The sequence below is a fragment of the Bordetella genomosp. 13 genome (genome assembly GCF_007679965.1).
Taxonomy (GTDB): Bacteria; Pseudomonadota; Gammaproteobacteria; order Burkholderiales; family Burkholderiaceae_B; genus Bordetella.
On the sequence record NZ_VEHL01000009.1, the window covers coordinates 1 to 56,180 of the forward strand.

Here is a 56,180-nt window from a genome sequence, read left to right on the forward strand (position 1 = left end):
TGAGCCCGGTTCAGTACCGAACTCAGGCCTTGAGCCTCTAGCTTCCTAAACTGTCCAACTTCTTGGGGTCAGTTCACACTCGACGGGCTTCTTGCCTTACTGGCGCTGTGGCCGCATCAGTGACGCGTTTCCACCTGCTGCAGCGGTGCGCTGGAGACCGGCGTCACGGGCTTGCGTTCGCGGCCCAGGCGCACGGGCGTCGCCGTGGCGGCGATGCGTTCCTGCGTTTGCGCGTGGCGAGCGGGATCGGTCTCGACCCAGCTCAGGCCAGCGGCGTTGACGATGTCGTGCAGGCCCTGCTTGCCGGCCGTACCCGAGGCCGGAGCGGCGGACGCCACGGCGATGGGGGCGGAGGCGGCCGGCTGCGGTGCGGTTGGCTGGGACGCCACGACCGGCTGCGGTGCGGCGACGGCCGGCGCGGCGGCGGCTGGCGCCTCGGACGTTTCAGTCGCGGAAGCAGCAGCGGGTTCGGTCACGGCGGGCACGGCGACAGGCGCCGGTTCCGCGGCCGGCGCGGGCGCTTCGGCCGCGGCGGTCGTCACGGCCGGTTCGGCCTGCACGGCCTGGGCGGACGAGACTTCGACGGCTGCCGGGACGCTGGTTTCCGAGGTCACGGGCGCGGCTGCCTGCGTCGATTCGGACGCCTCGACGACGGGCGACGCCACGGGCTCGGCAGGGATGGCAGGGGCCACGGGCTGCTGCGCAGCCACCGGCTCGGCCGTCACGGGCTGGCCTGCGCTGGCCTGGACGTCAGGCTGCTGGGCGGGCGGTTGAGCAGCGGCCACCTGGGCCGGCGCGTCCGCGGCGGTCTCGCTGGACAGCGGAGCAGCGGCAGGCGCCTCGGTGGCGATGTCGCGCAGCGCATCCTGTGCGTCCTGCGCCAGGCTGCCTGCCTCCTGGCCTTCGGCGTCCAGGCCGTCGGCGTCCTGGCCTTCGATGACGGCCGAGCCGTCCTCGTTGCCACGGCGGCCGCGGCGGCTGCGGCGGCGACGACGCTTGCGCTCGGGATCGGCGCCGGCGTCGGTGCCTTCCAGGCCGTCGGCGGTCAGGCCGTCGGCTTGCGCGTCGTCCAGCTCATCGGCGTCGACCGGCTTGCGGACCTCGGCCGGAGCGGCTTCGGCGGCGGGACGGTGGTCGGGCAGCGCCGAGGCCACGGTCTCGGCCAGCGCGGCGACCATGTTTTCCTGATCGCTCATCGCGCCTTGCGGAGCGCCGTCCTCGCGGCGGCCACGGCCGCGGCGGCCACGGCCACGGCGGCCGCCGGCACCGGCTTCGTCGCCTTCGGCCACGGGGGCCGGGGCGCGCTCGGGACGGGCGGTCGCGGCTGCCGGGGCGGCGACCGCGGCGTCGCGATCGCGCTCGCCGCGCTCGGGGCGCTGCGGACGGTCGGCGCGGTCTTCGGGGCGACGGCCGCCACGGCGGTTGCCGGCGCTCGCGTCGGCGTCGGCGGCATCGCTGCGGCCCTGGCCGTCGTTGCGGCGGCCGCGGTTGCGGTCGGAGCCATGGCGTTCGCCGCGGCGTTCCTGGCCGTCATGCGAGCGACGGCCGCGGCCCGAGCCGCCCGCATTGCGGCGGACGTCTTCCTGCGGCTCGGCCACGGGGGCCGGCGCGGCGGCCGGCGTGCTGGCGCCGCCGCCCAGCCAGCTGGCCAGGCGCTTGAACAGGCCGCCCAGGCCGCCGCCCGTGGCGGGCGCTGCCTGGGGAGCCGGTGCGGGAGCCGGAGCGGGCGCGGGCGTGGAGATCGGGGCGGGCTGCGAGGGCGTGATGCCCTTGACCAGCGCCTCGGGCTTGGCCTTGGCTTCCTGCTCGCGCGGGGACCAGACCACGTCGGTGGCGGGGGCCTCGGCAAGCTCGAAGCTGGTCTTGGGCTCTTCCAGGCGCGGATCGTCGTGGCGCAGGCGCTCGATGTGATGGTGGGGCGTTTCCAGGTGCTTGTTGGGGATCAGCACTAGGTTGACCTTCAGGCGGGCTTCCATCTTGGCGATGTCGCCGCGCTTCTCGTTCAGCAGGAAGGTGGCCACTTCGACCGGCACCTGGGCGTGCACCGCCGCGGTGTTTTCCTTCATGGCCTCTTCCTGCAGCAGGCGCAGGACGTGCAGGGCGCTGGATTCCGCATCGCGGATCACGCCGGTGCCGGTGCAGCGCGGGCAGGTGATGTGCGAACCCTCGTTCAGGGCCGGACGCAGGCGCTGGCGCGACAGTTCCATCAGGCCGAAGCGCGAGATCTTGCCCATCTGCACGCGGGCGCGGTCGAAATGCAGGGCATCGCGCAGGCGCTGCTCGACGGCGCGCTGGTTCTTGCCTTCTTCCATGTCGATGAAGTCGATCACGATCAGGCCGCCCAGGTCGCGCAGGCGCAACTGGCGGGCCACTTCGTCGGCGGCTTCCAGGTTGGTGCGCAGCGCGGTTTCCTCGATGTCGGCGCCGCGCGTGGAACGCGCGGAGTTGACGTCGACGGCCACCAGCGCCTCGGTGTGGTCGATGACCACGGCGCCGCCCGAGGGCAGCTGCACGGTGCGCGAGTAGGCGGTTTCGATCTGGTGTTCGATCTGGAAGCGCGAGAACAGCGGGATATCGTCGCGGTAGCGCTTGACGCGCTGCACGTTGTCCGGCATCACCACGCTCATGAAGGCGGTGGCCTGGTCGGCGATCTCGTCGGTATCGATCAGGATCTCGCCGATTTCAGGCGAGAAGTAGTCGCGGATGGCCCGGATGACCAGGCTGGACTCGAGGTAGATCAGGATGGGGGCGGCGTTGTCGCGGGCGGCGCCGTCGATGGCCGTCCACAGCTGCATCAGGTACGCCATGTCCCATTGCAGTTCTTCCACGCTGCGGCCGATGCCGGCGGTGCGCGCGATGATGCTCATGCCCTGGGGCACTTCGAGCTGTTCCATCGTGTCGCGCAGTTCCTGGCGGTCCTCGCCCTCGACGCGGCGCGATACGCCACCGCCACGGGGGTTGTTGGGCATCAGGACCAGGTAGCGGCCGGCCAGCGAGATGAAGGTGGTCAGGGCGGCGCCCTTGTTGCCACGTTCTTCCTTCTCGACCTGGACGATGAGTTCCTGGCCTTCCTTCAGGGCGTCCTGGATGCGCGCGGTGCGCACGTCGACGCCTTCCTTGAAGTAGCTGCGGGCCACTTCCTTGAACGGCAGGAAGCCGTGGCGCTCTTCGCCGTAATTGACGAAGCAGGCTTCCAGGCCGGGTTCGATGCGGGTGATGACGCCCTTGTAGATGTTGCCTTTGCGCTGTTCGCGGCCGGCGATTTCAATGTCGAGATCGATGAGTTTTTGCCCATCGACGATGGCAACGCGCAGTTCTTCCTGGTGCGTTGCGTTGAACAACATACGCTTCATGAGTGCGATTCTCCTAGGCATGACACGCCGATATCGGCGCGTGACCTCGGATCGCTCGGGCTGCGGACTGAAGCTTGCAAGAAGGCGGACCGTACCCGGGCTGTGGCCCGGGCGTATCCGCGGGGTCAGGCGGGCACGACGCGCCGGACGGCGCGGGGTTCTATCAGCAGGGGGGTCAGGTTCACTGAGCGTGGTTGACGGAAGAGTTGCTGGGAACGTCAGATGCGACGGGGCTTGTAGCCCCGCGCGCACCTGGTGCTTTATTAATATGACGATTCTTGCTGTGCTTCAGAGCCGCTTGCGGCTGCAGCGTTCATGCCAGGAAGGCGGGCATTGCGTGCCACACCACCATCCGACAACGGGCTGCGCCGCCGACCGAGAGACCCCGGAGCTGAACGAACGACGGCAGGCAGTACAAAGTACAATGATGGCCTGCGTGCTCGACGGAGACGCGCAACTAGTCTTATCTTGGTGCCATCCATCCACTTCATGTCCGCTTCGGTGGTTTCACACCTCGGTGGAACGGTAGTGAGTGGTGGTTTACTTCCCCGTTTTTCCGGCGATGGCCTGTTATTGATCGGCCACTGGCGGGTATAAATGGGGTACACCCCTAGTCACAGCATCTCTACGCCAAGCGGCTGGTTCAGCCCCTTCAGGCTGTCCCGATTATATGTCGCTTTCCGCAATGCGCAAAGAAACTTCCTCCGCCGCCTCCCAGCCGGCCGTACGCATGGTCGAGATAGCGGCCGAGCACGACGGCCAGCGTATCGACAATTTCCTGCTGCGGCTGTGCAAGGGGGTTCCCAAAAGCCACATCTACAAGGCCATCCGTGACGGCCAGGTGCGTGTCAACAAGGGACGTATCGGTGCTGACTATCGCGTGGCGATAGGCGACGTCGTGCGCGTGCCGCCGCTGCGCCTGCCCGATCCCGGCGCCCCGCGCCACGTGCCCGCGGCCGAATTCCCCGTGGTGTACGAGGATGACGCCATGCTGGTCATCGACAAGCCGGCCGGCGTGGCCGTGCACGGCGGCAGCGGCGTTTCGTTCGGCGTCATCGAGCAGCTGCGCGCGGCGCGTCCCGAGGCCCGCTTCCTCGAACTGGTGCATCGGCTGGACCGCGAGACGTCCGGCCTGCTGATGGTAGGCAAGAAGCGCAATGCCCTGCTGGCGTTGCACGCCATGCTGCGCGAGGGCGGCGCCCGCAAGCATTACTATGCCCTGGTGCAGGGAGACTGGGTCAACGACCGCCAGCACATCCGCCTGCCGCTGGCCAAGTGGACCACCGCCAGCGGCGAACGCCGCGTGAAGGTCGACCACCAGGATGGACAGACGGCTCACACCATCGTCACACTGCAGCAGCGCTACGGCGGTTACAGTCTGGTCGACGCCGAGTTGCGCACCGGCCGGACGCACCAGATCCGGGTGCACCTGGCGTCCAGCGGGTTTCCCATCGTGGGCGATGACAAATACGGGACGGATGAAGTGCGTGCCGAGTTCTCCCGCCGAGGGTTCGGCCGCATGTTCCTGCATGCGCACAGCCTGACCCTGCCGCATCCCCTCAGCGGAGAAACGCTGGAACTGAAAGCGCCGCTGCCCAAGGCATGCGTGCAGGTATTGCAGCAACTGGAGAAGGTGTGAGCGTGATCAAGCCCTACAAGCTGGTGGTGTTCGATTGGGACGGCACGCTGATGGACTCCACCCACAGCATCGTGGCGGCCATCCAGGGCGCATGCCGCGACCTCGACCTGCCGGTGCCTTCAGCCTCGGAGGCCAGCTGGGTCATCGGCCTGTCCCTGGAAAGCGCGTTGCGCCGCGCCGTGCCCGAGCTGACCCAGTCCATGGTGCCGCGCTTCCTCGAGCGCTACCGCACCCATTTCCTGCTGCGCGACCCGGAACTGCGCCTGTTCGACGGCGTCACCGAGCTGCTGGCCGCGCTGGCCGACAGGCAGGCCCTGCTGGCGGTGGCCACCGGCAAGAGCCGCGTGGGATTGGACCGCGCCCTGGCCGCGTCCGCCACGCGCAACGTGTTCGCCGCCACCCGCACCGCCGACGAGACCTTCAGCAAGCCGCATCCGGCCATGCTGCACGAGCTGATGGAAGAGCTGGACGTGGCGCCCGAGCACGTCGTCATGATCGGCGACACCTCGCACGACCTGCGCATGGCGGCCAATGCCGGCGTGCACGGGGTGGGCGTCACGTATGGCGCGCACGCGCTGGCCGAACTGGAAAGCTGCGCGCCCCAGGCGATCGTCGGCAACGTGGCGGAACTGGGGCAGTGGCTGCTGCCCCGCGTGGGCGCGGCGCAGGCCTGACGTCCGCGGGGGGAACGCGCCGGCGGCCGCGCTGTCTGATTCCGGCAGGCGTGCCCGTGCCCATCGGCAGCCCCCGGCCCGCATCCGGCCGGCGCGCCGGCGCGTATGTAGGGTCATGTCCGTGCCGGGAATAGATTCCGGCCCGCCTGCGTCTATCCTGTATCGGCGCCGCCGTGCGCCGCCTCGTTTTCCGGGAATCGCCATGCTGATACGCAAACCTGCCGATATCGTTCCGTCCGAGATCACCTCCGAAACCGTCTACCAGTCGCGCCGCCAGTGGATGGCGCGGGCCGGCGCCATGGCCGCCGCGGCCGGCCTGGGGGCGACCGGCCTGGCCCCGCGCGGCGCATGGGCGGCCGACGCGCCCGAGGGCGCGCCGCTGCCCGGCCGCGCCAATCCCGACTATGCGGTGATGGACAAGCAGACCTCATTCAAGGACATCACCACCTACAACAACTACTACGAGTTCGGGCTGGACAAGTCCGATCCGGCCGAATACGCGCACAAGCTGTCGACCCGGCCCTGGACCGTCACCGTCGAGGGCGCCGTGGCCAAGCCGCGCACCTTCGGCATCGACGACCTGCTCAAGCTCGCGCCCATGGAAGAGCGCGTCTACCGCCTGCGCTGCGTCGAGGCCTGGTCCATGGTGATCCCGTGGGTGGGTTATTCGCTGTCCAACCTGCTCAAGCAGGTCGAGCCCACCGGCAACGCCAAGTTCGTCGAGTTCGTCACGGTGGTCCAGCGCGACAACATGCCGGGCGTGCGCTCCGGCGTGCTGGACTGGCCCTACGTGGAGGGCCTGCGCCTGGACGAGGCCATGCATCCGTTGACCATGCTGGTATTCGGCCTGTACGGCCGCGTGCTGCCCAACCAGAACGGCGCGCCGCTGCGGCTTGCGGTGCCGTGGAAATACGGCTTCAAGTCGGCGAAGTCGCTGGTCGCCATCCGCCTGGTCGAGAAGCAGCCGACCAGTTCGTGGATGGACTCCGCGCCGCAGGAGTACGGCTTCTACGCCAACGTGAACCCCGACGTGTCGCATCCGCGCTGGAGCCAGGCTTCCGAGCGCCGCATCGGCGAGGGCGGCTTCTTCGCGCCCAAGCGCAAGACGGAGATGTTCAACGGCTACGGCAATCAGGTGGCGTCGCTGTATTCGGGACTGGATCTGCGTGCCAACTACTGAGCGCCCCTTGCGCGACGGCGCCGGGTCGCCCGCCGGCGCGACGAACGGCGCGGCATCCGCCGCCGCGGGTTTCGCCGCCAAGCGCACCGCTGCACCCGCCAAGCCGCGCACGCTGGACGCCCGCGCGGTGGGCCGCATCAAGCCGCTGCTGTTCGTGCTGGGGCTGCTGCCGTTCGCGCGCTGGTTCTGGCTGGGCTACACCGACGGCCTGACCGCCAATCCGCTGGAGTTCCTGACGCGCTCCTCGGGCACCTGGACGCTGGTGTGCCTGCTGGTTACGTTGGCCGTCACGCCGTTGCGGCGGCTGCTCAAGCAGCCCGCGCTGGTGCGCCTGCGCCGGATGTGCGGGCTGTTCGCCTTCTTCTACGGCTTCCTGCATTTCCTCGCCTGGGTATGGTGGGACCGCGGGCTGGATCCTGCCGCCATGCTGCGGGACGTGGTCGAGCGGCCTTTCATCACGGTGGGTTTCGCGGCCTTCGTGCTGATGACGGCGCTGGCCGCCACGTCCACGCAATGGGCCATGCGCAAGCTGGGCCGGCGCTGGCAGATGCTGCATCGGGCCGTCTACCTGATCGGCCTGCTGGCCATCCTGCACTACTGGTGGCACAAGGCCGGCAAGAACGATTTCGAACAGCCGCTGATCTACGGTGCGGTGCTGGCCGTGCTGCTGGGATGGCGCCTGGTGGCGCGGCTGCGGCGCGGGGCGGCGGGTTGAATCGCCGCCGGGGGCGTGGCATTCACGCCCGCGCCGCGCGGCCGGCCGTCCCGGCCCGGCGCCGACAGAGCCCCCGGGCACCGGAGCATCCGACCGGCCGTGCTGTTGTCTCTCGCTGCTACGGCATCGCCAGCATGATCGCGGCCGTCTCGGCATCCGGCGTGCCGTCGTGCACCGCCGGCCGGTAATGCATCTGGAAAGCCGCCAGCACGTTGCGCGTGGGACGGTCCAGCCTGCCGTCCTGCGGGCAGTCGTAGCCCAGGCGTTTCAGCTGCTGCTGGAACCACAGCACGTCGGGCAAGGGCTCGGCCTGCAGGCGCGCCAGGTGCGTCGCCGCGCCGGTCTCGTCGTACCAGCGGCCGATGCCGGCCTGCGCCAGTTCACGCCACGGAAACAGCGGGCCCGGATCCACCTTGCGCTGAGGCGCGACGTCGCTGTGCCCCACCACGTTCTGCGGCTCGATGCCGTGCCGCGCGATGACGTCCTGCAGCAGCGCGATCAGCGAACGGACCTGGGCCGGCGCGTAGGGCTGCCATTGCCGTCCGCCGGGGCCGTCGACGAAGCCGGCGTTGACGATCTCGATGCCGATGGACGTCGCGTTGATCGACGGCTGCCCATACCAGCCGCTGGGGCCGGCATGCCAGGCGTTGCGGTCCTCGGGCACCAGGCGATAGATGTGCGGCTTGCCGTCGTCGGTGATCAGGTAGTGCGAGCTGACTGCGCCCTGCGACAGCAGCTTCAGCGAATGGTCGCGCGTGGTCGAGGTGTAATGCAGCACGACGTGGCGCACGCGGCTGCCGTGGCTGACCGCCTGCACCGAGGTGTCGATGTCCAGGCCGGGCGGAGAAGGTGCCTTCGTGGCGCAGCCGGCCAGCAGCAGCATCGGCAGGCCGCGCAGCAGGCGGGCGATGGGGCGCGTCATGGGCTCGGCCTTCAACGCGCCAGGAACAGGAACAGCGTCGGCTTCCTGTCCAGGTCGGGCGCGGGCTGGCGCTGCCATTCGGCCACGGTGCGGGTGCGCACCCATTCCTCGCCGGTGGTCAGCGACTTCGCCACGCACACGCGCGTGTCGGGCCGCAGCGCGCCCAGCAGCGCCTTGAACATCGCGGCGTTGCGGTAGGGCGTCTCGATCAGCATCTGGGTCTGGTTCTGCTTGGCCGAATGCTGCTCCCAGGCCTTCAACTGGCGGGTGCGCTCGGCCGGATCCACGGGTGCGTAGCCATGGAAGGCGAAGCGCTGCCCGTCCAGCCCGCTGGCCATCAGGCCCAGCAGCAGCGACGACGGACCCACCCAGGGCCGCACGGCCAGGCCTTGCCGGTGCGCCTCGGCCACGACCTTGGCGCCGGGATCGGCCACCGCCGGGCAGCCGGCCTCGGACACCAGGCCGATGTCGCGGCCCTCGCGCAGCGGCTCCAGCCATTGCCTGATCTGTTCGGCCTTGGTGTCGGGCGACAGCGTGTGGATGGTGATTTCCTGCAGCGGCCGCGCGGTGCCCATCAGCTTGAGGAACGCGCGCGCCGTCTTGGCGTTCTCTGCGATGTAGAGGTCCAGCCGGCCGGCCAGCGCGCGCACCTCGGCCGGCAGCCAGCGCTCGGGTGGGGCATCGCCCAGTCCGACGGGGATGAGGTGCAGGGCAGGGGCGTCCTGGCGCGGCGGATCGCCGGCCTGCGTGCCCGAGGCGGCGGCGGATCGGCTTGCGCGATCGTCGGCGTGGGCGTCCTCGGGGTGGCCGACGCTCATGCGTTGTCTCCTGCCAACAACGGATCGATGCCGAATTCGCGCAGCATGTTCGTCAGGGCGATCAGGGGCAGGCCGATGATGGCGGTGGGATCGTCGCTCTCGATGGCCTGCATCAGCGCGATGCCCAGGCTTTCGGCCTTGGCGCTGCCCGCGGTATCGTACGGCTGCTCGGCGCGCAGGTAGGCCTCGATCGCGGCCCGCGACAGCGTGCGGAAGCGGCAGCGCGTGACTACGTCTTCGCGCAGCACGCGCGTGCCGTCGGTCAGCGCCAGCGCGCTGTGGAACTCCACGTCGCGGCCGGACAGGCCCTCCAGCTGCGCACGGGCGCGCTCGAAGCTGCCGGGCTTGCCGATGGGCGTGCCGTCCACGGTGGCCACCTGGTCGGAGCCGATCACCAGCGCGCCGGGGTGGCGTGCCGCCACCGCCTGGGCCTTTTCCACCGACAGGCGCAACGCCAGCTCGGTCGGCGTCTCGCCGGGACGCGGGGTTTCGTCGATGTCGGGAGAGATCGCCGTGAAGGGCAGGCGCAGGCGGGACAGCAATTCGCGCCGGTAGGGCGAGCTGGATGCCAGGATCAGACTGAAGTTGGGCATTCGGTGATAATTGACGTTGAGGCGTAAGCCACGGTATTATCTAACGTTTTGCGACGTTTTTGCGCCGGTTGGCTGATTCGCTTGGCGCTGGGTGCAGGCAGAGGCGGCAGGCAAAGGCGCGGTTCGCAGGGTTCGTGGTTTTGGGCAATCAGGTTTTGGGCAATCAGGATAGACAGGGAGGCAAGGAATGAAAGACGATTTCGATCCCCGCCGTGTCGATGCCTACGCCCTGGCAACCCAAGGCCGGGAGCTGCAGGGTAGCATTGCGCTGGTGCGCCTGTCGCGCCTGGTGGATGGCCTGCCCGAGCAGGCCTCGGGCGATGCGGGCCTGGCGCACTGGGAAGTGCGCGGCGCCATCGGCCGCGGCACTGGCAAGACCGGCGTCATCGCCGGGCAGCCGCTGCTGCACCTGCATGTGCATGCCGGCCTCGTGCTGGAATGCCAGCGCTGCGGCGCGCCGTTCACGCATCCGGTGGATGCCGAATGCACGCTGCAACTGGTCGAGTCCGAGGACGACCTGGACGACGAGTTGGGCGCCCCGCAAGAAGACGACGAGAATTTCGCCGAGGACTACCCCGACAAGGTGGTGGGTTCCCGGCATTTCGACCTGTTGGCCCAGGTCGAGGACGAGCTGATTTTGAACGTCCCGTACGTGCCCAGGCATGAAGTGTGCCCGGGCGCGCAGGCCGGAGCCGGCGACGCTTCGCAAGAGCCCGCCATCGAGCGCCCTTCACCGTTCGCGGTGCTCGAGCAGCTCAAGCGTAAACCGTAGCGTTAGATCAACATCGGGCCGCATCGCGTACAATGCGCCCCGTTTCTAGGAGTCATCATGGCTGTTCAACAAAACAAGAAGTCCCCGTCCAAGCGCGGCATGCACCGCTCGCACGATTTCCTGGTCAATCCCCCGACCGCCATCGAGCCGAACACGGGCGAGACGCACCTGCGTCACCACATCAGCCCCAACGGCTTCTACCGCGGCCGCAAGGTCCTGAAGACCAAGGCTGACGAATAAGCCTGGACGCGTCCGCCTCCGCCCCGTCGTCGAGTGCCGATCCCTCACCCGTGATACGCATCGCCATAGACTGCATGGGCGGCGACGCCGGCTTGCCCGTCACCATCCCGGCCGCGGTCGAATTCGCCCGGCAGTTTCCGGACACCCGGTTGCTGCTGGTGGGTTTGCCCGATGCCATCGAAGCCGCGCTGGCGCAGCAGCGCAACGCGCCGCGCGACCGCCTGGAAATCGTGCCCGCGTCCGAGGTCGTCGAAATGGACGATTCGGTCGAGGTCGCCTTGCGCCGCAAGCGCGACTCGTCCATGCGCCTGGCCGCCCAGGCGGTCAAGGACGGACAGGCCGATGCCTGCATTTCCGCGGGCAACACCGGCGCCTGGATGGCGATCTCGCGCTACGTGCTGAAGACGCTGGACGGCATCGACCGCCCGGCGATCGCCACGTCGATCCCCAACCAGACCGGCCGCGCCACCACGATGCTGGACCTGGGCGCCAACGTCGACTGTACCGCCGAGCACCTGCTGCAGTTCGCCATCATGGGGTCCGCCCTGGTGCAGGCGCTGGACCACCGTGAGAATCCCTCGGTGGGCCTGCTGAACATCGGCGAAGAGGTCATCAAGGGCAACGAGGTCGTCAAGGAGGCGGCCGAACTGCTGCGCGCCAGTCCGTTGAACTTCCACGGCAACGTCGAAGGCAACGACATCTTCAAGGGCGGCGTCGACGTCGTGGTCTGCGACGGCTTCGTCGGCAACGCGGTGCTCAAGTCGGTGGAGGGCCTCGCGAAGATGCTCTCAAGCGTCATCCGCGAAGAATTCAAGCGCAACGTCATCACGCTGCTGGCCGGCGTCTTCGCCACGCCGGTGCTCAACCGGCTGCGCCAGCGCGTGGACAACCGGCGCTACAACGGCGCGGCGCTGCTGGGCCTGCGCGGCGTCGTCATCAAGAGCCATGGTTCCGCGGACGTCTATGCATACGGGTTCGCCCTGCAGCGCGCCCGCGAGGCCGTGGCGAGTAAACTGCTGGAACGCACGGCGCGCGCCGTGGCTCAGATAACCATGCGCGTTCAATCGGGCGAGGGTGCGTCCGGCGCGGCAGGGGGCACCGCCTGATGAGTATTCCCATGACGTATTCCACTATCGCGGGTTCGGGCGGCTACCTGCCCGAACGCGTGGTGTCCAACGACGAACTGGCGGCCGAGCTGGCCACGCGCGACATCTCCACGTCCGACCAGTGGATCGTCGAGCGCACCGGCATCCGCCAGCGCCACCTGGCCGAACGCGGCGTCACCACCAGCGTGCTGGCCACCGAGGCCGCGCGCCTGGCGCTGCAGGACGCAGGCGTCGACGCCTCCGAGGTCGACCTGATCATCGTCGCCACCTCCACGCCCGACTTCGTCTTCCCCAGCACCGCCTGCCTGGTGCAGGCCAACCTGGGCGCCGCCGGCTCCGCCGCGTTCGACGTCCAGGCGGTGTGCAGCGGCTTCGTCTACGCCCTCGCCACGGCCGACAGCTTCATCCGCGCCGGCCGCGCGCGCTGCGCGGTGGTGATCGGCGCGGAAGTCTTCTCGCGCATCCTCGACTGGAACGACCGCGCCACCTGCGTGCTGTTCGGCGACGGCGCCGGCGCCGTGGTGCTGAAGGCCTCGGCCGAGCCCGGCATCCTGTCCGCGCAGCTGCACGCCGACGGCAGCCTCACCAAGATCCTGTGCGCCGCGGGCAACGTGGCCTACGGCGACGTCACCGGCGATCCCTTCCTGCGCATGGACGGCCAGGCCGTCTTCAAGCAGGCCGTCACGGTGCTCGACCGTTCGGCGCGCGCCGTCTGCGCCGAGGCCGGCGTCGACGTGCAGGACGTCGACTGGCTGGTGCCGCACCAGGCCAACGTGCGCATCCTCAATTTCCTGGCGCGCAAGCTCGACATGCCCGTCGACAAGGTGGTCGTCACCGTCGACCGCCATGCCAACACCTCCGCCGCCAGCGTGCCGCTGGCGCTGGATGCCGCGCGCCGCGACGGCCGCGTCCAACCCGGTCAGCTGGTGCTGATGCAGGGTGTGGGCGGCGGCTTCACCTGGGGATCGGTGCTGGCGCGCATGTAGCGCGCCAGCCGTGTCGTGACGGCCCCGCGCGGACCGCACAGCCCCATCAGTACCAGAACGCAATCGTTTAGATCTCTATGAAAATCGCGTTTGTATTCCCCGGACAAGGTTCTCAATCGGTCGGCATGCTCGATGCCTGGGCCGGCAACGCGGCGGTGGCCGACGTGCTCGCCCGCGCCGGCGCCGCGCTGGACCAGGACCTGGCCACGCTGATCGGGCAGGGCCCGGCCGAACAGCTCAACCTCACCACCAACACCCAGCCCGCCATGCTGACGGCCGGCGTGGCCTGCTTCGAGGCATGGCGCGCCGCCGGCGGCCGCATGCCCGACATCGTGGCCGGCCATAGCCTGGGCGAGTACGCCGCGCTGACCGCCGCCGGCGCGCTGTCGCTGGAAGACGCCGTGCGCTTGGTGCGCATCCGCGCCGACGCCATGCAGACCGCCGTGCCCGTGGGCGCCGGCGCCATGGCCGCCATCCTGGGTCTGGACGACGACGCCGTACGCGCCGCCTGCGCCCAGTCTGCGCAGGGCGAGGTCGTCGAGGCCGTCAATTTCAATGCGCCCGCTCAGGTCGTCATCGCCGGCCACAAGGCCGCCGTCGAGCGCGCCTGCGAAGCCGCCAAGGCCGCGGGGGCTAAGCGCGCGCTGCTGCTGCAGGTGTCCGCGCCGTTCCATTCCAGCCTGCTCAAGCCTGCCGCCGACGTGCTGGCCGGTGCGCTGGCGAAGGTGGACCTGCGAGCGCCCGCCGTGCCCGTGCTGAACAACGTCGACGTGGCGCTGCCCACCGAACCCGACGCCATCCGCGATGCACTGGTGCGCCAGGCCTGGAATCCGGTACGCTGGGTGGAGACGCTGCAGGCCATGAAGCAGCAGGGCGTCACGCACGTCATCGAATGCGGTCCCGGCAAGGTGCTGGCGGGCCTGACCAAGCGTATCGATTCCGACCTGGTCGGCATGTCGATCACCGACCCCGCCTCCCTCGAAGCCGCGCTGGCGGCCGTCAACAGAAACTGAAATGACCTCGACCGAACTGCAAGGCAAGATCGCGCTGGTGACCGGCGCCACCCGCGGCATCGGCCGCGCCATCGCGCAGGAACTGGCCGCGCGTGGCGCCACCGTGGTGGGCACGGCGACGTCCGAGTCCGGCGCGCAAGCCATCACCGAGGCGCTGGCCCCGCAAGGCGGCCGCGGCGTGGTGCTCGACGTCACCGACGCACAGGCCTGCGAAGCCCTGATCGACGCGCTTGGCAAGGAAGGCGGCGGTCCGCACATCCTGGTCAACAACGCAGGCATCACGCGCGACACGCTGGCCATGCGCATGAAGGACGACGACTGGTCGGCCGTCATCGACACCAACCTGGCCGCCGTGTTCCGCCTGTCGCGCGCGGTGCTGCGCGGCATGATGAAGGCCCGGTCGGGCCGCATCATCAACGTCACGTCGGTGGTCGGCGCCAGCGGCAACGCAGGCCAGGCCAACTACGCGGCGGCCAAGGCCGGCGTGGCCGGCATGGCGCGCGCCCTGGCGCGCGAGCTGGGCAGCCGCAACATCACCGTGAATTGCGTGGCGCCCGGTTTCATCGACACCGACATGACGCGCGGCCTGGGCGAGAACCAGACGGCCGCGCTGCTGCAGCAGATTCCCCTGGGCCGCCTGGGCGAGCCCGAAGACATCGCGCATGCGGTCGCCTTCCTGGCCAGTCCGCAAGCGGGTTACATTACCGGTACGACCCTGCACGTTAACGGCGGGATGTACATGCAATAACGCACGAACGCGCGTGTAGCCAACTGGTTCGCGCGCGTTTCCTTGAGGCGCCGCGCGCGAAGCCGTGTCAGCATCACGGTCTGCAGTCGAAAATGCGCGCGGTTTTTGTCACGGCCAACGCTTGCATTGCCCAACGCTTGGCTATAATTCGCGGGATTTTTCCCATTTGGAGATCTGCATGGAAAGCATCGAACAGCGCGTCAAGAAGATCGTCGCTGAACAACTTGGCGTGAACGAAGCCGAGATCAAGAACGAGTCCTCCTTCCTTGACGACCTCGGTGCCGATTCGCTCGACATGGTCGAACTGGTCATGGCGCTCGAAGACGAATTCGAGACCGAGATCCCCGACGAAGAGGCCGAAAAGATCACGACCGTGCAACAGGCGATTGACTACATCAACTCGCACGGCAAGCAGTAAGCCCGCTAGGCCTTCGGGGCTTGCATCTATTTCTTCCCGCGCGTTGGGCCTTGCCCTGGCGCCGCAGGGAATCGGGGCGGTTTCAGGAGTCGCCACGCGGCGCGGTCGCGCAGAAGCCTCGACGCTTTTGTGCAACGCCGTCCGCGTGCGCGACGCATCCCGAAAACCGCCTTTGTTTTGTCTGTAAAGGAGTCATCCGTGAAGCGACGAGTCGTCATCACCGGTCTCGGTATCATCAGCCCCGTGGGCAATGACCTCACCTCGGCCTGGGACAATATCGTCAACGGACGTTCGGGCATCACCCGCATCACGCGCTTCGATCCCTCCTCGCTGACCACGCACATCGCGGGAGAGGTCAAGGGCTTCGACGTCACGCAGTACATGTCCGCCAAAGAAGCGCGGCAGATGGATACCTTCATCCATTACGGCGTGGCCGCCGGCATGCAGGCATGGCGCGACAGCGGCCTCGAGGTCACCGAAGAGAACGCCGAGCGCATCGGCGTCATCGTCGGTTCGGGCATCGGAGGCCTGCCGCGCATCGAGGAAACGCAGACCGAGCTGCTGGCCAAGGGCCCGCGCCGCATCTCGCCGTTCTTCGTGCCCGCGTCCCTGATCAACCTCATCTCCGGCCAGATCAGCATCGCCTATGGCATGAAGGGTCCGAGCTACGCCGTCGTGTCCGCCTGCACCACCGGACTGCACAGCATCGGCGACGCCGCGCGCCTGATCGAGTACGGCGACGCCGACGTCATGCTGGCGGGCGGCGCCGAGTCCACGGTCTCGCCGCTGGGCATCGGCGGTTTCGCCGCCATGCGCGCGCTGTCCACGCGCAACGACGATCCGGCCACTGCATCGCGTCCCTGGGACGTCGACCGCGACGGCTTCGTGCTGGGCGAGGGCGCGGGCGTGCTGGTGCTCGAAGAGTACGAACACGCCAAGCGCCGCGGCGCGCGCATCTACGGCGAATTCGTCGGCTACGGCATGAGCTCCGACGCGCACCACATCACGGCGCCGGACCAGGACGGTCCGCGCCGCGGCGTGGTGAACGCGCTGCGCAACGGCGGCCTGAATCCCGACGACGTCGACTACGTCAACGCGCACGGCACGTCCACGCCGCTGGGCGACAAGAACGAGTCCGAGGCGCTGAAGGCGGCGTTCGGCGACCATGCCCGCAAGCTGGTGGTCAACTCGACCAAGTCGATGACCGGCCACCTGCTGGGCGCGGCCGGCGGCATCGAGGCCGTGTTCACCACGCTGGCGGTCTACAACCAGATCTCGCCTCCCACGATCAACATCTTCAATCAGGATCCCGAGTGCGATCTGGATTACTGCGCCAACGAGGCGCGGCAGATGAAGATCGACGTGGCGTTGTCCAACTCGTTCGGCTTCGGCGGCACCAACGGCTCCATGGCCGTGCGTCGTATCTGAGTTGATCGATAGCGCCCAGTCCTCGTCCTGGCAGCTGCGCCTGCCGGTAGCGTCCGCATCTCCCACGGCGATGCTGCGCGCCGCCGGCGCGGCGGGCGCGGCCGGCTGCGCCGCCTGGTCGGCGCACCTGCTGGGCGCGTCTGGCGGCTGGGCCGCCGCCGCGGCCGCGGGTGCACTGCTGGCGGCCGGGAAACTGGCGCGCCGCCGCCCGGGCGTGCGGGTAGGGGGGCTGCGTGCCTCGCCCGACCCCGCCGCCTGGAGCCTGCTGCTGGATGCAGGCTGGCAGGGTGCCCGCCTGGTCGAATGCCGCAGGGGCGCTTTCTGGCTGTCGTTGTCGCTTCGCCCGGACGACGCCCGCGCGTGGCCGGGCCACCTTGCCGTCACGGTCTGGCAGCCGGCCCTGCTGCCCTCGGCCTGGCGCCGTCTTTGCATCGTCGCCGGCCGGGCCACGGCCGCGCGGGCGCGCGTGGGATCCGCATGAGCGAACGCGACGTCGACGCCGAGCTTGTTGCACGCGTACAACGCGGCGACAAGAAAGCCTTCGATCTGCTGGTACTGAAGTATCAACGCAAGATCCTGCGTCTTCTTGCCCGCATGATCCGCGATCCCGCAGAGATCGAGGACGTGGCGCAAGAGGCCTTCATCAAGGCCTATCGCGCCTTGCCGCAGTTCCGCGGCGAGAGCGCCTTCTATACCTGGCTCTACCGCATCGCCATCAACACGGCCCGCAACTGGCTGGCCTCGTCCGGCCGGCGTCCCAGCGCGCCCAATGCGATTGAAACCGAAGATGGTGAAACTTTTAATGAAACCGATAACCTAACCGACATAAGCACGCCGGAGTCCGTCCTGGCCAGCCGCGAGATCGCCGAAACGGTCAACGCGGCCATCCAGGAGCTGCCCGAAGAGTTGCGGACAGCCATCGTCCTGCGTGAAATCGAAGGTATGAGTTACGAAGACATCGCCCAAAGCATGGCCTGCCCGATCGGTACGGTGCGCTCCCGCATTTTTCGTGCGCGCGAAGCCATCTCCAATCGGTTACGACCCTTGCTGGACACCGATGCCGAGCGTCGTTGGTAAGGAGTGGCAGTCATGCAGACCGCAGCCCAGTTCGTCGAGTCCCCCGAATCCCTCCAGGATGATGCCCTGGATGCCGCCATTTCCGCCTGGCTGGATGGCGAGGAGGGCGACGATTTTCCGTCCCACCTGGCCACCCCGCAGGGCCGGCGCACCTGGGATACCTATCACCTGATCGGCGACGCGCTGCGCAGCACCGAGCTGTCCGTGCAGCCCAGCGCCGATTTCCATGCCCGCCTGTCGCGCGCGCTCGAGGCCGAGATGCCCATCGTGGCCGCGCCGCGGCGCCGCACGCCGATCCGCCTGGGCCTGTCCGGGCTTGCGGTGGCCGCCGCCGTGGCCACCGTGGCCTGGGTATCGCAGCCGTACCTCGGCGGCGTGTCCAAGCCCGCCGACAGCGCGGTGCTGGCCGATGCCGGCGCCACGGGCAATTTCGAGGACGCGGGCCTGCGCGACTACCTCGAGGCGCACCGCCAGATGGCGGGCCCCAGCGCCGTGCGCCAGGTGTCGTTCGACCCCGGGATGGGCCGTTGATGACGGTTTGGCAGTCAGTGTCCCGGACGGCACGCGCCCGCGCTCCCTGGCCTGCCCGGTGGCCGTCGCGCCAGGCGGCGGGGCTGGCCCTGGCCATGTTCACGGGCCTGATGGCCTTGCATATCGAGGCGCGCGCCGAACAGGCCGCTTCGCGCGACCCGGCATCTCGTGACCCCGTCCAGCTGCTGTCCGACATCCAGCAGGCCGCCCGCAAGCAGGATTACGCCGGGGTGTTCATCTACCAGCAGGGCGAGACCATGCAGTCCTCGCGCGTGGTGCACCTGATCGACGGCACCGGCGAGCGCGAACGGCTGGAGATCCTCGACGGCCAGCCGCGCGAGTACCTGCGCCACAACGACGACGTGCAGTGCCTGCTGCCCGAAAGCAAGACCGTGCTGGTCGAGCCGCGCCGCGGCGACCGTTTCCCGGGCCTGTTGCTGGGCAATCCCGCCGATCTGGCCCAGCACTACGAGATCCACGCCAGCGACAAGCTGCATCGCGTGGCGGACCGGCAGTGCCGCATCATCACCATTTCGCCGCGCGACGAACTGCGCTACGGCTACCGCCTGTGCGCCGACGTCAACACCAACCTGCTGCTGAAGGCGCAGACACTGGACGCGTCGCGCAAGATCGTCGAGCAGGTCGCGTTCACCTCGCTGCGCCTGGGCGGCGACGTCGATCCCTCGTGGCTGAACTCGCGCTGGAACACCCGCGACTGGAAGATCATCGAGGCCTCGATGAAGCCGGTGGACCTGTCCAGGCAGGGCTGGCGCATTCCGTCTCCCGAAGGCTTCACCATCGTCATGCAGGTGGCCCGCGCCATGGGCCAGGCCAACGTCAGCCAGCTGGTGCTGTCCGACGGGCTGGCCGCCATCTCGGTGTTCATCGAGCCCTACGACAGCCAGCGCCACAGCCACTCGCCCTCGGGCCTGGCCCGGCGCGGCGCCATCAACATCTATGGCACGCGCGTGGCCGATTTCTGGCTGACCGCGCTGGGCGAGGTGCCGGTCGCCACGCTCGAGCGCCTGGCCAGTTCCATCGAATACGTCCCCGAAGCCGCCGCCGCCGCGCCGCAGCAAAACCAGTAAAGTACAGCTTCGCACGAAGTTTCCCGGAGTCATCCATGGCTTTTCACCCCGTGTCGAACGTGATGTTGCGACGCTGCCTGTCCTTCCTGGCCGCCGGCGCTGTCCTGGCCGGCGCCGCGGCGCCCGCGCATGCGCAGCCGGTGCAGACCCAGAACCAGTCCGCGCCGCCCGCCATCGTGCTGCCCGACTTCACCGGCATCGTCGAGAAGGCCGATCCCGCGGTGGTCAATATCCGCACCACGGCCACCGTGCCGGTGCGCGGCATGGGCCCGGGCGGCGGCAACGACCCCTACGAGCTGTTCCGCTGGTTCTTCGGCCCCGACTTCCAGCCGCCGGGCCCGGGCGGCCGCCGCCAGCCGCCCACGCAGCCCCAGCAGCCGTCGCAGCCCGAAGAGCGCACCGTGCCGCGCGGCGTGGGCTCGGGCTTCTTCATTTCCGATGACGGCTACGTGCTGACCAACACGCACGTCATCAGCGAGGCCACCGACATCTACGTCACCCTGACCGACGGCCGCGAGTTCAAGGCCAAGGTCATCGGTTCCGACGAGCGCACCGACGTGGCGCTGATCAAGATCGACGGCAAGGACTTCACGCCGATGCCCATCGGCAACCCCAAGCAGCTGAAGAAAGGGCAATGGGTGCTGGCCATCGGCTCGCCGTTCGGCCTGGATTCCACCGTCACCTCGGGCATCGTCAGCGCCATCGGCCGCGACACCGGCGAATACCTGCCGTTCATCCAGACCGACGTGGCCGTGAACCCGGGCAACTCGGGCGGTCCGCTCATCAACCTGCAGGGCGAAGTGATCGGCATCAACTCGCAGATCATCTCGCGCAGCGGCGGCTTCATGGGCATTTCGCTGGCCATCCCCATCGACGAGGCCATGCGCGTGGTCGAGCAACTGCGCGCCACGGGCAAGGTCACGCGCGGCCGCATCGGCGTGCAGATCGGCGAAGTGGTCAAGGACGTGGCCGATGCCATCGGCCTGCCCAAGGCCGAAGGCGCGCTGGTCAGCAGCGTCGAGCCCGGCGGTCCGGCCGAAGACTCCGGCGTGCAGCCCGGCGACGTCATCACGTCGTTCAACGGCGAGGCCATTAAGCGCTGGTCCGACCTGCCGCGCATCGTGGGCGAAACCAAGCCCGGCACCACCGCGCCCATGGAAGTGTGGCGCAAGGGCCGCACGGTCAAGCTCAACGTCAAGGTCGGCGAGATCCCGTCCGAGAAGACGGCCGCCAAGGGCGCCGCCGAGACGCCTCCGAAGGCGCCGTCGGCCGACAACGTACTGGGCGTGGGCGTGGCCGACGTGCCGGCCGACATGCAGCGCAAGCTGCGCATCAAGGGCGGCGTGCTGGTCAAGGTGGCCAAGGCCCCCGCGGCCACTGCCGGCCTGCAGGAGAACGACGTGATCCTGGCGGTCAACGACAGCGACGTCACCGACGCCGCCCAGTTCGGCAAGCTGGTCGCCAAGCTGGACAAGGGCAAGGCGGTGGGCCTGCTGGTGCGCCGCGGCGACCAGACGCAGTGGGTGGCCGTGCAGCTCAACGCCAAATAAGGCGTTCGCCCCGCGGCGTGCGCGTCTGGCGCGCGGCCGTGGCCGGGGCGTCCGCTGCGCACGTCCGGCACGGCAACCCAAGACCGGCTAAAATGTCTGGTTGCCGCAAGAGGGGGCGCATGGCGCCCCCTCGTTTTTGCCCGATGGCCGCCCGCCGCCTGCCCCGATCATCCGGCGCAGCCCGGCCCGGCCGCCGGGCGAACCGCCGGTATTCCCCCGATTCGGCAATGCCGGACGCCGGTCGCGGCCAGCTCCGGGCAGAACCCGGAGCGGCACAAACCGAAACGGCACACCCCCTAAGTCCCTGGGGCCCGTAAGCCCCCGGCCGATCCGGGTCGAAAGCCGGCAAGCCCTGCCCCTGACAATTTCACGCCATGCAGCATATTCGCAATTTCTCCATCATCGCCCACATCGACCACGGCAAATCCACGCTGGCGGATCGCCTGATCCACCGGTGCGGCGGGCTGGCCGACCGCGAGATGTCCGCCCAGGTGCTGGACTCGATGGACATCGAGCGCGAGCGTGGCATCACCATCAAGGCCCAGACCGCGGCGCTGCACTACACGGCGCAGGATGGCAAGGTTTACAACCTCAACCTCATCGACACTCCGGGCCACGTCGACTTCTCGTACGAAGTCAGCCGTTCGCTGTCCGCCTGCGAGGGCGCGCTGCTGGTGGTGGACGCCTCGCAGGGCGTCGAGGCCCAGACCGTGGCCAACTGCTACACCGCCATCGAGCTGGGCGTGGAAGTGCTGCCGGTGCTGAACAAGATGGACCTGCCGCAGGCCGATCCCGAGGGCGCGCGCAAGGAGGTCGAGGACGTCATCGGCATCGACGCGTCGCGCGCGGTACTGGCCAGCGCCAAGACCGGCATGGGCATCGACGAGATCCTCGAGATGATCGTCGCGCACGTGCCGCCGCCCAAGGGCGACCCGGCCGCGCCGCTGCAGGCGCTGATCATCGACTCGTGGTTCGACAACTACGTCGGCGTGGTCATGCTGGTGCGCATCGTCAACGGCGTGCTCAAGCCCAAGGACAAGCTGCTGTTCATGGCCTCGGGCGCCACCCACCTGTGCGAGCAGACCGGCGTGTTCACGCCCAAGTCGCAGCCGCGTCCCAACCTGTCGGCGGGCGAGGTGGGCTTCATCATCGCCGGCATCAAGGAACTGGCCGATGCCAAGGTGGGCGACACCATCACCCTGGCCAACAATCCCGCCAGCGAGCCCGTGCCGGGCTTCAAGGAAGTCAAGCCGCAGGTGTTCGCGGGCCTGTACCCGGTGGAAAGCTCCGAGTACGACCAACTGCGCGACTCGCTGGAGAAGCTCAAGCTCAACGACGCCGCGCTGATGTTCGAGCCCGAAGTCTCGCAGGCGCTGGGCTTCGGCTTCCGATGCGGCTTCCTGGGCCTCTTGCACATGGAAATCGTGCAGGAACGCCTGGAGCGCGAATTCGACATGGACCTCATCACCACCGCGCCGTCGGTGGTGTACGAGGTCGAGCAGCGCGACGGCACGGTCATCACCGTGGAAAGCCCGTCGCGCATGCCCGAGGTCGGCAAGATCAACGACATCCGCGAGCCCATCGTCACGGTCACGCTGTTCATGCCGCAGGAATACGTGGGCGCGGTCATGACGCTGTGCAACGCCAAGCGCGGCGCGCAGATCGACATGAACTACTCCGGCCGCCAGGTGATCCTGAAGTACGAGATTCCGCTGGCCGAGATCGTGCTCGACTTCTTCGACAAGCTGAAGTCCGTGTCGCGTGGCTACGCCTCGATGGACTACGAGTTCCTCGAATACCGTTCGTCCGACGTGGTCAAGGTCGACCTGCTGATCAACAGCGACCGCGTGGATGCGCTGGCCATGATCGTGCACCGCTCCAATTCCCGCTACCGTGCGCGCGAGGTCGTCTCGAAGATGCGCGAGCTGATCCCGCGCCAGATGTACGACGTGGCGATCCAGGCGGCCATCGGCGCCGAGGTCATCGCGCGCGAGAACGTCAAGGCGCTGCGCAAGAACGTGCTGGCCAAGTGCTACGGTGGCGACATCTCGCGCAAGAAGAAGCTGCTGGAAAAGCAGAAGGCCGGCAAGAAGCGCATGAAGCAGGTGGGCAGCGTCGAGATCCCCCAAGAGGCCTTCCTGGCCATCCTGCAAGTGGAAGACAAGTAACCCGAATAGGCGACATTCGTCATGAGCTGGAACTTTGCCCTGATTCTTTTCATTCTGCTGGTGGTGACCGGCGTGATCTGGGTGCTGGACATGGCGGTGCTGCGCCGCCCGCGCCGCGCGCGCGCGCAACAGGCCATGCAGGCCTACGACGCGAACCCGGCCTATGATCCGCAGCAGGCCGAGCGCGAGCGCCGCGAGGCCGGCGAGCGCGCCGGCAAGGCGCCGTGGTGGGTCGAGTACGCGGTCAGCTTCTTCCCGGTGATCCTGTTCGTGTTCATGCTGCGCTCGTTCGTGGTCGAGCCGTTCCGCATTCCATCGGGGTCGATGCTGCCCACGCTGCAGTCGGGCGACCTGATCCTGGTGAACAAATTCAACTACGGCATCCGCCTGCCCATCGTCGACAGGAAAGTCATCGAGGTCGGCAAGCCCGCGCGCGGCGACGTGATCGTGTTCCGCTACCCCGTGGATACCGACGTCGACTACATCAAGCGCGTGGTCGGCCTGCCGGGCGACGAGATCGCCTACCTGGACAAGAAGCTGTACGTCAACGGCCAATTGGTGACGCATACCCGCGACGGCGACTACTACGAGCCGGACCGGGTGTCTTACGTGGCCCAGTATGACGAGAAATTGGGCGACGTTACCCACAAAATCCTGCTGGAAGAAGACCGTACGCAGGATTTTGGCCCCATCTGGAAGTTTCCCTTCATCGAGCAGTGCCAGTACCTGCGCAATGGCGTACGCTGCAAGGTGCCGGAAGGCCATTACTTCGCGATGGGCGACAACCGTGACAATAGTGCCGACAGCCGCTATTGGGGCTTCGTGCCAGACGGTAATATCGTGGGTAGGGCGTTCTTCGTCTGGATGAACTTCGGCGACCTGAGCCGCATCGGTCGCTTCCACTGATCTGCCATATCCATGTCCCTGGCCACCCTGGAAACCCGCCTGGATCACCGTTTCGGCAACCAGGCACTGCTCGAGCAGGCGCTGACGCATCGCAGTCATGGCGCGCGTCATAACGAGCGGCTGGAATTCCTGGGCGACGCGGTGCTGAACTTCGTCGTGGCGGCCATGCTGTTCGAGCGCTATGCGAAGCTCGACGAAGGCGACCTGTCGCGGCTGCGCGCCAACCTGGTCAAACAGGCCTCGCTGGCCGACATCGCGCAGCGCCTGGAGCTGTCGCAGTACCTGCGCCTGGGCGAAGGCGAACTGAAGAGCGGCGGCTTCCGCCGTCCGTCCATCCTGGCGGACGCGGTCGAGGCCATCTTCGGCGCGGTGTTCCTGGATGCGGGCTTCGACGCCGCGCGCAAGGTCATCGTCCGCCAGTACCAGCCAGTCATCGCCAACGTCGATCCCGCGACGCTGGGCAAGGATGCCAAGACGCTCCTGCAGGAGTTCCTGCAGGGCCGCAAGCTGCCGCTGCCGGTCTACACCGTGGTGGCCACCCATGGTGCGGCGCACAGCCAGCAGTTCGAAGTCGAATGCGCCATTCCGGCCTTCGAGATCAAGGTGGTGGCGCCCGGCGCCAGCCGGCGCGCCGCCGAGCAGTCCGCGGCCAAGCTGGCGCTGGAGGCCGCCCTGGCCGTCAGCCCGCCCGCGCGCGCGGCCCGCAAGTCGGGCAAGCCGCGCAAGACCGCGCAATTGTCGCTGCCCGTGGCAGTGGCGCAAGAGGTGAAATGAGCAATACCGAAGGGCAACAGCCTTCTTCTTCCGCCGGCGACGCTGCGTCGCAGGCCCCCGCGTCCTCGATCGACTCCATCGAGCGTGCCGGCTTCATCGCCGTGGTCGGCCGTCCCAACGTGGGCAAGTCCACGCTGACCAACGCGCTGATCGGCAGCAAGATCTCCATCGTGTCGCGCAAGGCGCAGACCACCCGCCACCGCATCCAGGGCGTGCTGACGCGCGAGCGCGAGCAGTTCGTGTTCGTGGATACGCCGGGTTTCCAGACCCGCCATGGCGGCGCGATGAACCGCATGATGAATCGCGTGGTCACGCAGGCGCTGGCCGACGTGGACGTGGTGGTGCATGTGGTCGAGGCCGGCAAGTGGAGCGACGGCGACGCGCGCCTGTTGCCGCTGCTGCCGGATCCGGCGCGCACCATCCTGGTGGTCAGCAAGATCGACACGCTGAAGAAGCGCGACGATCTGTTCCCCTTCGTGGCCAAGATCATGGCCCAGCATCCCTACGGCGCCGTGGTGCCCGTCAGCGCGGTCAAGGATCAGCAGCTGGACCAGTTGCTGGACGAGATCGCGCAGCGCCTGCCCGAGGGCGACGCGATGTTCGAGGAAGACACGCTGACCGACCGCTCGATGCGCTTCATCGCCGCCGAGCTGGTGCGCGAGAAGATATTCCGCCTGGTCGGCGACGAATTGCCATACGGCTGTACGGTGGTCATCGAGCAATGGGAAGAGGCCGACACGCTGGCGCGCATCGCCGCCTGCGTGGTGGTCGAGCGCGAAAGCCACCGCCCCATCCTGTTGGGATCGGGCGGCCAGCACATGAAGCGCATCGCCACCGAGGCGCGGCAGGACATCGCCAAGCTGCTGGACAAGACCGTGCACCTGGAAATCTACATCAAGGTACGCAAGGGCTGGTCCGACCGCGAAAGCGCGCTGCGCGACCTGGGCTATGAGTAAACGCGCGCTGCGCGTTCAGGACAGCTTTGCCTACATGCTCCACGCCACCGCGTGGCGCGAAACCTCGCTGGTCATACAGGCCTTCTCGCGCAGCCACGGCTGCCTGGCCCTGGTGGCCAAGGGCGCCAAGCGCCCGTATTCGACCTTGCGTCCGGTGCTGTCGGCCTTCCAGCCGCTGGCCCTGTCCTGGAGCGGCGGCGGCGAGGTCAAGACACTGACGCGTGCCGAGGTGTCCGGCGTGCGCCCGCTGGCGGGCGGCGCGCTGATGTCCGCCTGGTACATGAACGAGCTGTTGCTGCGGCTGCTGCCGCGCGAGGACGCCCATCCGGTGCTGTTCGACGCCTACGACACGGCGCTGGCGCAGCTGTCGGGCGGGTCCCGCGCGTCCGCGGCGCTGCGGCGCTTCGAGTGGGTGCTGCTGCGCGAGACGGGCTACGGCCTGGACGAGGCGGAGCCAGACTTCGCCGATCCGGCCACCGAGCCTGAACTGCGCCGCGCGCTGCGGGAGCGGCTCGAGGCCAACCTGGCCGGTCGGCCACTGGCCACGCGGCGGGTGCTGATGGATCTGCAGCGCTTCTGAAGGTGCGCTGTCGCCGGATGCCGCGATCCGCAGCGCTTTCACGGCTTCGCCGTTCCCGGAGCGACGGCCTGCGGCGCTGCCGCGCCTGCGTCGGCTCGGATGCGACAAGGCCCGCCATTCCTGGCGGGCCTTGTCGTTTGCGACGGCACGCGGCCTGCGGGCCGCGCGGTGCCAGCGCTTGCTTACTCGCGTTCCCCGCCGAAAATGCCCAGCAGGGCCAGCAGGTTGGCGAAGACGTTGTACACGTCCAGGTAGATGGCCAGCGTGGCCGAGACATAGTTGGTCTCGCCGCCGTTGACCACGCGCTGCAGGTCGACCAGCATGAAGGCCGAGAAGATCACCACGGCCAGCGTGGACACCATCAGCATGATGCCGGCCATCTGCAGGAAGATATTGGCCAGCGCGGCCACCAGGATCACCATGGCGCCCGCGAACAGCCACTTCTGCAGGCCGGACAGGTCGCGCTTGATGGTGGAGGCCAGCGTGGCCATGGTGCCGAACACGATCGCGGTGCCGCCGAAGGCCGTCATGACCAGCTGCGAGCCGTTGGACAGGTTCATCACGAAGCCCAGGATGCGGGACAGCATGATGCCCATGAAGAACGTGAAGGCCAGCAGCAGGACCACGCCCAGCGAGCTGTGCTTGTTCTTCTCGATGGCGAACATCATGCCGAACGCGCCGACCAGGAACACGATGGCGGACAGGCCGGGGCTGGCGCCCATCACCTGGTTCAGGCCGGTGTACAGGCCGACGGCCGAGCCCAGCACGGTGGGAATCAGGGACAGGGCAAGCAGCCAGTACGTGTTGCGCAGGACACGATTCCGGACGACCTCGCCCGGCGCGCCGTAGCCGGAGCGGTCATAGGGGGTGGGGCGGTATTCGTTCATGGCATTCCTCTCTACGGGGTATGGCACCCGACTAACATTGGAGGCGAAGAATACCTGACAGTTCCCTTAATTCATAGAAAATCCTGGCGATGGGCCTAATGGCTTACGCGAAGACGAACGCAACCGGCCGGCGCGAGTGACCCGGGCCGGCGGCGCAGCGTTGGCCGGGTGATGTCAGCCAGGGCGGACGCGGCCCAGAGTACGGGCGACGATCGCCGGCAGTTCGGCTTCCAGGCGGGTGCGCAGCAGCACGGACGCCTCCTGCACGGCGGCCTGTACCGCCTGTTCGATCTCGGCCTGCAGCGCGGCGCGCAGCACCGCCTCGGGGATGCTGGCCGAGGCAGTGGACGGAGCGCTCGCCGCCGGCGCGGGCGACAGGTCGGGCTCGAGGCCGGGATGCACGGGCGGCACGTAGCGCGGCGGCGCCTGCGGGGCCTCGGCCGGCGCGGTGGGCTGGTAATCGGGCATCTGCGGACGGGCGGTGTACGGCGGGCCCGAGTCCAGCGGGTAGGGCTTGGCCGGATGGTCCGCCAGCGGGCCCGTGGCACGCAGCGGCGCATGGGGAGGCAGCCGGCCGGCACGGTCGCCCACGGGCGTGTACGGCTCGGAAGGGCCCAGTTCAAGGTAGGAGTGCGGCGGCAGCGCCGCGGCCGTGCCGGGGGGCGGTTCCGGCGGATCGTCCGCCGGCTGGCTCAGCACCGGGATGTCATCGGACGGTTCCCGGGGGGCCAGGTAGATGTCGCCCAGCACGGGAGTGTCGTCGTCCCGTGGCAGGACGGCGTCGGGGGACAGCGTGGGTTCGGCGCGTTGCGTCAGCGTGGGGATGCCGGCGTCGCGGTGAGGCGTGTAGGGGCGTGGCATGGCATGTCTCTCGGAACGCGTCCCCGGGGCCGCATTGTGGCGTTCGGCGGGGGGCGCTCAGGCGCCCGCTGCCCGGGTCAGGTCATGGCTTTGCAGGGGATGTCCCGCTGCCTGATAGGTGCGCCAGCGCTGCCGCGCAGCCTGGCGGTCGGCCGGGTCGTCGGAGACGAATTCCAGCAGTCTTGCGAATCCATCATAGTTCGGCGGGCACGCATCGTCCAAGTTCAGCAGCCAGGTTTCCGGTGCGTCGGGCGCCGGTGCTTCGGGCGTCGATGCGCCGGGCGCCGATGCGTCGGGCGCCGATGCGTCGGGCGCCGCCGGGCGCCGCGCCAGGGCCAGGGCGGGATCGGCTGCCGTCAGCACCACGGGCGTATCGGGGGCCAGCGGATCGTTGGCCAGCACGTGCGGCACGAAGGAGATGTCGTCGAAGGCCCACAGCATGCGGTCGAAGGCCGACAGGCGCCTGCCGTCGCTGCAGTAGACCACCATGCGCTGGCCGGCCAGGTAGCGCTTGCGCGCGGTCTGGCAGGCAGCGCGCAGGCGGTCGCCGGCGCCGAAGGCGAAGTCGATGCGCGTCATTACGTCGGCCCCCGCCGGTTCAGGCGCGGTCCAGCAGGTACTGCGTCAGCAGCGGCACCGGACGGCCCGTGGCGCCCTTGTCCTTGCCGCCCTTCCAGGCGGTGCCGGCGATGTCCAGGTGCGCCCACGGATAGGCCTTGGCGAAGCGCGACAGGAAGCACGCCGCCGTGACGGCGCCCGCCTGCGGGCCGCCGATGTTGGCGATGTCGGCGAAGTTGGACTTCAGCTGTTCCTGGTAGGCATCGTCCATCGGCATGCGCCAGGCCGTGTCCAGCGCCTGGCGGCCGGCGGCCAGCAGGGCGTCGGCCAGGGCGTCGTCCTTGGCGAACAGGCCGGTGTTGACGCCGCCCAGCGCGACCACGCAGGCACCGGTGAGCGTGGCGATGTCGATCACGGCCGAGGGCTTGAAGCGTTCGGCGTAGGTGAGGGCGTCGCACAGCACCAGGCGGCCTTCGGCGTCGGTGTTGAGGATCTCGATGGTCTGGCCGGACAGGCTGGTGACCACGTCGCCCGGCTTGTTGGCCTTGCCGCTGGGCATGTTCTCGCACGCGGCGATCAGGCCGATGACCTCGAACGGCAGTTCCAGTTCGGCCAGGGCGCGGAAGGTGCCCAGCACGCTGGCGGCGCCGCACATGTCGTACTTCATCTCGTCCATGGTGGCCGCGGGCTTGATCGAGATGCCCCCCGAGTCGAACGTGATGCCCTTGCCGACGAGCACGACGGGCCCGGCGGCGGCGCCGCCGGCGGCCGACGCCGATTTGGCCTTCTTGGCGGCCGGGGCGGGCGCCGCGCCGGCGTGGCGCAGCACGATGAAGCGCGGCGGTTCGTCGGAGCCGCGGGCCACCGACAGGAACGAGCCCATGCCCAGCGCCTCGATCTGCTTGCGCTCGAGCACCTCGACCTTCAGGCTCTTGAATTCGCGGGCGAGTTTCTTGGCGGTCTCGCCCAGATAGGTGGGCGTGCAGACGTTGCCGGGCAGGTTGCCCAGCGTGCGGGTCAGTTCCATGCCGTTGGCGATGGCGGCGCCTTCGCGCAGGCCTTGCTGGGCCTGCGCGGTGTCGGCCCGTTCGACCACCTGCACGATCTTGCGCAGCTTGGGGCGCGCATCGCGGTCGGGTTTGCCGAAGGTGGCGTCGTAGTGATAGGTGGCGCTGCCGGCTGCGATGGCGGCCGTGCGGGCGCGGGCGCGCAGCGGCGTGCCGGGGATGTCCAGCGCGGCCAGCGTGGACACGCCTTCGGTCAGCTGGGCCGCGACGCAGGCCGCGGCGAACGCCTGTTCGGCGCTGGCGTGGGTGCGGGCCGAGTATTCCTCGCGCTTGCCCAGGCCGACCAGCACCACGCGCTGCGCGGCGACGCCGGGCAGGTTGCGCAGGACCAGGGTGGCGCCGGGACGGGCCCGGAACTCGGCCTTGACGACGGTGCGCAGCGCGGCGTTGGCGGCGCGGTCGATCAGTTCGGCGGCGGGGCTGAGGTGGCCGTCCGCATAGACTCCCACCGCCAGCGCGGCGGTCTTGATCTGATGCAGGGAAGCGGTGGTCTGTGTGCTAAATTCCATGAGGAAAATCCCCGAGTGGCTCATCGATACCGCTCGATTATCCCGCATTTTTCTCATGTCCCTCTTCAAACGGTCTGTCGTCAGCGAGATCACCAGTCACGCCGGCGTGGTGTTCTCTACCCTGGTGGTGGTGTGGCTCAGCGTTCTGCTGGTGCGCCTGCTGGGCGAGGCGGCAGGCGGCTCCATCGGCGCCGACGTCGTGGTCGGCCTGGCGGCGTTCTCCACCGTCACCGCCTTGCCCACCATCATGGCGGTGGCCCTGTTCATCGCGGTGCTCACCACCGTCACGCGCAATTACCGCGAATCCGAGATGGTCGTGTGGTTCGCCAGCGGCCTGTCGCTGGCCGACTGGCTGCGTCCGGTGCTGCGCGTGGCCGTGCCCACCGCCATCATCGTGGCGGTGCTCACGCTGGTGGCGTCGCCGTGGGCCTACCGGCAGATCGGCGAGTACCGCCAGCGCTTCGAGCAGCGCTCCGACCTGTCCAAGGTCACGGCCGGTCAGTTCGCCGAATCCGATCGCGGCAACCGGGTGTTCTTCGCCGAGGATCCGGCGCAGCCCACCGACGAGCTGGGCAACGTCTTCGCGCGCGCCATCGATCCCGAATGGCACAGCGTGCTGACCGCCAGCAGCGCCCACACCGAGACCATGCCCAATGGCGACCGCTTCCTGGTGCTGGGACGGGGCCATCGCTATGACCTGAAGCCGGGCACGCCCGAGGTGCGGCTGGTCGACTTCGACCGCTACGGCATCCGCCTGGAAAGCAAGGCGGGCGTGGATCCGGCGGCCGACGCGCGCGCCGCGGCCGAGCGCTCCAGCAAGGCGCGCCACACGATGCAGCTGGTCGCGGACAACACCGACAGCTCGTGGTCGCAGGTGATGTGGCGCATCGCGATGCCGCTGGCCACGCTCAACCTGGCGCTGCTGGCCATTCCGCTGGGCGCGGTCAATCCGCGCCTGGGCCGCTCCGGCGATCTGCTGATGGCCGGCCTGATCGCGCTGCTGTACATGAACCTGATCAACCTGTCGCGAGCCTGGATCGGCGACGGCAAGCTCAGTTTCGGACTGGGCGTATGGCTCATCCACGCCGTGGTGGCGGCATTGTTCGGGTGGCTGCTGATGCGGCGGCTGCGGCTGAAGGCGCCGCGCGAAGCCAAGGCCTGACGGGACGGCGGCCGCGGGCGACCGGCTGCGGGCGACCGGCTGCGGGCGACCGGCAGCGGGTGCCCGGTGCCTTGGGACGCACGTCCGCGGGCCTGCACGGGCTACGCGCCCGCCTCGTCCTCTTTTCCGCGCCCCTCGGGCAGGTAATGCATGCGCCCCTGCGTGCCTGCCAGCAGCGGCGCGTTGCGCTGCACCGAGCGGCGCAGGAAATCCCACAGCACGGCCACGCGCTTCAGGCGCCGCAGGTCTTCGTGGCAATACATCCAGAAGCTGCGCACGATGGCGATCTCCTGCGGCAGCACGGGCTGCAGGCGCGGGTCCTGGGCGGCGATGAAGCACGGCAGGATGGCCAGCGAGCGGCCCTGCAGCGCCGCGTGGTATTGCGCGATCACGCTGGTGCTGCGCAGCACCACCCGGCTGTCGGGCAGCAGGTCTTCCAGGTAGCGCAGCCGCTGGCTGAACACCAGTTCCTCCACGTACCCGATGAAGCTGTGGCCGGCCAGGTCTTCGCGCCGCTGGATCGGCGCATGGCGCGCCAGGTAGCCGGGGGTGCCGTACAGCATCAGCGTGTAGTCGCACAGCTTGCTGCACACATAGGGCCCGCGCTGCGGACGTTCGATGGTGATCGCCAGGTCCGCCTCGCGCTTGGACAGGCTGACGAAGCGCGGCACCGGCAGGATGTCCAGCGTGATGTGCGGATAACGCCGCTGGAAGTCCGCCGCCAGCGGCGTCAGCACGTAGCTGCCGAAGCCCTCCGTGGCGCCGATGCGCAGGTGGCCCGACAGCGCCTGGCCGATACCCGACAGGCTTTCGCGCGCGGCCGCCACCGCGTTCTCCATCTGCTCGGCGTGCACGAACAACCGTTGCCCGTCGCCCGTCAGCATGAAGCCGGCGCTGCGCGATTTCTCGAACAGCAGGCTGTCCAGCTCGGTCTCCAGCAGGCGGATGCGACGCGACACCGTCGTGTGTTCCACCCCCAGCAGGCGCGCCGCCGCACTGACGCGCTGCGTGCGCGCCACCGCCAGGAAGTAGCGCAGGCTGTCCCAATCGAGCATGGCCAAGGTCTCCGTATCGTTGTGCATGGATGCACAACGAATGTGCATCTGTAGTGTTGCTCGGGGATTTTCACACACCTACACTCGGAAAGGGACCGCTTGCGGGACCCATACAACAATACCGAGGAGACACGCATGACGATGCACGCAAGCGGCCTGGCCGCGGGGCTGCGGCTGGGCGCATTGGCCACCGCATTGGCCGCCTCCCTGATTTCCACGCACGCCGGCGCGGCCGAACGCCCGCCGGTGAAGATCGGCATCCTGACCGACATGTCGGGCACCTACGCCGCGATGGGCGGCGCCGGTTCGGTGGCGGCCGCGCAGCTGGCCATCGACGATTGCCTGGCCGCCGAATGCAAGGGCATGCGCATCGAGCTGGTGTCGGCCGACAACCAGAACAAGGCCGACGTGGGCGCGGCGCGGGCGCGCGAGTGGTTCGACCGCGATGGCGTCACCGCCATCGCCGACCTGACCAACTCGGCCGTGGCGCTGGCCGTCCAGGGCATCGCGCGCGAAAAGAACAAGGTGGTGATGTTCTCGGGCCCGGCCACCACGGCGCTGACCAACAAGGACTGCTCGCCGGTCGGCTTCCACTGGATGTTCGACACCTATTCCCAGTCGGCCGGCGGCGCCAAGGCCACGGTGCGCGCGGGGGGAAAGTCCTGGTATTTCGTCACGGTGGACTACGCCTTCGGCCACTCGCTGGAGGCCGATACGGCCAAGGCCGTCAAGGCGCTGGGCGGCTCGGTGGCGGGCAGCGTGCGGCACCCGCTGAACGCGCCGGATTTCGCGTCCTATCTGCTGCAGGCGCAGAGCTCGAAGGCGCAGGTGGTGGCGCTGGCCAATGGCGGCCAGGACACGGTGAACGCGGTGAAGCAGGCGCGCGAGTTCGGCATCGTGGCGGGCGGGCAGCGGCTGGTGTCGCTGCTGGTCTTCCTGTCCGACCTGCGCGCGCTGGGCCTGGAGAACGCGCAGGGGCTGTCCTACGTCGACGGGTTCTACTGGGACCACGACGATGCCTCGCGCCAGTGGTCGGCGCGATTCGAAAAGGCGTACCGCGGCACCAAGCCGACCATGACGCATGCGGGCGTGTATTCCAGCGTGCTGCACTACCTGCGCGCCGTGGCGGCCGCGGGGAGCACCGACGGCAAAGTGGTGGCCGACAAAATGCGGGCCACGCCGATCCGCGACCCGATCATGCGCAATGCGTCGATCCGGCCCGACGGGCGCGTGATCCACGACATGTACCTGTACGAAGTGAAGACGCCCGGCGATTCCAAGGGCGGCTGGGACTATTCCAAGCTGGTGGCGACCATTCCCGCCGCCGAGGCGTTCCAGCCGCTGTCCGAATCCTCGTGCCCGCTGGTCACGGCGGGCAAGTAGTCGTCGGACGCGGGCAATCACCAACGATATTCATCGACACCCGAGCGGCCCGCGAGGCCGCGCATGACAACCCAAGCAGTGCGAGGAGCAAAGAACATGGCCGAAGTCCCGAACCTGCCGCTGTTGATCGGCGGCGAGCTGGTGCAGTCCAAGACCACGCAGTGGCGCGACGTGATCAACCCCGCCACCCAGGAAGTGGTCGCGCGGGTCCCCATGGCCACCCGCGAGGAACTGGACCGCGCCGTGGCCAACGCGAAGGAGGCCTACCAGGGCTGGCGCAACAGCGGCCAGGGCGCGCGCATGCGCGTGATGCTGAAGCTGCAGCAACTGATGCGCGACAACACCGGCAAGCTGGCCGAACTGATCACGCGCGAGCACGGCAAGACCCTGCCCGACGCCGAAGGCGAAGTGGGGCGCGGGCTGGAGGTGGTGGAGCACGCATGCTCGATCGCCAGCCTGCAGCTGGGCGAGTACGCCGAGAACGCGGCCTCGGGCATCGACGTATACACGCTGATCCAGCCGTTGGGCGTGTGCGCAGGCATCACCGCGTTCAACTTCCCGGTGATGCTGCCGTGCTTCATGTTCCCGCTGGCGGTGGCTTGCGGCAACACTTTCGTGCTCAAGCCCTCCGAGCAGGATCCGTCTTCCACGCTGTTCCTGGCCCAGCTCGCGCTGGAAGCCGGCCTGCCGCCCGGCGTGCTGAACGTGGTGCATGGCGGCCCGGACATCGCCAACGGCCTGTGCGAGCATCCGGACGTCAAGGCGGTGTCATTCATCGGCTCGACGCGCGTGGGCACGGAAATCTACAACCGCGCCTCGGCCGCGGGCAAGCGCTGCCAGGCGATGATGGGCGCCAAGAACCATTGCGTGGTGCTGCCCGACGCCGATCCCGAGGTGGCGCTGAACCAGCTGCTGGGCGCGGCCTTCGGCGCCGCGGGCCAGCGCTGCATGGCGGCCTCGGTGGCGGTGCTGGTGGGCGAGGCGCGCAATTGGCTGCCCGAATTCGTCGAGCGCGCCAGGCAACTGAAGGTGAATGCCGGCACCGATCGCCAGGCCGACCTGGGCCCGCTGGTGTCGGCCAACGCGCGCAAGCGCGTCGAGAGCCTGATCCAGCAGGGCGTGGACGAAGGCGCCAGGCTGCTGCTGGACGGCCGCGACGTCAAGGTCGCGGGCTTCGAGCAGGGCAACTTCGTGGGGCCCACGGTATTCGGCGACGTGACCGAGACCATGAACATCTACACCGAAGAGGTCTTCGGGCCGGTGCTGTGCGTGGTGGGCGTGGAGACCCTGGAAGAGGCGGTGGCCTTCGTCAACCGCAATCCCAACGGCAACGGCGTGGCGCTGTTCACGCAGGACGGCGGCGCCGCGCGCTACTTCCAGAACAACATCGACGTGGGGCAGGTGGGCATCAACATTCCCATTCCGGTGCCGGTGGCCTGGTTCAGCTTCACCGGTTCGCGGGGCTCCAAGCTGGGCGACCTGGGCCCCAACGGCAAGCAGGCCGTGCAGTTCTGGACGCAGACCAAGACGGTGACGGCGCGCTGGTCGGCGCATGGGCGTACGGTGAACACCACGATCTCCATGCGCTGACCGTCCGCTGCTGTGGGGGACGCATGTAAGTTTATATTTATAAGTTATTTGGACAAGGTTCTATATTACTTATAATCAGTTCTTCCCAAGAAGGGCCGACTTCATGAACCTGCAGCAATTCCGCTTCGTGCGAGAGACCATCCGGCGCGACTTCAACCTGACCGAAGCCGCCCGGATGCTCTACACCTCCCAGCCCGGGGTGTCGAAGGCCATCATCGAGTTCGAGGACGAGCTCGGCGTGAAGATCTTCGAACGCCACGGCAAGCGCATCAAGGGGCTGACCAAACCCGGCCTGGCCGTCTCGCAGGTCATCGACCGCATCATGCGCGAAGTCGACAACCTGAAGAAAGTCAGCGACGAGTTCGCCCGCCGCGACGAAGGCGGCCTGGTCATCGCGTGTACGCACACCCAGGCGCGCTACCTGCTGCCGCGCGTCATCCCCGCTTTCCGCAAGCAGTTCCCCAAGGTGCACCTGTCGCTGGCCGAAGGCAGCCCGGCGCAACTGGCCGAGATGGTGTTGCATGAGCAGGCCGACCTGGCGCTGGCCACCGAGTCGCTGGCGCTGACGCCCGGCCTGGCCACGCTGCCGGTCTATGCCTGGGAGCACACCGTGGTGGTGCGGCCCGATCATCCGCTGGCCGAGCTGACCTCCAGCGAGGCGAAGCGCCTGACGCTGAACCAGCTGGCCGAATTTCCCATCGTCACCTACGACCGCGCGTTCACGGGGCGGTCCACCATCGACGAGGTGTTCGCCACCCAGGGCATCCATCCCGACATCGTGCTGGAAGCCATCGATGCCGACGTCATCAAGACCTACGTGGACGTGGGCCTTGGCATCGGCATCATCGCCGGCGTGGCGTACGACCCGCGCCGCGACGGCAACCTGGTGGGACTGCCGGTCGGCCACCTGTTCGGCACGCACACCACCCGCGTGGGCCTGAAGTCGGGCGTGTTCCTGCGCGACTACGTCTACACCTTCCTGGAAATGCTGGCCCCCGCGCTGTCGCGCCAGGTGGTGACCGAAGCGGTGCAGGGCGCGCGCGCCGAGTGAACCCGCCCCGCCGCCCCCCCTGGCGGGGGCGATCCGACGAGAACGCCGCGAATGCGGCGTTTTTTTATGTCCGTCCCACTGGACGCGGCTATCGGAACAGCGGGGTCATTAAAAGATTAAATAAGAACCGATCTCATTTGATTTGACTAAACAATAGGAATCATTATCATTAACACCAGTCTCAAACACACCAGGGAGCATCACCATGGCGGCAGTGGCGGCAGGACTGAGTGCAGTGATAGTGGGCGCCGATCGACTCGGCAATATTCCGGACCTCCTGAAAGGGCACAACATTTCGATCACGCACCACATCAGCGGCCGTGATCCCTCGCATCAGAAGAAGACGTTGCAGTTGCCCTCGGGCACCCAACTGGTGATCCTTCTGACGGATTTCCTGGGCCACAACGTCATGAAGACATTTCGCCATGCCGCGCAGCGCGCCGGCATCCGCGTGGTGGCTTGTCGGCGCTCGGTGTGCAGCATGCAGCAGGCGCTGCAGCAATGCGGCCTGTGCCCCAACGCCGCCCAGTGCCCCAACGCGCGTTGAACATCGTCGGCTGAGACCGCCGCGGGTGGCGCCGCGGGCGTGATGCGAGACAAGGAAGCGGCCGGAACGCATGGCGGTCCGGCCGCTTCGTGCTTGATGGGACAGGCAGGCAGGCGGACGGAGGCGACGCACAGCGCGGCCCGGAATGACGACGGGCCCGCATCGCGGGCCCGGAGGGCATTGCCTGTGCGCCTGGCAGGATTCAGTCGGCGCGGGCCGAGGCCACGCCCGTGCTGGAGATGCGGCGCGCGCCGTTGTAGCGCTTGTTCCAGTAGGCCATTTTCATGTCCTCGACGCGCACCACGCCGCCCGCGCTGGGGGAGTGGACGAAGCGGTCGGCGCCCATGTAGATGCCGACGTGCGAGTAGCGGCGGCCCATCGTGTTGAAGAACACCAGGTCGCCGGGACGCAGCTCGTCGCGCGACACGGAGGTGCCCCAGCCGGCGATCTCGGCGGCATTGCGGGGCAGCTTCAGGCCCAGCGAACGTTCGGCCGAATAGCGCACCAGGCCGCTGCAATCGAAACCGGTGTCGGGCGAACTGCCGCCGAAGCGGTAGCGCACGCCCAGCTGGGTGAGGGCTTCGCCCACCAGCGGGTTGTCGTCGGCCAGGGACAGGGAACGGCGCGGCTCGGACTTGCGGGCCAGCTTCTGCGACACCAGTTCGCCGATGGGATCGCTGGAGGCCGTCCAGTCGCCATCGTAGCGGTCGTAGCCGCCTTCGTTGCCGTAGTCGTGGCGGTCGGCGCGGGGGCCGCCCACCTGGTTGTTCGCGCAGCCTGCCATCACCACCACACAACTGATCGCGCCGAGCAACCGGACCCACGGCATGGCGCGGCGGGTATTGGAAACGGCAAGCGAGGAGTGGGGCCTGGTCTGAGGCATTGTTCTCGAGGAAAAACTACGCTGGTGGGGCCGGGAGCGGCCACCGGAGGGTAACAAGGAATAGCGCGATTCTATCAAACCGATTGTGACAGTCTGTGTGGTCAACGCAGACATCTCGCACGGTTCTACGGGAAATGCGGGTTGATCTTGGCGCGATCCTCGGAGAGACTGAGGGCGCCGCGGCACGCTTCATGAAGCCGTGCGTGCCACGATAAGACCAGTGAATGCTGCAAGAAAAGAGCGACCTGGACGCCGATGCGGCATAACGGCTTGCTGCAAAAGGCTACCGAAATATATCAGGAGACATACATGGAAAAAACCCGGGATTTCCACTATCGGTCCATCCATGACCCCGACGGGTTCTGGCGCGACGAATCGCAGCGCGTCCACTGGGAAACGCCGTTCTCCCAGGTCCTGGACGACAGCCGCCTGCCCTTCGCCCGCTGGTATGTCGGGGGCCGCACCAATCTCTGCTACAACGCCGTCGACCGCTGGCTGCCGCAGTTCGGCGACCGGACGGCGCTGGCGTGGGTCTCCACCGAGGTCGACCAGGAGCGCGTCTACACGCGCGCCCAGCTGCACGCCGAGGTGAACGCGGTGGCGGCCATGCTGCGCGAGCAGGGCGTGGACCGCGGCGACCGCGTGCTGATCTACATGCCGATGGTGCCCGAGGCGGTCTTCGCCATGCTGGCCTGCGCCCGCATCGGCGCGGTGCACTCCGTGGTGTTCGGCGGCTTCGCGTCGGTGAACCTGGCGCAGCGCATCGACGACGCCGCGCCCAAGGTGCTGATCTGCGCCGACGGCGGCTCGCGGGCCGGCAAGGTCGTGCCGTACAAGCCGCTGGTCGACAAGGCGCTGGGCCTGTGCAAGCAGCCGCCCTCGGCCGTCATCGTGCTGGACCGCGGACTGGTTCCGTACGCGCCGCAGGCCGGCCGCGACCTGGACTACGCCGAGCTGCGCCGCCGCCACGACGGCGCCGAGGTGCCGGTGCAATGGATGGAGTCGTCGGAGCCCAGCTACGTGCTGTACACCTCGGGCACCACGGGCCGTCCCAAGGGCGTGCAGCGCGACACCGGCGGCTATGCCGTGGCGCTGGCCGCTTCCATGGAATACCTGTTCGACGGCAAGCCCGGCGACACCTTCTTCTGCACCAGCGACATCGGCTGGGTGGTGGGGCACTCGTACATCGTCTACGGCCCGCTGATCGGCGGGCAGGCCACCGTGCTGTACGAGGGCACGCCGGTGCGGCCCGATGGCGCCATCCTGTGGAAGCTGGTAGAACGGTTCGGCGTGAACACGCTGTTCTCGGCGCCCACGGCCGTGCGCGTGCTCAAGCGCCAGGACCCGGCGCTGCTGCGCCGCCACGACCTGTCCACGCTGCGCGCCGTGTACCTGGCCGGCGAGCCGCTGGACGAGCCCACCGCGCGCTGGGTGTCCGAAGGGCTGGGCAAGCCCATCATCGACAATTACTGGCAGACCGAATCGGGCTGGCCGATCCTGTCGGCGCAGCCGGGCGTCGAGCGCGTGGCCACGCGCTTCGGCAGCCCGTCGTTTCCCACCTACGGCTTCGACGTGCGCATCGTCAGCGAGGCCACGGGCGAAGACCTGGAGCCCGGCGAGAAGGGCGTGGTGGCCATCGAGCCGCCGCTGCCGCCGGGCGCCATGGCCACCATCTGGGGCGACGACGAGCGCTTCGTGCAGACCTATTTCACGTCCATTCCGGGCCGCCAGGTGTATTCCACCTTCGACTGGGGGCGGGTGGACGAGGACGGCTACTGGTACATCCTGGGCCGCACCGACGACGTCATCAACGTGGCGGGGCACCGCCTGGGCACGCGCGAGATCGAGGAGTCCATCAATGGCCATGCAGGGGTGGCCGAGTGCGCCGTGGTGGGCGTGGCCGACGAGTTGAAGGGGCAGGTGGCCATGGCCTTCGTGGTGTTGAAGCGGCCCGACGACGCGCAGGACGCCGACGCCGCCCGCGCGCTGGAAGGCGATATCATGCGGGTCGTGGAAGAGCAGCTCGGCGCGGTGGCGCGGCCTGCGCGCATCCGCTTCGTCGGCGCGCTGCCCAAGACGCGCTCGGGCAAGGTGCTGCGCCGGGCCATCGTCGCCGTGTGCGAGAACCGCGACCCGGGCGACCTCACCACCATCGAAGATCCCACAGCCCTGCAACAGATCAAGGAATCCTTGCAATGAAAAGCAAACCCGTGCTGACCGCCGACGACGTGAAGAAAATCCTGGCGGCGGCCGAAGCCCATGCGCTGGCCAACAAGTGGGCCGTGACCATCGCCGTGGCCGACGACGGCGGCCATCAACTGGGCCTGCTGCGCCTGGACGGCGTGGCGCCGGTGTCTTCGTACATCGCGCCCGCCAAGGCGCGCACCGCGGCCCTGGGCCGCCGCGACTCCGCCGGCTACGAGGAGGTCATCAACAAGGGCCGCACCGCGTTCCTGTCGGCGCCGCAGCTCGAAGGCATGCTCGAGGGCGGCGTGGTCATCGTGGCCGAAGGCCAGGTGATCGGCGCGGTCGGCGTGTCCGGCGTGAAGTCGAACGAAGACGCAGAGATCGCCCGCGCGGGCATTGCCGCGCTGGGCCTGTGATTCCGGACGCGTCCGGGCAAGCCCCGGCCGGCGCACCCGATGCGCCGGCGCGGGGCGCGCTGAACCCCGGCGTCACCCGGCGCGAGTTGTGGGCCTGGGCGATGTACGACTTCGCTAATTCGGGCTACACCACCGTCATCCTCACGACGGTGTTCAGCACGTATTTCGTCGGTGTGGTGGGCGGCCGGGCGCACTGGGCCACGCTGGCCTGGACGGCGGCCCTGTCGCTGTCCTACCTGGCCATCATGCTGACCATGCCGACGCTGGGCGCGCGCGCCGACGCGCGCGCCGGCAAGCGTCGGCTGCTCTACACCAGCACGCTGGGCTGCGTGGCGGCCACGCTGGTCCTGACGCAGGCCGGGCCCGGCGACGTGTGGCTGGCGCTGGCCGCCATCGCGCTGTCCAACTACTGCTATTGCATCGGCGAATCCATCATCGCCGCGTTCCTGCCCGAACTGGCGCGCCCGCATGCGCTGGGCCGCGTGTCGGGATGGGGCTGGAGCTTCGGCTATTGCGGCGGCATGCTCACGCTGGGCCTGTCGCTGGCCGTGGTCATGGGCGGCGAGGCGCGCGGCCTGGGGGCGGCGCAATACGTGCCGTGGGTGGTGGTGGTCACCGCCGTGATGTTCGCGCTGGCGGCGCTGCCGTCTTTCTTCCTGCTGCGCGAACGCGCTCGGCCGCACGCGCCCGCGCTGGGCCAGTCCGGCGTGCTGGACATGCTGGCGCGCCTGGGCCGCGCCTGGCGCGACACCGGCCAGCACTATCCCGAATTCCGCCGGCTGCTGATGTGCGGCGCCAGCTACCAGGCCGGCATCGCCGTGGTGGTCACGCTGGCCGCCGTGTACGCCGAACAGGTCATGGGCTTCGGCATGTCGCAGACCATGATGCTGGTGTTCACGGTCAACATCGCCGCGGCCGTCGGCGCGTTCAGCTTCGGCTACGTACAGGACCGCATCGGCCACAAGCGCGCGCTGGCCCTGACGCTGGCGGGCTGGATCGTGATGGTGCTGACGGCCTTCGCCGCCGTCACCGCGCCGGTGTTCTGGGTGTCGGCCATGCTGGCCGGGTTGTGCATGGGCACCAGCCAGAGCGCGGGCCGCGCCATGGTGGGCGCGCTGGCGCCGCCCGCGCGGCTGGCGGAGTTCTTCGGGCTGTGGACCTTCGCCATCCAGCTGGCGGCGGTTATCGGGCCGCTGACCTACGGGCTGGTCACCTGGATCACGCTGGGCAACCACCGGCTGGCCATCCTGGTCACCGGCGTGTTCTTCGTCGGCGGCCTGCTGCTGCTGGCGCGGGTGGACATGGCGCGCGGCATCGCGCGCCAGGCGGGCGGCGGCCAGGCCGTCAGCTGATCCTTCCGGGCGTGCCGCCCGCGCCCATGTCCCAGTACAGGCCCGTCATCAGCCGCAGCGCCTCGCGCAGCAGCTCGGGCGGCAGATGTTCGTTGGGCGCATGCTGCGAACAACCGGGATACGAGTGCGGCACCCACACCGTGGGCAGGCCCAGCACGTCGGTGAAGATGTCGTTGGGCAGCGAACCGCCCAGGTTCGGCAGGATGGCGGTCTTCTTGCCGCTGGTCTGTTCCAGCGACGCGACCGTCCAGCCCACCCAGGGATCGTCCGGGTCCAGCCGCGTGGCGCGGAACATGCTTTCGCGCGTGGTCGCGACCTTCACCATCTGGAAGCCCTCGCGGTCCAGGTGGCGCCGCAGCGCCGGCATCAGGTCGTCGGGATCCACGCCGACCACGAAGCGCAGCTGGCAGCGCGCCCAGGCGCGCGGCGGGATGGCGTTGACCGGCGTGTCGGGGTTGCCCGTCTTGAAGGCCAACACTTCGAACGAACACCAGCCGAACACGCGCTCGGCCGGCGACAGGCCCGGTTCGCCCCAGTCCGGCTCGATGACCGGGCCGTCGGCGCCGCCGTCGACCTCGCAGTCGGCCAGCACGCGCCGCACCGAGTCCGGCAGCGCCTGGGGGCGCCACTCGGGCACGCGTATCTGCCCGGTAGGCGACACCAGCGAGGCGATGGCATGCGCCAGCTGGATGCCGGGGTTGGAGATCAGGCCGCCCCAGTTGCCGGAGTGATGGCCGCCCGCGCGCGCGTCGATGGTCAGGTCGAAGTTCAGGCTGCCCCGGGCACCCAGGAAGACGGTGGGGCGCGGCGCGCTCAGGCGCGGGCCGTCGGAGGCGACCAGCACGTCGGCGGCGAAGGTCTCGCGGTTCGCTACGCACAGTTCGCGCAGGCCCGGCGAGCCGGTTTCCTCGCCCATCTCGATCAGGTATTTGGCGTTGAAGCCCAGCCGCCCGCGCGTCTGGTGCACGATGCGCAGCGCCTCCATGTTGACGGTGTGCTGGCCCTTGTTGTCGGCGATGCCGCGGCCGTACCAGCGCTGCTGCGATTCGGTCAGCGTCCAGGGCGACAGGCCCGGCAGCCATTCCGGTTCCAGGCCGCGGATAACGTCGCCATGGCCGTAGCCGAATACGGTGGGCAGGGCGGGGTCCTCGATGCGCTCGGCATACAGGAAGGGCGCCTTCGCCTTCTCGTGCGTCAGTTCGCGGCACGTGAATCCCATGGCTTCGAACGCCGGGCGCATCTCGGTGCGCAGGTATTGCTCCAATGCCTCCGCGCGATCCGGATTCTGGCTTTCGGTGGGCACGGCGAGGCGCCGCGCCAGCAGTTCGCGGAAGGCGCCGGAATCGAAATGTCGCTCGGCTTGTTCAATGGCTAGTGTGCGGGTTGCGGGCGTACCTTCGTGCTGCGCACTCCGGTATTCGCCCTTGGGGCGGCTCGGCGGGTTCATGCGGGTTCCTCTGTGGGCGGGAAGACGAGGTGGCAGGCGGCGGCGCCCTGGCTGTCCGCGCGCAGTGCGGGCCGCGCCTGCGCGCAGACGGGCATCGCGTGCGGGCAACGCGGGTGGAAGGGGCAGCCGGACGGCGGGTTCAGCGGGTCGGGAAACGAGATGCCCAGGCCGGTGTCCGGCAGGCCCAGGCCCGGCTCGGGCGTGAGCACCGAGGCCAGCAGCGCCTGCGTGTACGGATGGCGCGGGCGCGCGAACAGCTCCGCGGTGGGGGCCGACTCGACCACGCGGCCGAGATACATCACCGCCACGTGGGTGGCGATGTGCTCGACCACCGCCAGGTTGTGGCTGATGAACACATAGGTCAGGTTGAAGTCGCGGCGCAGCTCCATCAGCAGGTTCATGATCTGCGCCTGCACCGAGACGTCCAGCGCCGAGGTGGGCTCGTCGCAGATCACCAGTTCGGGCTTCATGACCAGCGCGCGCGCGATGGCCACGCGCTGGCGCTGCCCGCCGGACAGCTGGTTGGGCGTGTTGTGCGCCAGGCGGGACGGCAGGCCGACCCGCTCCAGCATCTCGATGGCCTTGTGCTGTTTCGGATTGGGAATGCCGTGCACTTCGAGCGGCAAGGACACGATGGAAGCGATGCTGCGGCGCGGGTTCAGCGAGGAGTAGGGATCCTGGAAGATCGGCTGCAGGCGCCTGGCCATGGCGCGGCGGCCGAGCTGCGCGATGTCCTGTCCGTCCAGCTCGATGTGGCCGGCGCTGGGCGCGGTCAGGCCCAGCAGCAGGCGGGCAAGGGTGGACTTGCCGCAGCCCGATTCGCCGACGATGCCCAGCACCGAGCCGCGTTCGACGGCGAGGTCCACGCCGTTGACGGCGTGCAGGGTGCGGCGCGGGCGGAACATGCCGGCGCCCACCCGGAAGCTGCGCTGGACCTGGCGCGTGCGCAGCAGCGGAGCGGAGGTCGGGTTCATGCAACGGCTCCCAGATCGGTGTGGACGCAGCGCCACTGCTGTCCCTGTTCGCTGCGGTGCAAGGGGATGGCTGCGCGGCATGAGGGTTCCGCGTAGCGGCAGCGGTCGGCGAAGGCGCAGCCGGCGAAGTCCCCGACCAGCGAGGGCACGACGCCAGGTATCGTGCCCAGCGGGCTGCCCGGCGTGCTGCGGCCGGGCACCGGGATACAGTCCAGCAGGCCGCGCGTGTAGGGATGCCGCGGGCTGGCGAAGAGCTCGCGAACCGGTGCGGCTTCGACCACCTGGCCCGCGTACATCACCGCCACGTGATGCGCGATGCGCGCGACCACGCCCAGGTCGTGCGTGATCAGCACCATGGCGATGCCCAGTTCGGCCTGCAGGTCGGCCAGCAGGCGCAGGATCTGCGCCTGGATGGTGACGTCCAGCGCGGTGCTGGGCTCGTCGGCGATCAGCACCTCGGGGCCGCACATCAGCGCCATCGCGATCATCACGCGCTGGCGCAGGCCCCCCGACAGCTGGTGCGGATACTGCTCCAGGCGCTGGCCCGCCGAGGCGATGCCCACCTTGTGCAGCAGCTCGGCCGCGCGCTCGCGCGCCTGCGCCGCGCTGGCCTTGCGGTGGTGGATATAGTGCTCGGTCAGCTGGGTGCCGATGGTGTAGGCCGGGTTCAGCGCGGTCATGGGTTCCTGGAAGATCATGGCCATCTTGTCGCCGCGCAGCGCATTGGCGCGCCGCCGGCTGGCGCGCGCCAGGTCCTCGCCCATGATGGACAGGCGCCGGGCGCTGCGCCGCGCGGCGCGCGGCAGCAGCCCCATGATGGCCAGCGACGTCATGGACTTGCCGCAGCCGGATTCGCCCACCAGACACAGCGTCTGTCCGCGCCGCACCTGGAACGACACGTCGCGCACCGCGTGCAGCGTGCCGCCGGCCGTGTCGATGTCGACCGACAGCCCCTCGATCTCCAATGCAGTGTCGTTCGCCATCTCAGCTCCTTTCCTGCGGCGTGAGCAGTTGGTGCAGGCCGTCGCCCGCGAGGTTTATCGCGAAGATCAGCAGCGCCAGCGCGCAGCCCGGGATGGCGATGAGCCAGAACGAGAAGAACATGTAGGCCTTGGCCTCGGAGATCATCAGGCCCCACGAGGGCAGGGGCGGCTGCACGCCCAGGCCCAGGAAGGACAGGGAGGCTTCGAGCAGGATGGCGCTGGCGGCCTCCAGCGTGGCGATCACGATGAGATGCGGCGCCACGTTGGGCAGCACCTCGCCGCGGATGATGCGCCAGGTGGAGGCGCCCGCCGCCTGCGCCGCCGCCACGTATTCCAGCGAGCGCACCTGCTGCGTGGCGCTGCGCATGACGACGACGTAGCGGTCCCATTTCAGCAGGCCCAGCACCAGGATCACGACCCACAGCGAGCCGCCCACCAGCGCCACGGTGGCCAGCGCCACCAGGATCACGGGCAGCGACAGGCGCGTGGTGATGAGGAACGACACGGCCGTGTCGATCCTGCCGCCGAAGTAGCCGGCCGCCATGCCCAGCGTGGTGCCGATCAGCCCCGAGATGAGCGCGACGCTGGCGCCGATCAGCAGCGAGATGCGCGCGCCGTGGATCAGGCGCGAGAGGTAGTCGCGGCCGAGCTGGTCGGTGCCCAGCGGATGCAGCCAGGTGCCCTTCTCGTACCAGACGGGCGGCGTGGTGCGATAGGTAAGGTCCTGGAAGTATGGGTCGTGCGGCGACAGCCAGGGCGCGAACAGCGCGGCCAGCGTGATCAGCAGCAGCAGGCCGCCGCCCACCAGCAGCGCCTTGTTGTGGCCCAGCGCGCGCCAGAAGGCGCGCCTGCGCAAGGGCGGCGCGGGCACGTTGGCGGCGGACGTATCGACGCCCGGCGTGGCGACGCCCGGCGTATCGACGCCCGGCGTATCGACGCCCGGCGTGGAGGCAAGCGTGCGGATGTCCATGGCGGGCTCCTCAGGCGGCGCGGATGCGCGGGTCCAGCCAGGCGTTGGCCACGTCCGCGGCCAGCGTCAGCAGCACGTACAGCACGGCCAGCAGCAGCACGATCAGCTGCATTACCGGGAAGTCCTTGTACGTGATGCTCTGGTAGGCCAGGTAACCCAGGCCGTCCAGCGCGAAGATGGTCTCCACCACCACCGAGCCGCCCAGCAGGTAGCCCAGCTGCACGGCGGCCAGCGCGACCACCGGCACGATGGCGTTGCGCAGCGCATGCTTGAAGATCACGGTTCGCGTGGGCAGGCCCTTGGCGCGCGCGGTGCGGATGTAGTCCGCGCCCAGCACCTCGACCATGCCGGCGCGGATCAGGCGCATGAAGGCCGGCGCGACGTAATAGCCCAGCGCGATCGACGGCATGACGAAGTGCTGCCACGTGCCGCTGCCCGAGACCGGCAGCATGCGCAGCGTCAGCGAGAACAGCATGATCAGGATCAGCGCGAAGAAGAAATTCGGCAGCGCCTGGCCCAGCACCGCGATCGCCAGGCAGGCGCGGTCGATCAGGCTGCCCTTGTAGATCGCGGCCAGCACGCCCAGCGGAATCGAGATGAGCAGCGCCACCGCCAGCGCGCCCAGGCCCAGCAGCAGCGTGGTCTGCAGCTTGCCCCAGATCAGCGGGCCGGCCGGTGTCTTGAAGTACACGGACATGCCGAAGTCGCCGCGCACGACGTGCCACAGCCAGTCCGCGTACTGCACGATCAACGGACGATCCAGCCCGTAGGCCTTGCGCACCGCGTCGATGTCGGCCTGGCGCGCGCCTTCGCCGGCCAGCGCCAGCGCGGGGTCGCCCGACAGGTGCAGCAGCAGGAACGCCAGTATCGACACCGTCAATGCCACCAGCAGCGCCAGCCTCAGGCGCCTGAGTGTGAAACCCAACATGACTACCCCTCTCGCGTGCGATTGAAGGCGGCCCGGCGCCTGCGTGCCGGGCCGCCGGCGCTTACTTCCAGCTCATGTCCCAGAAACGGATCAGCTCGTCCGAGTAAGGCTTGACGTTGAGGTCCTTGTTTGCCACGTAGTAGGCCGGCAGCGTCCAGAGCGGCACGGCGTAGGCCTTGTCGGCGATGATGCCAAGCGCTTCCTTGTAGGCCGCGGCGCGTTCCTTCGCGTCGATGGTCTGGTCGCCCTTGTCCAGCAATGCCTTCACCTTGGCGTCGCGCGTGATGTCGTCGTTGCCGCCGCCGAAGTAGACCGGCGTGGAGGCCGACACGTCGCTCACCAGGTTGGAGGCCCAGGTCTGGTGCGTCAGCGACGCCTTGCCGGCGCGGATCATGTCGCGCATGGCCGCGTACTGCAGGAAGCTCAGGCGCGGCTTGATGCCCACCGCCTGCAGGTAGTTGATGATGGCCTCGGTCTGGTTGCGCTCTCGATAGGCGACCAGGTCGATCTCGAATCCGTTCGGATAGCCGGCCTCGGCCAGCAGCTTCTTGGCCAGCGCGGGGTCGTACTTGTAGCTCTGCACGTCCTGCGAGCAGGCGGTCTGCGACGGCGTGCAGATGGCGTTCAGCAGCGAGCCGCCGTCGCCCACGATGTTCTTCAGGATGGCTTGGCGGTCGATGGCGTGGTTGATCGCCTTGCGCACGCGCTCGTCCTTCAGCGGCGAGGCGGGCGTGTTGTCCTGGATGTTCATCTGCATGAAGACGATGCGCATCGTGTCGCCATTGATGACTTGCAGCGAGGGCACCGTCTTCAGCTGCTCGGCCTGGTCCTTGGGCACGCTCATGATCAGGTCTTCGCCGCCCGAGATCACTTCGGCCATCTGGGTCTGGCGGTCGGGAATGAAGCGGATCACCACCTTGCCGACCTTGGGCTGCGCCTTGGGCGATTCCTTGAAGTAGTCGGCGTTGCGCTCCAGCGTGATGGACTTGCCGGGCTGGTAGTCGACGACCTTGTACGGCCCCGTGCCCACGGGCTTGGCGTTCATGCCCTGCGGGCCGACTTCCTGGTAGTACTTGGCCGGGTGGATGGCCACCGTGGTCGACAGGTACGCCTTGGCGGCGGGGAAGGGCTGCTTGGTGGTCAGGCGCACGTGGTACTTGTCGATCTTCTCGACCTTGTCGATCCACGCGACGTTCTGCTGCGTGACGGCCTTGTTCTTGGGATCGGCCACGAAGTTCAGCGTGTACACGACCGAGTCCGCGTCGAACTCCTCGCCGTTGTGGAACTTGATCCCCTGGCGCAGTTCGAATTCCATCGTCTTGTCGTCGACCTGCTTCCAGCTCTTGGCCAGCTGGCCGCGGTATTCGTTGCTGACCGGATCGCGGTAGAGCAGGGTGTCCCACACGTTGGCGGCGATGATCACGCCGATGCGCACGTTGTTGTAGTACGGATCGACGCTTTCGGGCGCCTGGTCGTAGGCCATGCGGACGGTGTCGTCCTTCTTGGCGGCCTGCGCCGCCGTGGGCGACAGCGCGGCCAGCGCGGCGCAGGCGGTCAGCAGCGCCGAGGCGGCGGCGCCGCGCAGCAGCGTGGATGGGGCGGGGTGCGGCGATGCAAACGACTTGACGCGACATTCAGCCATGGTGGGCTCCCTCTAGGCCAATCTGGTTGGATGAGATGCTGCCGGTGCTGCTCGATCGAACTGGCCGGCGGTCCGCCCGAATGGCGGCACGCCGGCCTGAACTGCAAACGCTGTGATCCGTCGTCTCGCTCCAACCCCCCTGGGGCCCGAGAGGCGCGCCGCGTTGATGATGTTGTGCGCGGCTCCGTTATGGCGTCTGGCCGCTGCCGGGCGGACCATGCGGCTCGGGTTCGGGCTGCGCGCCCCCCGCCTGCGCCACGCTGCGCAGGGCCGCGTCGCACTTGCGCTGCAGGTGCTCGCGCATGATGGCCGCCAGCCGGTCGCCGTCGCGCGCGGCCAGCGCGTCGGCCATGTCGATGTGCTCGCGCATCGCGTGGTCCCACTTGGCGCGGTCCTCGTTCGAAACGAACCGCAGGTTCTGCACGCGCAGGTTCTGCGCCTCGTACAGTTGCAGCAGCAGCGCGTTGTGCGCCGCCTGGCCGATGCGCTGGTGGATGAGGCGGTTCAGGCCGTAATAGGCCGGCAGGTCCTGGCGCGCGTGGCTGGCCATCATTTCGTAGGTCAGCGCGCGGATCTCCGCGATCTCGGCGTCGCTGGCCCGGGCGCAGGCCAGCCTGCACGACATGGCCTCGAGTCCACCGATGACCTCGAAGGCCTCGCGGATGGCGTGTTCGGATAGCACCGCCACGCGGGCGCCGCGGTTGGGCTCGATCTGCACCAGCCCTTCGGCCGCCAGCACGCGAAAGGCCTCGCGCAGCGGAGTGCGAGACACCCCCAGCAACTCGCACAGCGCCCGCTCGTTCAGGCGTGCGCCGGGCCGGAATTCGCCCTGGATGATGCGTTCGCGCAACTGCCCCGCGACCGTGCCGGGCAGCGTGCCGCCACCGGCCGGCGGCGCCGGACGCGCGGCATCCTCCGGGTTCACGGCCGCTTCAGCATCAGGGTCGAGGAGGGAACTGCTGCACATGGTATACAAAATCGCCGCACGCTTTTTTTCACTATAGGACCCTCGGCGAAAACCGTCAGTATGGTGAATACCCTCAATTCCCTCGGCCTGGCAATCGGATAAAGTGACGCCGTGCCTGGCCGGCAACAGGCCGGCATGGCGGCACGCCTGGGCGTGCCTGGGCTGTACTCGCGCCATTTCGTGCTTGGTATACCAAATACCTTCTAAAAGGCCTCGCATGTTCCGCCTCGATCATCACCCGTCCGGCCGCCATTTCCTGCACATTCCGGGGCCCACCAGCGTGCCCGAGCGCGTGCTGCGCGCCATGGACCGCCCCACCATCGATCATCGCGGGCCCGAGTTCGGCGAACTGGGCCGCGCCGTGCTGGCCGGCATCCAGCAGGTGTTCCGCACCCAGTCGCCGGTGGTCATCTATCCGTCCTCGGGCACCGGCGCCTGGGAGGCCGCGCTGGTCAATACGCTGTCGCCTGGCGACCGCGTGCTGATGGTCGAGACCGGCCACTTCGCGGCACTGTGGTGCCGGCTGGCCGGCCGCCTGGGCCTCGAGGTCGAGCTGATCGACGGCGACTGGCGCCATGGCGTCGATCCCGGCCAGGTGCGCCAGCGGCTGACGGCCGACACGCAGCAACGCATCAAGGCCGTGTGCGTGGTGCACAACGAGACCTCCACCGCCGTGGTCAGCGACATCGCCGCGATACGCGCCGCGATCGACGACAGCGGCCATCCCGCCTTGCTGATGGTGGACGCGATCTCGTCGCTGGGCGCCATCGACTATCGCCACGACGAATGGCGGGTGGACGTCACGGTGGCCAGTTCGCAGAAGGGCCTGATGCTGCCGCCGGGCCTGTCGTTCAACGCCATCGGGCCGCGCGCGCTGGCCATGGCCGAATCGGCCCGCCTGCCGCGGTCGTACTGGGACTGGCGCGAGATGCTCGGGCCCAACCGGCAGGGCTATTTTCCGTATACCCCCGCGACCACGCTGCTGTACGGCCTGCACGAAGCCCTGGACATGCTGCAGGGCGAAGGCCTGGCACGCGTGCATGCGCGCCATCTGCGCCACGCCGCGGCCACGCGCGCCGCGGTGGCGGCGTGGGGCCTGGAGACGGTGTGCCTGGACCCGCGGGGCCACAGTCCCGCGCTGACGGCGGTGCTGATGCCCCAGCGCAAGGGCGCCGACGCGCTGCGCAAGATCATCCTGGAACGCTACGACATGTCGCTGGGCCAGGGCCTGGGGCGGCTTGCCGACCAGGTATTCCGCATCGGCCATCTGGGCGAGATCAACGACCTGTCGCTGTGCGGCGCGCTGGCGGGTGTGGAAATGGGGCTGGCGCTGGCCGGCGTGGCCCACCAGCCGGGCGGCCTGTCGGCCGCCATGGCGCTGCTGGCCCGCGATGCGGACGCCGCGGCGCATTGATCCTCTTTCATCGAACGACACGCGGCAAGCACAGGAGCCCGCCATGAACGACACGCTGATGCAGCAAGCCATCGATTTCGCCAACGCCCACGAAAGCACCTGGGACCGCAGCGTCGACGGCGTCTGGGGCGTGCATCAGCAGGATCCCCCGCCGTGGAACCGCCTGCTGGGGCCGGTGCACGACCGCGGTCCCGTCTCGGGCGTGGTGGTGGTGGACGGCAAGACGGTGGCCTCGTGGGGCGAGCCCCATCGTGCCGACCTGACGTTCAGCGTGGCCAAGCTGTACCTGGCCATCCTGGCCGGCGTGGCGCACGACAGTGGCCTGCTGCCCGACGTGGACGAACCCGTGGGCCGGCGCGTGCCGGGTATCGGCTTCGACGAGGGCCGGAATGCCGACATCACCTGGCGCCACCTGCTGCAGCAGACCAGCGAATGGGAAGGCGAGCGCTTCGGCGTGTCCGACCAGGCGGACCGCTACCGCGCCGTCACCTTCGGCACGCCGCCCGGCGGCAAGAAGGGCGACCCGCGGCCACTGCAGCGCCCGGGCACCTATTGGGAATACAACGACGTCCGCATCAACCAGCTGTCTTACGCGTTGCTGCACCTGTTCCGCCGCCCGCTGCCCGAGGTGTTCCGCGAGGCCGTCACGCGGCCCCTCGGCGCCAGCGAGGACTGGCAGTGGGTCGGCTATGACAACGCCTGGATCGAGCTGGACGGACGGCGCGTGCAGTCCGTGCCCGGCGGCTCGCATTGGGGCGGCGGCATGTCCATCAGCAGCGTCGACCAGGCGCTGATCGGCCAGATGCTGCTGGACGAGGGCCGCGCCCGCGATGGCCGCCAGGTGCTGTCCTCGAAGTGGGTGCGGATGATGCGCACGCCGTGCGAGCTGGCGCCGTACTACGGTTTCCTGATCTGGCTCAACCACGAGGGCAAGGTGTTTCCCAGCCTGCCGGCCTCCAGTTTCTTCGGCGTCGGCGCCGGCAGTTCCTTCACGTGGGTCGAGCCCGAGCGCCGCATGGTGGTGATCGTGCGGTGGCTGAATTCGGCGCATGCCGACGCGCTGTTCGGGCGCATCCTGAAGGCGGTGGACGGCGCCTAGCGGGGTTTCCAGGGAAAGCGCCCGGGGGCAGGCGTGGCGTGGACGGCGCCACGGCCGCCGGGCGCGGCTGCTATCCTTACGCCATCGAACAGCATCTTGCGTAAGGTGCCCGTAAGAGCCTGGCGATACGGTTGCGTATCGCAGTCCATGCGGCAATAAAAACGGCAGCACCAGAACCCCTGATCGGAGACCTATCATGTCCAACGCCATTCAATCCGTCCTGGTCGAGAACCGGGTGTTCCCGCCGCCGGCCGCCGCCGTCGAGGGCGCGGCCATCTCCGGCATCGAGGCCTACAACAAGCTGTGCCAGGAAGCCGAGCAGGACTTCGAAGGTTTCTGGGCCCGCCTGGCGCGCGAGAACCTGCAGTGGACCAAGCCGTTCACCGAGGTGCTGGACGAATCCAAGGCGCCGTTCTATCGCTGGTTCGGCGACGGCGAGCTCAACGTGTCGGCCAACTGCCTGGACGCGCAGGTCAAGCGCGGCAATGGCGACAAGGTCGCCATCATCTTCGAGTCCGACGACGGCAAGGTCGACCGCGTCACCTACCGCGAGTTGCTGGCGCGCGTGTGCCGCTTCGCCAACGGCCTGAAGGAACTGGGCTACCGGAAGGGCGACCGCGCCATTGTCTACATGCCCATGTCGGTCGAGGCCGTGGTGGCCATGCAGGCCTGCGCGCGCCTGGGTGTCACGCACTCGGTGGTGTTCGGCGGCTTCTCGGCCAAGAGCCTGCAGGAGCGCATCGTCGACGTCGGCGCCTCGCTGGTCATCACCGCCGACGAGCAGATGCGCGGCGGCAAGAAGATTCCGCTGAAGCCCGCCGTCGAAGAGGCGCTGGCCATGGGCGGCTGCGAGGCCGTCAGGCAGGTCGTCGTGTATCGCCGCACCGGCGGGCAGGTGGCCTGGAACGAAGGCCGCGACCTGTGGATGCACGAGGTCGAGGCCAAGCAACCCGACACCTGCGAACCCGTGGTGGTCGATGCCGAGCATCCGCTGTTCATCCTGTATACCTCGGGCTCCACCGGCAAGCCCAAGGGCGTGCAGCATTCGTCGGCTGGCTTCCTGCTGTGGGCGCTGCTCACCGTGAAGTGGACCTTCGATTCGCGCAAGGACGACGTCTACTGGTGCACGGCCGACGTGGGCTGGATCACCGGCCACACCTACATCGCCTACGGCCCGCTGGCCGCCGGCCTGACGCAGGTGATGTTCGAGGGCGTGCCCACCTATCCCGACGCGGGCCGTTTCTGGGACATGATCGCGCGCCACAAGGTGTCGGTGTTCTACACCGCGCCCACGGCCATCCGTTCGCTGATCAAGGCCGCCGAGGCCGCGCCCGCCACGCATCCGAAGAATTACGCGCTCGATTCGCTGCGCATCATCGGCACGGTGGGCGAGCCCATCAACCCCGAGGCGTGGATCTGGTATCACAAGAACGTGGGCCGCGAGCGCTGCCCCATCGTGGACACCTGGTGGCAGACCGAGACGGGCGGCCACATGATCACGCCGCTGCCCGGCGCCACGCCGCTGAAGCCGGGCTCGTGCACGCTGCCGCTGCCGGGCATCACCGCGGCCATCGTCGACGAAACCGGCGGCGACGTCGAGCAGGGCAACGGCGGTTTCCTGGTGATCAAGCGGCCGTGGCCTTCCATGATCCGCAACATCTGGGGCGACCCCGAGCGCTTCAAGAAAAGCTACTTCCCGCCCGAGCTGCGCGGCTATTACCTGGCGGGCGACGGCGCGCAGCGCGATGCCGACGGCTACTTCTGGATCATGGGCCGCATCGACGACGTGCTGAACGTCTCGGGCCACCGCCTGGGCACCATGGAGATCGAATCCACGCTGGTGGCGCACGAACTGGTGGCCGAGGCCGCGGTGGTGGGCCGCCCCGACGACACCACCGGCGAAGCGGTGGTGGCCTTCGTGGTGCTCAAGCGCTCGCGCCCCGAAGGCGAAGAGGCGCAGGCCATCGCCAAGCAGCTGCGCGACTGGGTCGCGCGCGAGATCGGTCCCATCGCCAAGCCCAAGGACATCCGCTTCGGCGACAACCTGCCCAAGACGCGCTCGGGCAAGATCATGCGTCGCCTGCTGCGCGTGGTGGCCAAGGGCGAGGAAGTGACGCAGGACGTCTCCACGCTGGAGAATCCGGCCATTCTGGAACAGTTGTCCAAGCCCCTCTGACCGGCCATGCCGCCGCGGTCCACGCAACGGGACGCGGGCGGCTGCCGATGACCGCGGGCCGGCATGCATGCCGGCCCGTGCCTTTTTCCCTTCCGGAGTCCTGCAGTGAACCCCAGTAGTGCCGGCCGCGGCGGCCTGATCCTGATGCTCATCACCATCCTGGTATGGGCGGGCAGCTGGATCGCGATGAAATCGGTGGTTCCCTACATCGGGCCTTTCGACTTCGCGGCGCTGCGCTACCTGGGCGGGGCGGCGGTGCTGTTCATGGTGGCCGTGGCGCTGCGCCGGCCGCTGGGCGTGCCGTGGTGGCTGACGGTGCTGGTGGGCGTCACGCAGAACGCCGCCTTCCAGGGGCTCGTGCAATTGGGGCTGGCGCAGGGCGGCGTCGGGCAGGTGGCGTTGACCACCTACACCATGCCGTTCTGGGTGGTGCTGCTGGGCTGGTGGCTGCTGGGCGACAAGCCGTCGCCGCGCCACTGGGCCGGCATCGCCCTAGCCGCGCTGGGCCTGCTGTGGTTCGTGGCGCCGTGGAAGGGACTGGACGCCGGCCTGCTGCCGATCGCCATGGGAACGGGCGCGGGCTTCTTCTGGGCGCTGGGCACCGTGCTGGCCAAGCGCACCTTCGACCGGCACGCGCCCGACGTGCTGGTGTTCGCCGCCTGGCAGATGCTGTCGGGCGGGCTGGCGCTGCTGCCCGCCGCGCTGCTGGTGCCGCAGAAGGCGGTGCAATGGAACGGCACGCTGATCACGGGCATGCTGTACATCATCCTGATCGCCACCGCCTTGGGATACCTGCTGTGGATGCTGGTGATCCGGCGCGTGCCGGCCTCGATCGCGGGCCTGTCCGGCCTGGGCGTGCCCGTGGTTGCGGTACTGATGGCGTGGGGCTTCCTGGGCGAGGTCCCTACCATGGACGAGGGCATCGCCATGGCGCTGATCCTGTCCGGCCTGTGGGTCGTCAGCCGCGCGGCCCGCCGGCCAGCCGACCCCGGTGATACAGTCGCCCGATGAGCCGCCGGCCCGTCGCCGGCCCGTTTTTCTTCCGATTCGCGCCGGCGCGCCGCGCCGGCTTTCCCAATCCTCTCGCAGTCCTGGAGCCAGCATGATCGATTTGCGCAGCGATACCGTCACCCGTCCGTCCCCCGCCATGCTGCAGGCCATGGGGCAGGCACCCGTCGGCGACGACGTGATGGGCGACGACCCCACCGTGCAGCGCCTGCAGGCCGCGGTGGCCGAGCGCACGGGCAAGGAGGCCGGCCTGTTCTTCCCGTCCGGCACGCAGAGCAACCTGGCCGGCCTGATGGCCCATTGCGGCCGCGGCGACGAATATCTGGTCGGCCAGCTGGCCCATACCTACAAGTACGAAGGCGGCGGCGCCGCGGTGCTGGGCAGCATCCAGCCGCAGCCCATCGAGCACGCCGCCGACGGCTCGCTGCCGCTGGACAAGCTGGCCGCCGCGGTCAAGCCGCAGGGCGATCCGCACTATGCGCGCACGCGCCTGCTGGCGCTGGAGAACACCTTCCACGGCAAGGTGATTCCCGCGGACTACATCCGCCGGGCCACCGAGTGGGCGCGCGGCATCGGGCTGGGTACCCACCTGGACGGCGCGCGCGCCTTCAACGCTGCCGTGGCCAGCGGCGTGCCCGTGCAGGCGATCTGCGAGCCGTTCGACTCGGTCTCCATCTGTTTTTCCAAGGGCCTGGGCGCGCCGGTGGGTTCCGTGCTGGTGGGCAGCAAGGCGCTGATCGACGTGGCGCGCCGCTGGCGCAAGGTGCTGGGCGGCGGCATGCGCCAGTCCGGCTTCCTGGCCGCGGCCTGCCTGTATGCGCTGCAGAAC

General features: G+C 68.7%; 52 protein-coding genes (1 of these 52 running past the window's edge). 35 read left to right on the plus strand and 17 right to left on the minus strand.

What is annotated here, in order from left to right; all coding sequences use genetic code 11:
- Window positions 1-116: 116 nt before the first annotated feature.
- Entirely contained in the window at window positions 117-3,353 is a 3,237-nt protein-coding gene (locus FS845_RS20130) for an Rne/Rng family ribonuclease (protein WP_144638681.1), read from the minus strand.
- Between the two features lie 670 nt (window positions 3,354-4,023).
- Between FS845_RS20130 and FS845_RS20135 the strand changes: the two genes are divergently transcribed.
- From FS845_RS20135 to msrQ, 4 genes are all read left to right on the plus strand, one after another.
- Window positions 4,024-4,992: an RluA family pseudouridine synthase gene (locus FS845_RS20135; protein WP_144638683.1), complete on the plus strand. Its 969-nt coding sequence runs from the start codon at window positions 4,024-4,026 to the stop codon at window positions 4,990-4,992.
- Between the two features lie 5 nt (window positions 4,993-4,997).
- Window positions 4,998-5,666, plus strand: coding sequence for an HAD-IA family hydrolase (locus FS845_RS20140; protein ID WP_260986388.1), 669 nt, complete (start codon window positions 4,998-5,000; stop codon window positions 5,664-5,666).
- Window positions 5,667-5,868: 202 nt separating this feature from the next.
- Entirely contained in the window at window positions 5,869-6,846 is a 978-nt protein-coding gene (msrP, locus tag FS845_RS20145) for a protein-methionine-sulfoxide reductase catalytic subunit MsrP (protein WP_144638687.1), read from the plus strand.
- Between the two features lie 112 nt (window positions 6,847-6,958).
- Complete coding sequence (msrQ, locus tag FS845_RS20150) at window positions 6,959-7,561, plus strand: protein-methionine-sulfoxide reductase heme-binding subunit MsrQ (protein ID WP_409929323.1); 603 nt, start codon at window positions 6,959-6,961, stop codon at window positions 7,559-7,561.
- Between the two features lie 118 nt (window positions 7,562-7,679).
- Here the strand turns inward: msrQ and FS845_RS20155 are convergent, their stop codons facing one another.
- The 3 genes from FS845_RS20155 to FS845_RS20165 are packed head-to-tail and all read right to left on the minus strand — an operon-like array spanning window position 7,680 to window position 9,894.
- Entirely contained in the window at window positions 7,680-8,483 is an 804-nt protein-coding gene (locus FS845_RS20155; protein ID WP_260986371.1) for an N-acetylmuramoyl-L-alanine amidase, read from the minus strand.
- Window positions 8,484-8,494: 11 nt separating this feature from the next.
- Window positions 8,495-9,301 (minus strand): SAM-dependent methyltransferase, encoded by an 807-nt coding sequence (locus FS845_RS20160; RefSeq protein ID WP_144638690.1) that lies wholly within the window; start codon window positions 9,299-9,301, stop codon window positions 8,495-8,497.
- Window positions 9,298-9,894 (minus strand): Maf family nucleotide pyrophosphatase, encoded by a 597-nt coding sequence (locus FS845_RS20165; RefSeq protein WP_144638691.1) that lies wholly within the window; start codon window positions 9,892-9,894, stop codon window positions 9,298-9,300. Before FS845_RS20165 ends, FS845_RS20160 begins: the two co-directional genes overlap by 4 nt.
- 187 nt (window positions 9,895-10,081) lie before the next feature.
- Between FS845_RS20165 and FS845_RS20170 the strand changes: the two genes are divergently transcribed.
- The 18 genes from FS845_RS20170 (at window position 10,082) to recO (ending at window position 26,235) form a co-directional block, all read left to right on the plus strand.
- On the plus strand, window positions 10,082-10,666 hold the full coding sequence (locus FS845_RS20170) for a YceD family protein (protein ID WP_144638692.1): 585 nt from the start codon (window positions 10,082-10,084) through the stop codon (window positions 10,664-10,666).
- A gap of 57 nt (window positions 10,667-10,723) precedes the next feature.
- On the plus strand, window positions 10,724-10,906 hold the full coding sequence (gene rpmF, locus FS845_RS20175) for a 50S ribosomal protein L32 (protein WP_025517921.1): 183 nt from the start codon (window positions 10,724-10,726) through the stop codon (window positions 10,904-10,906).
- A gap of 50 nt (window positions 10,907-10,956) precedes the next feature.
- Window positions 10,957-12,012, plus strand: coding sequence for a phosphate acyltransferase PlsX (gene plsX, locus FS845_RS20180; protein WP_144638693.1), 1,056 nt, complete (start codon window positions 10,957-10,959; stop codon window positions 12,010-12,012).
- Window positions 12,012-12,998 carry a beta-ketoacyl-ACP synthase III gene (locus tag FS845_RS20185; RefSeq protein WP_409929315.1) on the plus strand — a complete coding sequence of 329 codons (987 nt, stop codon included), beginning with the start codon at window positions 12,012-12,014 and terminating at the stop codon, window positions 12,996-12,998. The genes plsX and FS845_RS20185 overlap by 1 nt, the downstream gene beginning before the upstream one ends.
- Before the next feature lie 77 nt (window positions 12,999-13,075).
- Window positions 13,076-14,011: an ACP S-malonyltransferase gene (gene fabD, locus FS845_RS20190; protein ID WP_144638695.1), complete on the plus strand. Its 936-nt coding sequence runs from the start codon at window positions 13,076-13,078 to the stop codon at window positions 14,009-14,011.
- 1 nt (window position 14,012) lies between these two features.
- Window positions 14,013-14,759: a 3-oxoacyl-ACP reductase FabG gene (gene fabG / locus FS845_RS20195; RefSeq protein ID WP_144638696.1), complete on the plus strand. Its 747-nt coding sequence runs from the start codon at window positions 14,013-14,015 to the stop codon at window positions 14,757-14,759.
- Window positions 14,760-14,937: 178 nt separating this feature from the next.
- Window positions 14,938-15,177, plus strand: a complete 240-nt coding sequence (acpP, locus tag FS845_RS20200) for an acyl carrier protein (RefSeq protein WP_003813816.1) — start codon at window positions 14,938-14,940, stop codon at window positions 15,175-15,177.
- Window positions 15,178-15,375: 198 nt separating this feature from the next.
- A complete protein-coding gene (fabF, locus tag FS845_RS20205) occupies window positions 15,376-16,605 on the plus strand; it encodes a beta-ketoacyl-ACP synthase II (protein ID WP_144638697.1) in 1,230 nt (409 codons plus the stop codon).
- Between the two features lies 1 nt (window position 16,606).
- Window positions 16,607-17,086, plus strand: a complete 480-nt coding sequence (locus tag FS845_RS20210; protein ID WP_144638698.1) for a hypothetical protein — start codon at window positions 16,607-16,609, stop codon at window positions 17,084-17,086.
- A complete protein-coding gene (gene rpoE, locus FS845_RS20215; protein ID WP_144638699.1) occupies window positions 17,083-17,682 on the plus strand; it encodes an RNA polymerase sigma factor RpoE in 600 nt (199 codons plus the stop codon). Before FS845_RS20210 ends, rpoE begins: the two co-directional genes overlap by 4 nt.
- A 12-nt stretch (window positions 17,683-17,694) precedes the next feature.
- Entirely contained in the window at window positions 17,695-18,213 is a 519-nt protein-coding gene (locus tag FS845_RS20220) for a sigma-E factor negative regulatory protein (RefSeq protein WP_144638700.1), read from the plus strand.
- Between the two features lie 95 nt (window positions 18,214-18,308).
- A complete protein-coding gene (locus tag FS845_RS20225) occupies window positions 18,309-19,301 on the plus strand; it encodes a MucB/RseB C-terminal domain-containing protein (protein WP_260986372.1) in 993 nt (330 codons plus the stop codon).
- Window positions 19,302-19,336: 35 nt separating this feature from the next.
- Window positions 19,337-20,851, plus strand: coding sequence for a DegQ family serine endoprotease (locus tag FS845_RS20230; protein ID WP_260986373.1), 1,515 nt, complete (start codon window positions 19,337-19,339; stop codon window positions 20,849-20,851).
- A gap of 374 nt (window positions 20,852-21,225) precedes the next feature.
- A complete protein-coding gene (gene lepA / locus FS845_RS20235) occupies window positions 21,226-23,019 on the plus strand; it encodes a translation elongation factor 4 (RefSeq protein WP_144638702.1) in 1,794 nt (597 codons plus the stop codon).
- Between the two features lie 21 nt (window positions 23,020-23,040).
- Window positions 23,041-23,925, plus strand: a complete 885-nt coding sequence (lepB, locus tag FS845_RS20240; protein WP_144638703.1) for a signal peptidase I — start codon at window positions 23,041-23,043, stop codon at window positions 23,923-23,925.
- Window positions 23,926-23,937: 12 nt separating this feature from the next.
- Window positions 23,938-24,699, plus strand: a complete 762-nt coding sequence (gene rnc / locus FS845_RS20245; protein WP_144638704.1) for a ribonuclease III — start codon at window positions 23,938-23,940, stop codon at window positions 24,697-24,699.
- The gene (gene era / locus FS845_RS20250) at window positions 24,696-25,655 is read left to right on the plus strand and encodes a GTPase Era (protein ID WP_260986374.1); all 960 of its coding nucleotides are present in this window, start codon (window positions 24,696-24,698) and stop codon (window positions 25,653-25,655) included. The genes rnc and era overlap by 4 nt, the downstream gene beginning before the upstream one ends.
- Complete coding sequence (recO, locus tag FS845_RS20255) at window positions 25,648-26,235, plus strand: DNA repair protein RecO (RefSeq protein ID WP_144638705.1); 588 nt, start codon at window positions 25,648-25,650, stop codon at window positions 26,233-26,235. The genes era and recO overlap by 8 nt, the downstream gene beginning before the upstream one ends.
- A gap of 182 nt (window positions 26,236-26,417) precedes the next feature.
- Here recO and FS845_RS20260 read toward each other — a convergent pair whose 3' ends face one another.
- From FS845_RS20260 to FS845_RS20275, 4 genes are all read right to left on the minus strand, one after another.
- Window positions 26,418-27,122 (minus strand): Bax inhibitor-1/YccA family protein, encoded by a 705-nt coding sequence (locus FS845_RS20260; protein WP_144638706.1) that lies wholly within the window; start codon window positions 27,120-27,122, stop codon window positions 26,418-26,420.
- A 174-nt stretch (window positions 27,123-27,296) separates the two neighbouring features.
- On the minus strand, window positions 27,297-27,983 hold the full coding sequence (locus FS845_RS20265; protein WP_144638707.1) for a hypothetical protein: 687 nt from the start codon (window positions 27,981-27,983) through the stop codon (window positions 27,297-27,299).
- Between the two features lie 57 nt (window positions 27,984-28,040).
- Window positions 28,041-28,562 (minus strand): DNA polymerase III subunit chi, encoded by a 522-nt coding sequence (locus FS845_RS20270; RefSeq protein ID WP_144638708.1) that lies wholly within the window; start codon window positions 28,560-28,562, stop codon window positions 28,041-28,043.
- 19 nt (window positions 28,563-28,581) lie between these two features.
- Window positions 28,582-30,117: a leucyl aminopeptidase gene (locus tag FS845_RS20275; protein WP_144638709.1), complete on the minus strand. Its 1,536-nt coding sequence runs from the start codon at window positions 30,115-30,117 to the stop codon at window positions 28,582-28,584.
- A gap of 55 nt (window positions 30,118-30,172) precedes the next feature.
- Here FS845_RS20275 and lptF point away from each other — a divergent pair, with 55 nt between their 5' ends.
- On the plus strand, window positions 30,173-31,279 hold the full coding sequence (gene lptF / locus FS845_RS20280; protein ID WP_144638710.1) for an LPS export ABC transporter permease LptF: 1,107 nt from the start codon (window positions 30,173-30,175) through the stop codon (window positions 31,277-31,279).
- 101 nt (window positions 31,280-31,380) lie between these two features.
- On the opposite strand, the gene FS845_RS20285 is transcribed toward lptF, so the two are convergent.
- The gene (locus FS845_RS20285) at window positions 31,381-32,334 is read right to left on the minus strand and encodes a LysR family transcriptional regulator (RefSeq protein ID WP_144639167.1); all 954 of its coding nucleotides are present in this window, start codon (window positions 32,332-32,334) and stop codon (window positions 31,381-31,383) included.
- Between the two features lie 135 nt (window positions 32,335-32,469).
- Between FS845_RS20285 and FS845_RS20290 the strand changes: the two genes are divergently transcribed.
- From FS845_RS20290 to FS845_RS20305, 4 genes are all read left to right on the plus strand, one after another.
- Window positions 32,470-33,717, plus strand: coding sequence for an ABC transporter substrate-binding protein (locus FS845_RS20290; RefSeq protein ID WP_144638711.1), 1,248 nt, complete (start codon window positions 32,470-32,472; stop codon window positions 33,715-33,717).
- A gap of 96 nt (window positions 33,718-33,813) precedes the next feature.
- Window positions 33,814-35,307, plus strand: coding sequence for a CoA-acylating methylmalonate-semialdehyde dehydrogenase (locus tag FS845_RS20295; protein WP_144638712.1), 1,494 nt, complete (start codon window positions 33,814-33,816; stop codon window positions 35,305-35,307).
- A 103-nt stretch (window positions 35,308-35,410) separates the two neighbouring features.
- On the plus strand, window positions 35,411-36,358 hold the full coding sequence (locus tag FS845_RS20300) for a CysB family HTH-type transcriptional regulator (protein WP_144638713.1): 948 nt from the start codon (window positions 35,411-35,413) through the stop codon (window positions 36,356-36,358).
- 214 nt (window positions 36,359-36,572) lie between these two features.
- Window positions 36,573-36,905, plus strand: a complete 333-nt coding sequence (locus FS845_RS20305) for a DUF2325 domain-containing protein (protein WP_144639169.1) — start codon at window positions 36,573-36,575, stop codon at window positions 36,903-36,905.
- A 202-nt stretch (window positions 36,906-37,107) separates the two neighbouring features.
- Here FS845_RS20305 and FS845_RS20310 read toward each other — a convergent pair whose 3' ends face one another.
- Window positions 37,108-37,734, minus strand: a complete 627-nt coding sequence (locus FS845_RS20310; protein ID WP_409929324.1) for a C40 family peptidase — start codon at window positions 37,732-37,734, stop codon at window positions 37,108-37,110.
- 363 nt (window positions 37,735-38,097) lie between these two features.
- Here FS845_RS20310 and FS845_RS20315 point away from each other — a divergent pair, with 363 nt between their 5' ends.
- Genes FS845_RS20315 through FS845_RS20325 form a run of 3 tightly spaced genes read left to right on the plus strand, consistent with a single transcriptional unit; the run spans window position 38,098 to window position 41,743 of the window.
- On the plus strand, window positions 38,098-39,987 hold the full coding sequence (locus FS845_RS20315; RefSeq protein ID WP_409929316.1) for a propionate--CoA ligase: 1,890 nt from the start codon (window positions 38,098-38,100) through the stop codon (window positions 39,985-39,987).
- Complete coding sequence (locus tag FS845_RS20320; RefSeq protein ID WP_144638716.1) at window positions 39,984-40,391, plus strand: GlcG/HbpS family heme-binding protein; 408 nt, start codon at window positions 39,984-39,986, stop codon at window positions 40,389-40,391. The genes FS845_RS20315 and FS845_RS20320 overlap by 4 nt, the downstream gene beginning before the upstream one ends.
- Window positions 40,388-41,743 carry an MFS transporter gene (locus tag FS845_RS20325; RefSeq protein ID WP_409929318.1) on the plus strand — a complete coding sequence of 452 codons (1,356 nt, stop codon included), beginning with the start codon at window positions 40,388-40,390 and terminating at the stop codon, window positions 41,741-41,743. The genes FS845_RS20320 and FS845_RS20325 overlap by 4 nt, the downstream gene beginning before the upstream one ends.
- Here the strand turns inward: FS845_RS20325 and FS845_RS20330 are convergent.
- The 7 genes from FS845_RS20330 to FS845_RS20360 form a co-directional block, all read right to left on the minus strand.
- Entirely contained in the window at window positions 41,736-43,190 is a 1,455-nt protein-coding gene (locus tag FS845_RS20330; protein ID WP_144638719.1) for a M20 family metallopeptidase, read from the minus strand. The genes FS845_RS20325 and FS845_RS20330 overlap by 8 nt on opposite strands.
- Complete coding sequence (locus FS845_RS20335; RefSeq protein ID WP_144638721.1) at window positions 43,187-44,164, minus strand: ABC transporter ATP-binding protein; 978 nt, start codon at window positions 44,162-44,164, stop codon at window positions 43,187-43,189. The genes FS845_RS20330 and FS845_RS20335 overlap by 4 nt, the downstream gene beginning before the upstream one ends.
- Entirely contained in the window at window positions 44,161-45,147 is a 987-nt protein-coding gene (locus FS845_RS20340; RefSeq protein WP_144638724.1) for an ABC transporter ATP-binding protein, read from the minus strand. The genes FS845_RS20335 and FS845_RS20340 overlap by 4 nt, the downstream gene beginning before the upstream one ends.
- 1 nt (window position 45,148) lies before the next feature.
- Entirely contained in the window at window positions 45,149-46,117 is a 969-nt protein-coding gene (locus FS845_RS20345) for an ABC transporter permease (protein ID WP_144638726.1), read from the minus strand.
- A 10-nt stretch (window positions 46,118-46,127) separates the two neighbouring features.
- A complete protein-coding gene (locus FS845_RS20350; protein WP_144638728.1) occupies window positions 46,128-47,045 on the minus strand; it encodes an ABC transporter permease in 918 nt (305 codons plus the stop codon).
- A gap of 61 nt (window positions 47,046-47,106) precedes the next feature.
- Complete coding sequence (locus FS845_RS20355) at window positions 47,107-48,687, minus strand: ABC transporter substrate-binding protein (RefSeq protein ID WP_144638730.1); 1,581 nt, start codon at window positions 48,685-48,687, stop codon at window positions 47,107-47,109.
- Window positions 48,688-48,874: 187 nt separating this feature from the next.
- The gene (locus tag FS845_RS20360; protein WP_144638732.1) at window positions 48,875-49,654 is read right to left on the minus strand and encodes a GntR family transcriptional regulator; all 780 of its coding nucleotides are present in this window, start codon (window positions 49,652-49,654) and stop codon (window positions 48,875-48,877) included.
- A gap of 217 nt (window positions 49,655-49,871) precedes the next feature.
- On the opposite strand from FS845_RS20360, the gene FS845_RS20365 reads away from it, so the two are divergent.
- From FS845_RS20365 to ltaE, 5 genes are all read left to right on the plus strand, one after another.
- Window positions 49,872-51,068, plus strand: coding sequence for a pyridoxal-phosphate-dependent aminotransferase family protein (locus tag FS845_RS20365; protein ID WP_144638734.1), 1,197 nt, complete (start codon window positions 49,872-49,874; stop codon window positions 51,066-51,068).
- A gap of 43 nt (window positions 51,069-51,111) precedes the next feature.
- On the plus strand, window positions 51,112-52,167 hold the full coding sequence (locus FS845_RS20370) for a serine hydrolase domain-containing protein (RefSeq protein WP_186332359.1): 1,056 nt from the start codon (window positions 51,112-51,114) through the stop codon (window positions 52,165-52,167).
- A 196-nt stretch (window positions 52,168-52,363) separates the two neighbouring features.
- Window positions 52,364-54,343: an acetate--CoA ligase gene (gene acs, locus FS845_RS20375; RefSeq protein WP_144638738.1), complete on the plus strand. Its 1,980-nt coding sequence runs from the start codon at window positions 52,364-52,366 to the stop codon at window positions 54,341-54,343.
- Window positions 54,344-54,448: 105 nt separating this feature from the next.
- Complete coding sequence (locus FS845_RS20380; RefSeq protein ID WP_144638740.1) at window positions 54,449-55,354, plus strand: DMT family transporter; 906 nt, start codon at window positions 54,449-54,451, stop codon at window positions 55,352-55,354.
- Between the two features lie 91 nt (window positions 55,355-55,445).
- On the plus strand, window positions 55,446-56,180 hold the 5' portion of the coding sequence (gene ltaE / locus FS845_RS20385) for a low-specificity L-threonine aldolase (RefSeq protein WP_144638742.1). It continues 282 nt past the right edge of the window; only the first 735 of its 1,017 coding nucleotides appear in the window; it begins with the start codon at window positions 55,446-55,448; its stop codon lies off the right edge, out of view.

What these genes read in the sequence shown, in the direction of transcription:
- FS845_RS20130 (WP_144638681.1), bottom strand. Translation starts at nt 3,353, where the DNA reads ATGAAGCGTATGTTGTTCAACGCAACGCACCAGGAAGAACTGCGCGTT.
- FS845_RS20135 (WP_144638683.1), top strand. Translation starts at nt 4,024, where the DNA reads ATGTCGCTTTCCGCAATGCGCAAAGAAACTTCCTCCGCCGCCTCCCAG.
- msrP (WP_144638687.1), top strand. Translation starts at nt 5,869, where the DNA reads ATGCTGATACGCAAACCTGCCGATATCGTTCCGTCCGAGATCACCTCC.
- FS845_RS20155 (WP_260986371.1), bottom strand. Translation starts at nt 8,483, where the DNA reads ATGACGCGCCCCATCGCCCGCCTGCTGCGCGGCCTGCCGATGCTGCTG.
- FS845_RS20160 (WP_144638690.1), bottom strand. Translation starts at nt 9,301, where the DNA reads ATGAGCGTCGGCCACCCCGAGGACGCCCACGCCGACGATCGCGCAAGC.
- FS845_RS20165 (WP_144638691.1), bottom strand. Translation starts at nt 9,894, where the DNA reads ATGCCCAACTTCAGTCTGATCCTGGCATCCAGCTCGCCCTACCGGCGC.
- FS845_RS20170 (WP_144638692.1), top strand. Translation starts at nt 10,082, where the DNA reads ATGAAAGACGATTTCGATCCCCGCCGTGTCGATGCCTACGCCCTGGCA.
- rpmF (WP_025517921.1), top strand. Translation starts at nt 10,724, where the DNA reads ATGGCTGTTCAACAAAACAAGAAGTCCCCGTCCAAGCGCGGCATGCAC.
- FS845_RS20185 (WP_409929315.1), top strand. Translation starts at nt 12,012, where the DNA reads ATGAGTATTCCCATGACGTATTCCACTATCGCGGGTTCGGGCGGCTAC.
- fabD (WP_144638695.1), top strand. Translation starts at nt 13,076, where the DNA reads ATGAAAATCGCGTTTGTATTCCCCGGACAAGGTTCTCAATCGGTCGGC.
- fabG (WP_144638696.1), top strand. Translation starts at nt 14,013, where the DNA reads ATGACCTCGACCGAACTGCAAGGCAAGATCGCGCTGGTGACCGGCGCC.
- acpP (WP_003813816.1), top strand. Translation starts at nt 14,938, where the DNA reads ATGGAAAGCATCGAACAGCGCGTCAAGAAGATCGTCGCTGAACAACTT.
- rpoE (WP_144638699.1), top strand. Translation starts at nt 17,083, where the DNA reads ATGAGCGAACGCGACGTCGACGCCGAGCTTGTTGCACGCGTACAACGC.
- FS845_RS20220 (WP_144638700.1), top strand. Translation starts at nt 17,695, where the DNA reads ATGCAGACCGCAGCCCAGTTCGTCGAGTCCCCCGAATCCCTCCAGGAT.
- FS845_RS20225 (WP_260986372.1), top strand. Translation starts at nt 18,309, where the DNA reads ATGTTCACGGGCCTGATGGCCTTGCATATCGAGGCGCGCGCCGAACAG.
- FS845_RS20230 (WP_260986373.1), top strand. Translation starts at nt 19,337, where the DNA reads ATGGCTTTTCACCCCGTGTCGAACGTGATGTTGCGACGCTGCCTGTCC.
- lepA (WP_144638702.1), top strand. Translation starts at nt 21,226, where the DNA reads ATGCAGCATATTCGCAATTTCTCCATCATCGCCCACATCGACCACGGC.
- lepB (WP_144638703.1), top strand. Translation starts at nt 23,041, where the DNA reads ATGAGCTGGAACTTTGCCCTGATTCTTTTCATTCTGCTGGTGGTGACC.
- rnc (WP_144638704.1), top strand. Translation starts at nt 23,938, where the DNA reads ATGTCCCTGGCCACCCTGGAAACCCGCCTGGATCACCGTTTCGGCAAC.
- era (WP_260986374.1), top strand. Translation starts at nt 24,696, where the DNA reads ATGAGCAATACCGAAGGGCAACAGCCTTCTTCTTCCGCCGGCGACGCT.
- recO (WP_144638705.1), top strand. Translation starts at nt 25,648, where the DNA reads ATGAGTAAACGCGCGCTGCGCGTTCAGGACAGCTTTGCCTACATGCTC.
- FS845_RS20260 (WP_144638706.1), bottom strand. Translation starts at nt 27,122, where the DNA reads ATGAACGAATACCGCCCCACCCCCTATGACCGCTCCGGCTACGGCGCG.
- FS845_RS20265 (WP_144638707.1), bottom strand. Translation starts at nt 27,983, where the DNA reads ATGCCACGCCCCTACACGCCTCACCGCGACGCCGGCATCCCCACGCTG.
- FS845_RS20270 (WP_144638708.1), bottom strand. Translation starts at nt 28,562, where the DNA reads ATGACGCGCATCGACTTCGCCTTCGGCGCCGGCGACCGCCTGCGCGCT.
- FS845_RS20275 (WP_144638709.1), bottom strand. Translation starts at nt 30,117, where the DNA reads ATGGAATTTAGCACACAGACCACCGCTTCCCTGCATCAGATCAAGACC.
- lptF (WP_144638710.1), top strand. Translation starts at nt 30,173, where the DNA reads ATGTCCCTCTTCAAACGGTCTGTCGTCAGCGAGATCACCAGTCACGCC.
- FS845_RS20285 (WP_144639167.1), bottom strand. Translation starts at nt 32,334, where the DNA reads ATGCTCGATTGGGACAGCCTGCGCTACTTCCTGGCGGTGGCGCGCACG.
- FS845_RS20290 (WP_144638711.1), top strand. Translation starts at nt 32,470, where the DNA reads ATGACGATGCACGCAAGCGGCCTGGCCGCGGGGCTGCGGCTGGGCGCA.
- FS845_RS20295 (WP_144638712.1), top strand. Translation starts at nt 33,814, where the DNA reads ATGGCCGAAGTCCCGAACCTGCCGCTGTTGATCGGCGGCGAGCTGGTG.
- FS845_RS20300 (WP_144638713.1), top strand. Translation starts at nt 35,411, where the DNA reads ATGAACCTGCAGCAATTCCGCTTCGTGCGAGAGACCATCCGGCGCGAC.
- FS845_RS20310 (WP_409929324.1), bottom strand. Translation starts at nt 37,734, where the DNA reads ATGCCGTGGGTCCGGTTGCTCGGCGCGATCAGTTGTGTGGTGGTGATG.
- FS845_RS20315 (WP_409929316.1), top strand. Translation starts at nt 38,098, where the DNA reads ATGGAAAAAACCCGGGATTTCCACTATCGGTCCATCCATGACCCCGAC.
- FS845_RS20320 (WP_144638716.1), top strand. Translation starts at nt 39,984, where the DNA reads ATGAAAAGCAAACCCGTGCTGACCGCCGACGACGTGAAGAAAATCCTG.
- FS845_RS20330 (WP_144638719.1), bottom strand. Translation starts at nt 43,190, where the DNA reads ATGAACCCGCCGAGCCGCCCCAAGGGCGAATACCGGAGTGCGCAGCAC.
- FS845_RS20335 (WP_144638721.1), bottom strand. Translation starts at nt 44,164, where the DNA reads ATGAACCCGACCTCCGCTCCGCTGCTGCGCACGCGCCAGGTCCAGCGC.
- FS845_RS20340 (WP_144638724.1), bottom strand. Translation starts at nt 45,147, where the DNA reads ATGGCGAACGACACTGCATTGGAGATCGAGGGGCTGTCGGTCGACATC.
- FS845_RS20345 (WP_144638726.1), bottom strand. Translation starts at nt 46,117, where the DNA reads ATGGACATCCGCACGCTTGCCTCCACGCCGGGCGTCGATACGCCGGGC.
- FS845_RS20350 (WP_144638728.1), bottom strand. Translation starts at nt 47,045, where the DNA reads ATGTTGGGTTTCACACTCAGGCGCCTGAGGCTGGCGCTGCTGGTGGCA.
- FS845_RS20355 (WP_144638730.1), bottom strand. Translation starts at nt 48,687, where the DNA reads ATGGCTGAATGTCGCGTCAAGTCGTTTGCATCGCCGCACCCCGCCCCA.
- FS845_RS20360 (WP_144638732.1), bottom strand. Translation starts at nt 49,654, where the DNA reads ATGTGCAGCAGTTCCCTCCTCGACCCTGATGCTGAAGCGGCCGTGAAC.
- FS845_RS20365 (WP_144638734.1), top strand. Translation starts at nt 49,872, where the DNA reads ATGTTCCGCCTCGATCATCACCCGTCCGGCCGCCATTTCCTGCACATT.
- FS845_RS20370 (WP_186332359.1), top strand. Translation starts at nt 51,112, where the DNA reads ATGAACGACACGCTGATGCAGCAAGCCATCGATTTCGCCAACGCCCAC.
- acs (WP_144638738.1), top strand. Translation starts at nt 52,364, where the DNA reads ATGTCCAACGCCATTCAATCCGTCCTGGTCGAGAACCGGGTGTTCCCG.